This window comes from Verrucomicrobiia bacterium, assembly GCA_035577545.1.
In the GTDB taxonomy this organism is placed as follows: domain Bacteria; phylum Verrucomicrobiota; class Verrucomicrobiia; order Palsa-1439; family Palsa-1439; genus Palsa-1439.
On sequence record DATLVI010000010.1, the window covers coordinates 115343 to 172783 of the forward strand.

General features: G+C 58.4%; 51 protein-coding genes, 1 other RNA gene and 1 riboswitch (1 of these 53 running past the window's edge). Of the genes, 34 read left to right on the top strand and 18 right to left on the bottom strand.

Annotation, left to right across the window (positions count from 1 at the left end):
- On the top strand, positions 1-309 hold the 3' portion of the coding sequence (locus VNL17_03560; GenBank protein HXI83149.1) for a multidrug efflux RND transporter permease subunit. 2889 nt of this gene lie to the left of the window's left edge; 309 of the gene's 3198 nt are visible here — the last part of the coding sequence; its start codon lies off the left edge, out of view; its stop codon occupies positions 307-309.
- On the top strand, positions 296-1741 hold the full coding sequence (locus tag VNL17_03565) for an efflux transporter outer membrane subunit (protein ID HXI83150.1): 1446 nt from the start codon (positions 296-298) through the stop codon (positions 1739-1741). Before VNL17_03560 ends, VNL17_03565 begins: the two co-directional genes overlap by 14 nt.
- A 449-nt stretch (positions 1742-2190) precedes the next feature.
- Here VNL17_03565 and VNL17_03570 read toward each other — a convergent pair whose 3' ends face one another.
- A complete protein-coding gene (locus tag VNL17_03570) occupies positions 2191-3018 on the bottom strand; it encodes a hypothetical protein (GenBank protein HXI83151.1) in 828 nt (275 codons plus the stop codon).
- 141 nt (positions 3019-3159) lie between these two features.
- On the opposite strand from VNL17_03570, the gene VNL17_03575 reads away from it, so the two are divergent.
- From VNL17_03575 to VNL17_03595, 5 genes are read left to right on the top strand one after another with little or no spacing between them, the layout of a single operon-like run.
- Positions 3160-3435, top strand: a complete 276-nt coding sequence (locus VNL17_03575; protein ID HXI83152.1) for an acylphosphatase — start codon at positions 3160-3162, stop codon at positions 3433-3435.
- Complete coding sequence (locus tag VNL17_03580; protein ID HXI83153.1) at positions 3435-4298, top strand: ABC transporter ATP-binding protein; 864 nt, start codon at positions 3435-3437, stop codon at positions 4296-4298. Before VNL17_03575 ends, VNL17_03580 begins: the two co-directional genes overlap by 1 nt.
- Positions 4291-5223, top strand: a complete 933-nt coding sequence (locus tag VNL17_03585; GenBank protein ID HXI83154.1) for an ABC transporter permease subunit — start codon at positions 4291-4293, stop codon at positions 5221-5223. Before VNL17_03580 ends, VNL17_03585 begins: the two co-directional genes overlap by 8 nt.
- A 3-nt stretch (positions 5224-5226) precedes the next feature.
- Positions 5227-6030, top strand: a complete 804-nt coding sequence (locus VNL17_03590) for a hypothetical protein (protein HXI83155.1) — start codon at positions 5227-5229, stop codon at positions 6028-6030.
- Positions 6027-6773 (top strand): metallophosphoesterase family protein, encoded by a 747-nt coding sequence (locus VNL17_03595; GenBank protein HXI83156.1) that lies wholly within the window; start codon positions 6027-6029, stop codon positions 6771-6773. Before VNL17_03590 ends, VNL17_03595 begins: the two co-directional genes overlap by 4 nt.
- A gap of 25 nt (positions 6774-6798) precedes the next feature.
- Here the strand turns inward: VNL17_03595 and VNL17_03600 are convergent, their stop codons facing one another.
- Entirely contained in the window at positions 6799-7959 is a 1161-nt protein-coding gene (locus tag VNL17_03600) for a glycosyltransferase family 9 protein (GenBank protein HXI83157.1), read from the bottom strand.
- Between the two features lie 13 nt (positions 7960-7972).
- On the bottom strand, positions 7973-8590 hold the full coding sequence (locus VNL17_03605) for a 2OG-Fe(II) oxygenase (GenBank protein ID HXI83158.1): 618 nt from the start codon (positions 8588-8590) through the stop codon (positions 7973-7975).
- 124 nt (positions 8591-8714) lie between these two features.
- On the opposite strand from VNL17_03605, the gene pheS reads away from it, so the two are divergent.
- From pheS to rnhA, 17 genes are all read left to right on the top strand, one after another.
- Complete coding sequence (pheS, locus tag VNL17_03610) at positions 8715-9746, top strand: phenylalanine--tRNA ligase subunit alpha (GenBank protein HXI83159.1); 1032 nt, start codon at positions 8715-8717, stop codon at positions 9744-9746.
- Positions 9747-10356: 610 nt separating this feature from the next.
- Entirely contained in the window at positions 10357-11094 is a 738-nt protein-coding gene (locus VNL17_03615) for a hypothetical protein (protein ID HXI83160.1), read from the top strand.
- Positions 11095-11098: 4 nt separating this feature from the next.
- Entirely contained in the window at positions 11099-11773 is a 675-nt protein-coding gene (locus tag VNL17_03620; GenBank protein HXI83161.1) for a hypothetical protein, read from the top strand.
- 45 nt (positions 11774-11818) lie between these two features.
- Positions 11819-14101 (top strand): phenylalanine--tRNA ligase subunit beta, encoded by a 2283-nt coding sequence (gene pheT, locus VNL17_03625; GenBank protein ID HXI83162.1) that lies wholly within the window; start codon positions 11819-11821, stop codon positions 14099-14101.
- Between the two features lie 136 nt (positions 14102-14237).
- Positions 14238-14415: non-coding RNA, 6S RNA (gene ssrS, locus VNL17_03630), on the top strand.
- 183 nt (positions 14416-14598) lie between these two features.
- On the top strand, positions 14599-15855 hold the full coding sequence (locus tag VNL17_03635) for a replication-associated recombination protein A (GenBank protein HXI83163.1): 1257 nt from the start codon (positions 14599-14601) through the stop codon (positions 15853-15855).
- Positions 15852-16442 carry a 5-formyltetrahydrofolate cyclo-ligase gene (locus VNL17_03640; GenBank protein HXI83164.1) on the top strand — a complete coding sequence of 197 codons (591 nt, stop codon included), beginning with the start codon at positions 15852-15854 and terminating at the stop codon, positions 16440-16442. The genes VNL17_03635 and VNL17_03640 overlap by 4 nt, the downstream gene beginning before the upstream one ends.
- Positions 16439-17983 (top strand): ribonuclease Y, encoded by a 1545-nt coding sequence (rny, locus tag VNL17_03645; GenBank protein ID HXI83165.1) that lies wholly within the window; start codon positions 16439-16441, stop codon positions 17981-17983. The genes VNL17_03640 and rny overlap by 4 nt, the downstream gene beginning before the upstream one ends.
- The gene (locus tag VNL17_03650) at positions 17980-18771 is read left to right on the top strand and encodes a TIGR00282 family metallophosphoesterase (protein ID HXI83166.1); all 792 of its coding nucleotides are present in this window, start codon (positions 17980-17982) and stop codon (positions 18769-18771) included. Before rny ends, VNL17_03650 begins: the two co-directional genes overlap by 4 nt.
- A gap of 4 nt (positions 18772-18775) precedes the next feature.
- Positions 18776-19999: an amidohydrolase family protein gene (locus VNL17_03655; GenBank protein HXI83167.1), complete on the top strand. Its 1224-nt coding sequence runs from the start codon at positions 18776-18778 to the stop codon at positions 19997-19999.
- Positions 19986-20615, top strand: coding sequence for a hypothetical protein (locus tag VNL17_03660; GenBank protein ID HXI83168.1), 630 nt, complete (start codon positions 19986-19988; stop codon positions 20613-20615). Before VNL17_03655 ends, VNL17_03660 begins: the two co-directional genes overlap by 14 nt.
- Positions 20599-21765, top strand: a complete 1167-nt coding sequence (gene bioF, locus VNL17_03665; GenBank protein HXI83169.1) for an 8-amino-7-oxononanoate synthase — start codon at positions 20599-20601, stop codon at positions 21763-21765. The genes VNL17_03660 and bioF overlap by 17 nt, the downstream gene beginning before the upstream one ends.
- Positions 21749-23023 carry an adenosylmethionine--8-amino-7-oxononanoate transaminase gene (gene bioA, locus VNL17_03670; protein HXI83170.1) on the top strand — a complete coding sequence of 425 codons (1275 nt, stop codon included), beginning with the start codon at positions 21749-21751 and terminating at the stop codon, positions 23021-23023. Before bioF ends, bioA begins: the two co-directional genes overlap by 17 nt.
- A 30-nt stretch (positions 23024-23053) precedes the next feature.
- Positions 23054-23872, top strand: coding sequence for an AmmeMemoRadiSam system protein B (amrB, locus tag VNL17_03675; protein ID HXI83171.1), 819 nt, complete (start codon positions 23054-23056; stop codon positions 23870-23872).
- A 74-nt stretch (positions 23873-23946) separates the two neighbouring features.
- A complete protein-coding gene (gene erpA, locus VNL17_03680; GenBank protein ID HXI83172.1) occupies positions 23947-24264 on the top strand; it encodes an iron-sulfur cluster insertion protein ErpA in 318 nt (105 codons plus the stop codon).
- A gap of 12 nt (positions 24265-24276) precedes the next feature.
- A riboswitch (TPP riboswitch) is annotated at positions 24277-24382 on the top strand.
- A gap of 46 nt (positions 24383-24428) precedes the next feature.
- Entirely contained in the window at positions 24429-26198 is a 1770-nt protein-coding gene (gene thiC, locus VNL17_03685; GenBank protein HXI83173.1) for a phosphomethylpyrimidine synthase ThiC, read from the top strand.
- A 25-nt stretch (positions 26199-26223) separates the two neighbouring features.
- A complete protein-coding gene (gene rnhA / locus VNL17_03690; protein HXI83174.1) occupies positions 26224-26754 on the top strand; it encodes a ribonuclease HI in 531 nt (176 codons plus the stop codon).
- On the opposite strand, the gene VNL17_03695 is transcribed toward rnhA, so the two are convergent.
- Positions 26746-27210, bottom strand: coding sequence for a hypothetical protein (locus VNL17_03695; GenBank protein ID HXI83175.1), 465 nt, complete (start codon positions 27208-27210; stop codon positions 26746-26748). The two genes, rnhA and VNL17_03695, sit on opposite strands and share 9 nt — an antisense overlap.
- Before the next feature lie 41 nt (positions 27211-27251).
- Between VNL17_03695 and VNL17_03700 the strand changes: the two genes are divergently transcribed.
- Both VNL17_03700 and VNL17_03705 read left to right on the top strand, forming a co-directional pair.
- Positions 27252-28433, top strand: a complete 1182-nt coding sequence (locus tag VNL17_03700; GenBank protein ID HXI83176.1) for a Gfo/Idh/MocA family oxidoreductase — start codon at positions 27252-27254, stop codon at positions 28431-28433.
- 273 nt (positions 28434-28706) lie between these two features.
- Positions 28707-30341: a hypothetical protein gene (locus VNL17_03705; GenBank protein HXI83177.1), complete on the top strand. Its 1635-nt coding sequence runs from the start codon at positions 28707-28709 to the stop codon at positions 30339-30341.
- A gap of 340 nt (positions 30342-30681) precedes the next feature.
- Here VNL17_03705 and VNL17_03710 read toward each other — a convergent pair whose 3' ends face one another.
- Positions 30682-31269 carry a TMEM175 family protein gene (locus tag VNL17_03710; GenBank protein HXI83178.1) on the bottom strand — a complete coding sequence of 196 codons (588 nt, stop codon included), beginning with the start codon at positions 31267-31269 and terminating at the stop codon, positions 30682-30684.
- A gap of 89 nt (positions 31270-31358) precedes the next feature.
- Here VNL17_03710 and VNL17_03715 point away from each other — a divergent pair, with 89 nt between their 5' ends.
- Positions 31359-31985: an NAD(P)-dependent oxidoreductase gene (locus tag VNL17_03715; GenBank protein ID HXI83179.1), complete on the top strand. Its 627-nt coding sequence runs from the start codon at positions 31359-31361 to the stop codon at positions 31983-31985.
- Entirely contained in the window at positions 31982-32479 is a 498-nt protein-coding gene (locus VNL17_03720; protein ID HXI83180.1) for a VOC family protein, read from the top strand. The genes VNL17_03715 and VNL17_03720 overlap by 4 nt, the downstream gene beginning before the upstream one ends.
- A 25-nt stretch (positions 32480-32504) precedes the next feature.
- Here VNL17_03720 and VNL17_03725 read toward each other — a convergent pair whose 3' ends face one another.
- A complete protein-coding gene (locus VNL17_03725; GenBank protein ID HXI83181.1) occupies positions 32505-33491 on the bottom strand; it encodes an aldo/keto reductase in 987 nt (328 codons plus the stop codon).
- A gap of 102 nt (positions 33492-33593) precedes the next feature.
- On the opposite strand from VNL17_03725, the gene pgi reads away from it, so the two are divergent.
- A complete protein-coding gene (pgi, locus tag VNL17_03730; protein HXI83182.1) occupies positions 33594-35237 on the top strand; it encodes a glucose-6-phosphate isomerase in 1644 nt (547 codons plus the stop codon).
- A 10-nt stretch (positions 35238-35247) separates the two neighbouring features.
- On the top strand, positions 35248-35793 hold the full coding sequence (locus VNL17_03735) for a hypothetical protein (protein HXI83183.1): 546 nt from the start codon (positions 35248-35250) through the stop codon (positions 35791-35793).
- Here VNL17_03735 and VNL17_03740 read toward each other — a convergent pair.
- The 3 genes from VNL17_03740 to VNL17_03750 all read right to left on the bottom strand — a co-directional run bounded on the left by VNL17_03740 (position 35774) and on the right by VNL17_03750 (position 37988).
- Positions 35774-36274, bottom strand: a complete 501-nt coding sequence (locus VNL17_03740) for a YetF domain-containing protein (GenBank protein ID HXI83184.1) — start codon at positions 36272-36274, stop codon at positions 35774-35776. The two genes, VNL17_03735 and VNL17_03740, sit on opposite strands and share 20 nt — an antisense overlap.
- A 36-nt stretch (positions 36275-36310) precedes the next feature.
- Positions 36311-37210, bottom strand: coding sequence for a phosphatase PAP2 family protein (locus tag VNL17_03745; protein HXI83185.1), 900 nt, complete (start codon positions 37208-37210; stop codon positions 36311-36313).
- 118 nt (positions 37211-37328) lie between these two features.
- Entirely contained in the window at positions 37329-37988 is a 660-nt protein-coding gene (locus VNL17_03750) for a type II secretion system protein (GenBank protein HXI83186.1), read from the bottom strand.
- Between the two features lie 334 nt (positions 37989-38322).
- On the opposite strand from VNL17_03750, the gene VNL17_03755 reads away from it, so the two are divergent.
- From VNL17_03755 to VNL17_03765, 3 genes are all read left to right on the top strand, one after another.
- A complete protein-coding gene (locus VNL17_03755; GenBank protein HXI83187.1) occupies positions 38323-38865 on the top strand; it encodes a hypothetical protein in 543 nt (180 codons plus the stop codon).
- A gap of 63 nt (positions 38866-38928) precedes the next feature.
- Complete coding sequence (locus VNL17_03760) at positions 38929-39810, top strand: hypothetical protein (protein ID HXI83188.1); 882 nt, start codon at positions 38929-38931, stop codon at positions 39808-39810.
- Positions 39811-40050, top strand: a complete 240-nt coding sequence (locus VNL17_03765) for a hypothetical protein (GenBank protein ID HXI83189.1) — start codon at positions 39811-39813, stop codon at positions 40048-40050.
- On the opposite strand, the gene VNL17_03770 is transcribed toward VNL17_03765, so the two are convergent.
- From VNL17_03770 to VNL17_03790, 5 genes are all read right to left on the bottom strand, one after another.
- The gene (locus tag VNL17_03770; protein ID HXI83190.1) at positions 40004-41938 is read right to left on the bottom strand and encodes a lipase maturation factor family protein; all 1935 of its coding nucleotides are present in this window, start codon (positions 41936-41938) and stop codon (positions 40004-40006) included. The two genes, VNL17_03765 and VNL17_03770, sit on opposite strands and share 47 nt — an antisense overlap.
- A gap of 51 nt (positions 41939-41989) precedes the next feature.
- A complete protein-coding gene (locus VNL17_03775; GenBank protein HXI83191.1) occupies positions 41990-43402 on the bottom strand; it encodes a M48 family metallopeptidase in 1413 nt (470 codons plus the stop codon).
- Between the two features lie 21 nt (positions 43403-43423).
- Positions 43424-43981 carry a LemA family protein gene (locus tag VNL17_03780; protein ID HXI83192.1) on the bottom strand — a complete coding sequence of 186 codons (558 nt, stop codon included), beginning with the start codon at positions 43979-43981 and terminating at the stop codon, positions 43424-43426.
- Positions 43982-44006: 25 nt separating this feature from the next.
- Positions 44007-44450 (bottom strand): zf-TFIIB domain-containing protein, encoded by a 444-nt coding sequence (locus VNL17_03785; GenBank protein HXI83193.1) that lies wholly within the window; start codon positions 44448-44450, stop codon positions 44007-44009.
- Positions 44451-44620: 170 nt separating this feature from the next.
- Entirely contained in the window at positions 44621-48934 is a 4314-nt protein-coding gene (locus VNL17_03790; GenBank protein ID HXI83194.1) for a LamG-like jellyroll fold domain-containing protein, read from the bottom strand.
- A 254-nt stretch (positions 48935-49188) separates the two neighbouring features.
- On the opposite strand from VNL17_03790, the gene VNL17_03795 reads away from it, so the two are divergent.
- Positions 49189-53040, top strand: coding sequence for a protein kinase (locus VNL17_03795; protein HXI83195.1), 3852 nt, complete (start codon positions 49189-49191; stop codon positions 53038-53040).
- A gap of 376 nt (positions 53041-53416) precedes the next feature.
- Here the strand turns inward: VNL17_03795 and VNL17_03800 are convergent, their stop codons facing one another.
- The 4 genes from VNL17_03800 to VNL17_03815 form a co-directional block, all read right to left on the bottom strand.
- The gene (locus tag VNL17_03800) at positions 53417-53905 is read right to left on the bottom strand and encodes a hypothetical protein (protein ID HXI83196.1); all 489 of its coding nucleotides are present in this window, start codon (positions 53903-53905) and stop codon (positions 53417-53419) included.
- A 367-nt stretch (positions 53906-54272) separates the two neighbouring features.
- Positions 54273-54620 (bottom strand): hypothetical protein, encoded by a 348-nt coding sequence (locus VNL17_03805; protein ID HXI83197.1) that lies wholly within the window; start codon positions 54618-54620, stop codon positions 54273-54275.
- On the bottom strand, positions 54610-54879 hold the full coding sequence (locus tag VNL17_03810; protein HXI83198.1) for a DUF2934 domain-containing protein: 270 nt from the start codon (positions 54877-54879) through the stop codon (positions 54610-54612). The genes VNL17_03805 and VNL17_03810 overlap by 11 nt, the downstream gene beginning before the upstream one ends.
- Before the next feature lie 225 nt (positions 54880-55104).
- The gene (locus VNL17_03815) at positions 55105-57000 is read right to left on the bottom strand and encodes a hypothetical protein (GenBank protein HXI83199.1); all 1896 of its coding nucleotides are present in this window, start codon (positions 56998-57000) and stop codon (positions 55105-55107) included.
- Positions 57001-57441 lie beyond the last annotated feature (441 nt).

Sequence of the window (57441 nt, forward strand, 5' to 3'; positions counted from 1 at the left end):
GATCCCAAAATGTCGGCGCGCACGGCGGCCATCGAAGCGGCCCGTCTGCGTCTGCGACCCATCCTCATGACCAGCTTCGCGTTCATCTTCGGCGTCCTGCCGCTCATCGTCGCCACCGGCGCGGGCAGCGAAATGCGTCAGGCGCTGGGAACCGTGGTCTTCTTCGGAATGATCGGCGTCACCTTCTTCGGGCTCTTTCTCACCCCGGTATTCTATGTCGTCATCCGCAGATTGACGGCGCGCAAGGCAACCGAAGATCAGCCCGCAGCCGAAATTGCGGTCAATCCCACACCCCATGAAGCACATTGAAGAGCAAATCGCTGCGATCGTGGCACTGGTGATCCTGACCGGCTGCGCGGTCGGCCCGAACTACAACCCGCCGCAAACCTCGGTCGCCGCTTCGTTTGCGAACGCCCCGACCAATACTGCGGCGGCAGACGAAACGGCGCTCGCCACGTGGTGGAACGGCTTCGGCGATGCAACGCTCAGCGATCTTGTTGCCCAGGCGATTGCGCACAATCACAATCTGCGCATAGCCACAGCCAACCTCAAGGAAGCCCGGGCTCTCCGCCGGCTTGCGATCTTCGATCTCGCGCCCACGGTGCAAGCCAATGCGGGGTACACGGACAGTCTCCTCAGCAAAGCGGCCGCAGTGCCCGGTACGCCGCGCAATCTCCGCCAAAACGAGCTTTACGATGCCAGCTTTGATGCGACTTGGGAACTCGACCTGTTCGGCCGTGTCCGCCGTTCCGTGCAAGCTGCGACTGCTGACGTCGGTTCTGTCGAAGCCACGCGACAAGACGTGCTTGTCAGTCTCACCGCCGAAATTGCGCGGAACTATTTTGAGCTGCGCGGAGAGCAAAACCAGCTCGCGGTAGCCCGCAAGAATGCTGACGTGCAAACCAAGACGCTCGAAATTACACAATCCCTCCTCGAAGGCGGGCGTGGCACAGACTTTGACGTGTCACGCAGCCGCGCCCTGGTCAATCTGACTCTCTCGACCATTCCACCCCTGGAAGCCGCGATCCAGAAAGCGATTTACCGTCTCACGGTATTGACCGGACGGCAGCCGCACGCTCTCCCGACAGAACTTTCCACACCGGGCTCGTTGCCGGCGGCAATGCCTGCGCTTGCGCTAGGCGATCCTGAGGCACTGCTGCGCCGTCGTCCCGACATTCGCGCTGCTGAACGTTCACTGGCAGGCGCGACCGCACGCATTGGCATCGCAACCGCCGACCTGTTTCCTCGGGTTACATTCGTTGGAAGCGTAGGGCTGCAAGCCAGCACATTTGCCGGCTTGGGGAAGGGAGGTGCTGACACGTGGACGTTCGGCCCGCAGCTCACGTGGGCCGCGTTGGACTTGGGCCGTGTGCACGCACGTATCAAAGCCGCCGATGCCAGGGCCGAAGCATCGCTTGCTTCCTACGAACTGACTGTGATCACGGCTTTGGAAGAAACAGAAGACGCATTGGTGGACTTTGAGCGCGAACAGATACGGCAACGGTTCTTGGAGGCATCCGCCCAAGCGAGTCAACAGGCGTCCGACTTGGCGCACCAGCGTTATGAAGCCGGCGCGTCGGACTTTCTCAGCGTGCTCGATGCCGAGCGCTCCCTGTTGGAGGCGCAAGACCGTCTCGCGGCCAGCCAGACGCAAACCGCGACGTCATTGGTGGCCGTTTACAAAGCGCTCGGAGGCGGGTGGGAAATCGCGACCTCCATTAATCGATCGAACGGAAAATAAGGAAGCAGTAAAAATGTCGAATGAAATTACGGTCGAGGATACCGTGGACGAATGTGATCGGGTCATGCTGAAGAATACCTACCGCGCAGCGTTATTCTCTAGTCGCACGGGTCAACGTGGTGCCAGTGGCGGCGTTGGCAGATGGAATGAAAGGTTTGTTCCCACCCAAATGAGGTTTGATCGGAAAGCGCTTTCCGCCAGCGCGCCCGCGCACGAGCTCTGTCGTTGGTAGGTATGTCGGATGTTCGGTCGATCCCCACTGAAGGCTGGTTGAGCATAATTCCGGAGAGAGCAAATCGACTCGTGCACGACGGCCTTTTGAGATGGCGTATGTGGAGCGACTTCCGGACCTGCCTGCTGCTCGGAAGCGAGAGCAGGAGATCAAACGGAAGAAAAGCCGTCGATATACTGACTGGCTGATTGGGGGACGAATTGGAGCGGGTTGATATTTAATGCGGGAGCCAGACGGGCTTGCCCTGGAATTTGAAGCCTTTGTGCTCGAGCGCCTTGATCAGTTTGCTGAGCCAGTGCAGCAAGGTGTCGAACCGTCGCAGCAAGGCTTCCTCGGATTGGTGCGAGCTGTCCGCGCTGCTGGCCAGGAGAGATGTCGATCCGGTTTGCTGGACATGAATACCGCGCGAGCGGCGCGAGAGTTCTGTTTTCCAGCGCTCCAACGCGACCATGCGCCCTTCGAGTGTGTAATCGATCGGCTTAATTTTCTTGAGGACTTCTTTGTCAGCGGTAGTCAACTGCCCGTGCTTGACGAACGTATCGACAATCACCGGGCAGAGGCGTTCGACGGCTTCGAGATGCTCGAAAGCGGGTGGCACTGCTGCGGCCTCGGGTTGTAGAGGGGCGGTAGAAGCCGCGGGCCCGGCCGCTGCTTTGACTGGCTCGGCAGCGGGGGTGAGGGGTTTGATAATGCGCACGCTCGCATGATGGCCACCGACATGCAACACCTTGACGGCGCCATGCTCGGCTTTCAATTCACGGTCGATTTCCTCCGGGGAGGCAACGGACAGCGTGAGTGTTTGAGCCGATGAATCGATGGTTGCGCGTAATGATTTTGCCCGGAGCAATTCCTGCATGCCCTCCAGATTGTGGGCGTTTTGGAATCCGATAAGATCCAAATGCGTCAGCGCCTCTGTCACCGCCAGGACGTCATCGCCGGGCGGAGTGAGCTGCAAGTTGAGGGTGTTGTGGATGGCCAGCGCAAGCTGGTCGAGATTGGGGTGCTTCTGTCCGCCGCCGCCAAACATTCCGCCGAATAGTGCCATAGCGCTCCTTCCGGGGTGACTGGCCAACTCTACCGCGGCGGCATGGCGGGAGGCAAGCTCACAATGAAACGGTCGGTTTGTATTCCTCCCCCGTTCGCTTGACTGGGTTACGGTTTGTCGATAGTCTGACGGCTTGAGTCTATGCGGAAGCGTGCGACGGTCTTTTACTCGGGCAGGGTGCAGGGAGTTGGGTTTCGCTACACCGCGCGCGAAATCGCCTGTGGATATGAGCTGACGGGGTATGTCCGCAACCTGAATGACGGGCGGGTGGAGTTGGTTGCCGAAGGCACCGAGGAGGAAGTGAGGGCGTTTCTGGAGGCGGTGCAGGCCAGCCAACTCGGCAGCCACATCCGCAATGCAGACGTGAATTGGAGGGAAGCCGCGGACGAATTCCGCGGTTTCGATGTGCGATACTAATGGATGCGATTCGAACAGAACAACTGACCAAGAAGTACGATTTGGGTTGGCGCAAAGGCCGACTGCTGGCGCTGGATAAACTTAACCTGCGCGTGCGCGAGGGCGAAGTGTACGGCTTGCTCGGGCCCAACGGCTCGGGCAAGAGCACGACGCTGAAGTTGATCCTCGATCTGATTTCGCCGACGGATGGTAGCGCGTGGCTTTTTGACGTTCCGTGCAACAAGGTCGTGTCAAGGTTGCACGTCGGCTTTCTGCCTGAGAACCCGTACTTCTATCGGTACCTGACCGGCGCCGAGACGCTGGAGTTTTACGGGAAGCTGTGTGGCATGGGTGGCTCGCCGCTGAAGAAACGCATCGAGGAGTTGCTGGACCTGGTCGGCCTCGCGCGGGCGCGCGACCGTCGGCTTTCGGGCTACTCGAAGGGCATGTTGCAGCGCATCGGGTTGGCGCAGGCCCTCATTCATGATCCCAAGCTACTGCTGCTCGACGAGCCAACGGCAGGTGTGGATCCGATCGGTAGCAAAGACATACGCGATTTGATTTTGCGGTTGAAGGGCATGGGGAAGACAGTCTTGCTGAGTTCCCATCTATTGGCCCAGGTGCAAGACGTGTGCGACCGGATCGGCGTGTTGAATCTCGGGCAAATGATTCTGGAGGGCGATGTCAAGTCACTCATCAGTGATCAACGGCGGTTGAGCATTACTGTGCAAGACTTGCCCGACGCCGCACGGGCGCGGGTCGAGGAGGCGGTCCGGGCTGCCGGGGCGTCGATTGTATCGGTCGAGCACCCACAGACGACGCTGGAATCGCTGTTCCTGGATGCGCTGAAGAAAGACGAACGGGGGATGGGACATCATGACTGAAGCTGTTGCTACACCATCGGCAAGTCCCGCGCCGGCGGGATCCGGAGAACGGGAACACGAGAGAGTCGGCTTTTCACTGAGCCGCGTCGGTGTGATTGGGGTGAACACATTGACCGAAGCGGTCCGGCAAAAGGTGTTTATCTTTCTGTTGCTTGTCGGGTTGGTGTTCATTGGGTCGGCCATCTTCTTCTCGCAATACAGTCTTGGGGAACAAGAACAATTGAAGGTGATCAAGGACACGTGCCTGGGCGTTATTTCCGTCGTCAGTACGTTGATCGCGATTGTGGGAACGGCGCAGTTGTTGCCGAGTGAGGTGGAGAACCGCACGATCTACACCATCCTGGCGAAGCCCGTGCGGCGCTTCGAGTTTTTGCTCGGCAAGTTTTACGGCAGCGCGCTCTTGCTGGTACTGAGCATGGCAGCCATGTGCCTCATGTTCGGTGCCGTGTTATGGATCAAGGAGCAGAGTATGATCCGCGAGTTGAGCCAGACGTACCTTGGCGAGACGCACGACGCCACCGAGGAAGCGAACAAGCAAATCCAGCAGGTGAAGATCACTGTGCTTGACGTGAACCTGGTCAAGGCGGTCCTAACGGACCTGGTGAAGGCGATACTGGTGGTGTCGATTACACTTCTGGTGTCGACATTCTCGACGTCCCTCGTCTTTAACGTCGCGGTGCCGTTTATGATTTACGTGGCGGGCATGTTGCGCGGGACGGCTGTCGAGATGTGGGGCAGTCATCGGCTGGCGATGGCGGTGTTGGCGATCGTGCCTGACTTTGGGCTGTTCAGTCTGGCGGACGACATCAACCTCGGTAATCCCGTGCCCTGGGCACACGTTGACCAGGTCATTGTGTACGGGCTGGCGCGCGCGGCGGTGATCGTCGTCACCGCCCATTTGATCTTCAGCCGCCGGGAGATTTAGGCAATGCGACTCAAGATACTTGTCGCCATCCTCCTCATGGGGTCAGGTCTGATCTTCCTGCCGCTGGAGAATTCTGTCCGCGCGGAGCGGACGCGGCTGAAGTATGGCGGCGCGCGCGTCACGATCCAGCTCCGCGAGGCAATCGGCCAGAACCTGGCCATTGCGTTGCTGGCGGGAATGCGTGGCATTGTGGCGGACTTTTTGTGGATCAACGGTCACGGTTACTGGGAGAAGAAGGAATGGCTCCGCCAATATAGAAATATCGAGATTGTTGCCGCGCTGCAACCGCAGGCCGTGATGTTTTGGGATCTCGGTCAATGGCACATGGCCTGGAACATTGGTTACGGCGTGCTTTCGGACCCGAAAAACCGCACCAAGGCTGAAGGTATCAAGCGCGAGCATGAGTGGCATGAAAAGGCGCGTGAGTTTATCGCGCGCGGCATCGAAAATATCCCGAATCGCTATGACCTGTATTTCACCATGGGGTGGCTGTATTACGAGAAATTGAGCAAGGACTGCGACAAACCGCCGTGTCAGGAGGCATTCTGTAAGGCGGCCGAGTACTTCGGCACAGCAGCCAGCTTTTCGAACGCGCCCGAGTTTGTCGCGCGCTTTTACCCGCGCGCCCTGGAGAAGTGCGGTCAAACGCAGGCCGCTTACGAAGAATGGAAGCGTCTGTGGTTTCTGGACCATACGAAAGTGGCGCAGTCCTGGAGTATTATCGAGCGTGAGATACGGCAACTGGAAAACGAATTGCAAATTCCCGAAAATCAGCGCTTATTCCCCCCACCACTACCGCAACCATGACAACGGCCAAGACAGACCTCCGCTATGCAATCCTGAGTGACATTCACGCCAATCTCGAAGGACTCGAAGCTGTCCTGAAGGATGCGCAGGAGCAAAAGTGCACGCATTACGTTTGCCTGGGGGACATCGTGGGCTACGGCCCCAACCCGAACGAATGCCTCAATCTTATCCGGAGCCTGGATTGCCCTGTGATCATGGGCAACCACGACGAGTACTGCGCGTCCGACCTGGATCTGACGGGGTTCAACGCCATGGCCGCCGAGGCGATTCGCTGGACACGCACGCAATTGAGCGCCGAAGACAAGAACTGGTTGCGCGATCTTAAGTACGTCCGCCATGTTGAGTCATTCACCATCGTCCACGCAACACTCGATCTACCCGAACGGTGGGCCTATGTCTTCGACAGGCTATCGGCCCAGGCCAGCTTTAATTACCAGCACACCCCCGTCTGCTTCAACGGTCACACGCACGTGCCGGTCGCATTCGTCCGCGGGCCGACCGGTCTTCAGGGTGGGCTTTACTCCAAGATCAAAATCGAGGTGGGTCGCAAATATTTCGTCAATGTCGGTTCCATCGGCCAACCGCGCGACCGTAATCCGAAATCGGCCTACGTTGTTTTTGACCTCATCGCGAATATCATCGAGTTGCGCCGGGTCGATTATGACATCGGGATGACGCAGAAAAAGATTCGCGCCGCTGGCCTACCGGAGTCGCTGGCGGAACGCATCGAACACGGGCGCTGAAAGAATTCTCACCTCATCGTGTGGCTCAGCGACGACTGGCTTCCAGTGAAATCGGAGGCAGGGAGTCGATGCGATCCAGCACCATCGCGGCCGTCAACTGCTCCATGCACTTATGCCCGAACGGGCACTGACTTAGCCGGCGATAGTTGCACGGCGAACACGGCAGATCCAGCCGCACCACCGCGCCCGGCTGTCCATAGGGCCCGATATGCACTGGGTTGGTTGGTCCAAAAATACTGACGACGGGTGTCTCCATCGCTACGGCGAGATGCATGGAACCGGAATCATTGGTGACGGCCACCTTGGATCGCTTGATGATGGCAGCCAGTTCACCGACACTGGTTTGCCCGGACAAATCGACCGCACCCGGGCACAGGTCCGTCACGATTCGACACCGGTCTTTGTCGCGTGAAGTGCCCACCACTACAATGCCCAGCCCTCGCTGGGTCAAGAGCCGTCCGGTTTCGGCAAAGCGCTCCGGCAACCAGTGCTTGGTTTCCCACATCGTGCCTGGCGCCAGTACGGCAAACTCTTTCAAGCCATGACGGACCAGCAACTGCGCCACCCGGCCCTCCATTTCGGGCGACAAATAAATGCGCAGATCGGGTGGTTCACTGTCCAGACCGAGCATTTTCCCGACCCAGAGGTAACGGTCGATGGCATGCACGTCCAGCGTGGGAATCGGAATGCGATGGGTATACGCCAGCCAGGAACCTTCACGCGCGCCGGCCCAGCCATGCAAGGGAACGTTGTGAAGTTCATGATGGACCGTTTCCGTGGGCAAGCGCTTGATTGGTCGATCAAATCCAATGCGCACGGGCGCCCCAGAGGCACGAACAAACGCCGCCGTCCGGAACTGGCCGTGCATATCGATCACCAAATCGTAGCGGGTGCGCCGCAACTGCCGGAGCAATTCAAAAGGGCCGGTGGTGGCCCGCCAGTTGCGACCGAAGGACGCGAAGCTGCGCCGGTTGAAAAGCACCACGCCAGACAGTGCGGGATGATGACGGACCAGATCGGCGTTCTCCGGCGTAATGAACCAGTCGATGCGCGCTTGCGGGTAGCGCGCGCGCAACTTTACCAGCAGCGGGATCGTATGAACGACATCACCAACCGCTGACGGTTTGACCAGCAGAATGCGTGAAAAATTCTCGGTGACCAGTGATGCAGCCTTCACTCCGAACACGGGAACATTTCTCTCACGAGGCGAAAACCTTTTTCAGCGTTGCGGAAAACCGATGACGGGCCTGTTCGCGGCGGACGACGTCTTCGCTGGTGACCCAATTGAATTGAATCACGCGCCGCTCGCCGCTGAAAGGTTTGTGCCCATGCCAGGAGTTCTCGCTGCGTTTGAACGCCAGCAGCGTCCCCTCCGACGGCGGCACTTCCAGGATCACGTCGTCGAGATTGTCCGGGGACCGCAGCAACCGCAATCGACCGCCGGCGGTTTCCCAATTCGGATTCATGTAAATGAGGACCGTGATGATTTTCGTGGTCGAATCCGTATGAATCTGGCCGTCCTTCTCCGAGCAGCGCCCGCGGACGGTGGCCATCGTGGGACGGCCACTCAGGTCGAGGCCGAATTTGCGTTCAAATGCCGACCGCATTTCCGCGCTGTTCAAATCGTTCATTAGTTGGCCAAACGCCGCGCCGTATTTGACCTCGCTCAAAGGGAAACTGCCGTGTTTTTCGATGCGCGGATAATCGGCGTTCACCGCTTTGCGGGCGTCAGCCTTCACAAATTCCGGTACCACCAGAAATTCAAACGGCTCGCGGTTTAGTGGCGTACTTTCAAAGTGATCCAAGTCAATCATCATGAGGATTTTCCTCCCTCGACCCAATAAATCTACGCCAAGCTTCATCAACGGTAAAGGCTATTCTCGGTCATTCGATGTTCGGCTTGCGTGTTGCGCAAGCTTTCGTTACCGTTCCGCCGCATCCATGACGGAACTCGAACAACAACTTCAGTCCGCCCGCGCCGAGGCGGAAGCCGCGGTAGCGGCGTGCACCGAACTGCCAGCACTCGACCAACTCAAGGCCAAATACCTTGGTCGCAGCGGCACTGTGTCCGCCGCGCTGGAGCAACTTGGCAAACTCCCGAAAGAGGAAAAGCCCCGCATCGGCAAACTTGCCAACGACATCAAGAACGCATTGACCGCCGCGATCACGGCGAAACGCGAGGAATTGGAAGCGAAAGTCGCCACCTCCGGCCCGGCAATTGATACGACGTTACCGGGACGACGACACCGGCTCGGCCATTTGCATCCGCTGACACAGGTTTCCGAGCGCATTGTCGCGGTTTTTCGCCGCATGGGATTTGCCGTGGAAGACGGGCCTGAGATCGAGGACGAATGGCATTGCTTCGACGCATTGAACACACCCGCGAACCATCCCGCGCGCGACATGCAGGATACGTTCTATATCGACCCGAAGGCGATGCCGCCGGATCCGAAGCTCGGCCGCTATTTGTTGCGGACCCATACATCGCCGGTGCAAGTCCGCACGATGATGAAGCAGAAGCCGCCGATTCGCATCGTCGCCCTTGGCCGCTGCTTCCGCCGGGACGAACTCGACGCCACGCACAGCCCGACATTCCACCAGGTCGAAGGCTTGTATGTGGATAAAAACGTCACCGTCGCGGACCTCAAGGGCACCGTTGAATTCTTCTTCCAGCAACTGCTCGACCCCGAGACGAAAGTGCGGTTTCGTCCGCATTTCTTCCCGTACACCGAGCCGAGTTTTGAAATCGACCTCAGCACGCCGTACTTCCGCTCCCGCGGCAAGGAATGGGTTGAACTCGGCGGCTGCGGGATGGTGGATCCCACTGTCTTCAAGGCCGTCGGCTACCCTGACGACGAATACACCGGCTGGGCCTTCGGCTTCGGCATCGAACGCCTCGCCCTGATCACGTGGTCCATCAACGACATCCGGCTATTCACGGAGAATGATGTGAGGTTTTTGGAGCAGTTCTGAGGACGCATGAATGCGTTGTTCACAACAGTCTGCCGATGCGACAGCGCCATCGAAGCGGATCTTATTGCGTCATTGCTCCGCGCAAATGGGTTTAACCCGCAAGATTTGAGGCGTGGCACGAAAGGCAGTGTAATGGGGCGAATTGAAGTTCCGTCGGAAGAGGCGGAAGCGGCACGACGATTTCTGGCAGAAGCCGGATACAAGCCTCACTGATAGGACTGGTTGAAGCAGCACGTTCACTTCAAACGGTGCCGCGGGGATGATGGCTTGTGGATTGGTTGTAGCGCTCGCCTTGATTTGCGGTCCAATTCGCGGGATCCCATTCTTCTGGCGGCTGATTGACTGTTCGTTTGGTGTTGTCGGATTTATCCCACTCTGGTTCGCCTGGCGCGCTACCGGGGAATTGGAGACTATTCGCAACCAAAACCGCGCCATTTCCGCTTCTGTTTGAACACTCACCATTCCGCGCTGTCAGAAGAGGCGGTAGATACTTTGTGTTGCAAAGTATTTAGACTCGAAACGATGGCAGGCTGCCCGGTGGGTGATGCACGAGGGCACTGGGAATGCGTTCCTTCTGGCAGCCTGCCGAAGAAAGGATCGGAGGCGACGGATGAATCAATTGTGGCGACAGGTGGACCAGTTGTTGCGGCGGCAGGAGTCGGCGCTGGCGGACGACGCACTGCGTGACGTGCGCGCGAGTTATCTGGTCGTGGGAATCGTGTTGCTCGCCGCGGTGTATGGGTTTTTCATGGGTTGGTACGCGATCTTCTCCCGCGCAGTGCCAGAGTGGCGGCAAGTGGCGGCAGACACGTGGAAAATGCCGACGTTGTTCCTCATGACGTTGGTGATTTGTTTTCCGTCACTGTACGTCTTTAGCGCGTTGCTGGGGTCTCGATTGTCGTTTGCGCAGATGTTACGGGTGTTGCTGGCGATTGTGGCCCTCACCGTGACGGTCCTGGCGTCGTTTGGACCGATTGTTGGATTCTTCGCGCTGAGCACGGAGAACCATCCCTTCATGGTTTTGCTGAATGTCGCTTTCTGTGCCGTGGCGGGAGTGCTCGGGGTGGGCGTGTTGTGGAAGGCGCTGCGAATCCTGCTCGCGCCGAAAGTTGAAGCGGCAGGGAACGTGCCGCCCATGATCCAGCCGCCCTTGCCGAGCCAGTCGGACCGGCAGGTGAAGTCGCTGTTTCGCGTCTGGATATTGATCTACGCAGTCGTCGGAGCGCAGATGGGCTGGGTTCTGCGACCGTTCATTAGCGACCCGAAGGCGCCGTTCATGTGGTTCTGCGGCAAAGAGGGAAACTTCTTTCTTGGCGTGTGGCATGCGGTGGTAAGTGTTTTCTCGTGATGCCATGACATCCCTGCTCGTCAGCGTGGAAGAATTCTTGCGGGCCGAAGGATTGTTCGCGCGAGCGGGCGCGGAACGTTCCCGGTTCTGGGCACAAGTACGAATGGTGGCAGTTTGCGGGGCGATCTACGGTGCGGTCATGGGGAGTTTCCATGGACTGGAGGGAGACGGATGGAAACAGATTGCGCTCTCAGGTGCCAAAGTACCGGTGCTGTTCCTGGCCACCTTCGCGCTCTGCTTCCCATCGTTCTACGTACTGAACGCGCTGGCGGGACTGCGCGATGATTTCCCGCGGGTCGTCAACGCCGTGCTCGGATTTCAATCCCTCACCGCGATCGTGCTCGCCGCGCTGGCACCCATTACTGAACTCATGAACCTCTCGACGACGGGGTACTCGTTCATGCTGTTGTGGAGTGGGATTATGTTCGCGGTGGCAACCGTCTGCGGTCAGTGGAAAATGAACAGCATGTACCGCCCGTTGATTGCATCCAACCCGCGACATCGTCCTCTCGCTAACGGGTGGATCACCCTCTATTGGTTCGTCGGGATTCAAATGGCGTGGGTACTGCGGCCATTTGTAGGATCTCCGGGCCTGCCATTCCAGCTCTTGCGGCCACAAGCATGGGGCAACGCCTACGTGGAGGTCGCGGAACTCATCCTGCGGGTACTGCATCAGTAAATACTCGACGCCATTTGTACGAATCGTTACAGTTTCATCCGCAAGATGAAATTTACCTACAACTGGCTGAAGCAGTACGTTGATTTCGCCTGGTCGCCGGCGGAGTTGGCGGAGAAGCTAACGTTTGCGGGGATTGAGGTTGAAGACGTTGTCAGTCTCGGCGGCAAAATCCCGGAGCAAGTCGTCATCGGGCAGATCCTTTCCAGTGAGAAACACCCCAATGCCGATAAATTGTCCGTCTGTCGTGTCAATGATGGCAACGGCGAACGTCAGATCGTGTGTGGCGCGAAGAACTACAAGGTGGGCGACAAGGTGCCGCTGGCGCTCCCCGGCGCCGAGATGGCGGGCGGGTTCACCATCAAGGTTTCGAAGCTGCGCGGTACCGAATCACAGGGCATGATGTGTTCGGCGGAAGAGCTTGGGTTGCCGAAGGGCGAAGACGGCTTGCTCATTTTGCCGGTGGATGCGCCCGTGGGAACGAGATTCACCGAGTATCTCGGTCCGGGCGATACGGTATTCGACATCGAGGTCACACCGAACCGGCCCGACTGGCTGAGCGTCATCGGCATCGCGCGAGAGGTTTCTGCGCTCACAGGTAATGCGCTCAAGTTTCCTGAGATCACTGTTCCGGAGTCTGGAGAACCGGTCGAAAAACTCACTTCGGTAACGGTCGATGCGCCAGATTTATGTCCGCGTTACGCGGCACGCGTGATTCAAGGCGTGAAGATCGGGCCGAGCCCGGCGTGGTTGAAGCAGATTCTGGAGAAAGTCGGCTTGCGTTCGGTGAACAACGTCGTTGACGCGACGAATTACGTCCTGCTCGAATGCGGTCATCCGTTGCATGCTTTTGATTACAAGCTGCTCAGCGAGCAGCGCATCGTGGTGCGCCGCGCGAACAATGGTGAGCGATTCGTGGCCATCGATGGGACCCAACACGAACTGACTCCCGACATGCTCGTGATTGCCGACGCCAATCGGGCCGTGGCTCTGGCCGGGATCATGGGCGGCAAAGAGAGCGAAATTCGTGAACAGACGACCGATGTGTTGTTGGAGAGCGCGTGGTTCCTGCCGTCGAGTATCCGCAAGACCTCCAAGCAATGTGGTTTGTCGAGCGATTCCAGCTATCGCTTCGAACGCGGCGCGGACATTGGGCAGGTGACGTGGGCGAGCAACCGCGCGGCCCAACTGATTCAGCAACTCGCCGGCGGGCAAATCGCGCGCGGAATCATCGACACCCTGGCAAAACCAATTGAGAAACGTCGTGTGCGCTGTCGCTACACTCAGGTGAATCGCCTGCTCGGAATCGAAGTGCCGGCCGAGACTGTGAAAAATATTTTCACGGGACTTTCGCTATTGGTGGTTTCATCGGATGCCCAGTCGTGCGAGGTCGAAGTGCCCACTTTCCGAGTGGACTTGGAGCGTGAAGTGGATTTGATCGAGGAAGTGTGCCGCATTCACGGTGTGGAGAAGATTCCCGCGAAGATGCAGCCCGCGCGCCCTGTCGTGTCGGGATTCGATGCGCAGTGGAATGCGCGCGCACGTATCCGTCAAATTCTATCTGCGCTGGGTTTTCACGAGGCACAGAACCAGACGCTGGGCGAGCAGGGAGATCTTAAGCTGCAGAATCCGTTGACTGCCGAACAACACGCGCTCCGCTCGTCCCTCGCACCGGGGTTGTTGGCGAACTTGCGCACGAATGTGTCACGACACCAGTACGACGTGCGACTCTTCGAAATCGGACGGGTGTTTGCCACAGATGGAAAGGAATCCTTGCATCTGGCGCTGGCGGTGACCGGGCGGCGCGAACCGCATTCCTGGGAGACGGGAGTGCGGGATTCCAAACTGGATTACTACGATGTGAAGGGCGCGCTGGAGGAACTGGGGGAGACGCTCGGGGTTTCTGTTGTTGCCGAGATTAAAACGATTTCACCGGCGCAGGCAAAAAAGCTCGATCTCCGTGATGCGGTGTACGTGGCGGAGACCGAATTGAATCCCTTGCTGGCGGTGGAAGAGGCCGAACGGACGTTCCGTGAACTTCCGAAATTTCCGGCGGTGGTGCGGGACATGGCGTTGGTCGTCGAGGAAGGCCAGCAACATGGTGACGTTATCGCGGCGATTGCGAAAAACCCAAATAAATTCTTGGAACGGGTCGAGCTTTTTGATATTTATCGTGGTAGTTCAATACCAACGGGCAAGAAATCCATGGCGTACTCGTTGACGTTTCGCGCGCCGGACAGAACATTGACCGACACGGAAATCAACGGGGCGCACGACCAGTTGAAGCGCTCGTTGTTGCAGACATTGAAGTGTGAGATTCGCGAAAGCTGACGGACATGTGCGGGGCAGGTAGGCGGCGACCATAATTATGACTGGAAACTTCTTGAAATCGATACCGAAGCGGATTATTAAGGTTCGTGCGGGCGACGGTGGTCGCCGGTGTTCTTTGCCAAGGCAAGTTTTTCGAAATACCCTGCCATGTTCGTGATGAACGAAGATTCTTTGAGCCAATACCGTCATTGACGGAGCTCGGAGTTCGGTTGTGGACTGCATGCCTTCATTGGAAGCACGAAGCAGCCGACAGAGCCCCCTATTAGTTAGGGGTTCAAAAGAGATCGTTCGAACGGCATTACGGCGGGGTATTTCGTTTTTGGCTCCCGCCGCGCGAGGCGTTCGGCTCCTGTCGGTCAACGTCACAGATCCCACACGGTTGGCAACGCCGGGTCAGATTGGTGGCCATGACCGAGAACCTATTCTCCAACCAATCCGCGGAACCCGCCAAAACGGCGGAGGCGGCGGACCGCGCCACCGCTCCACTGGCCACGCGGATGCGACCGCAAACCCTGGAAGACTTCGCCGGCCAACGCCACATTCTCGGCGAAGGCAAACTGCTCTGGCGCGCCATCACCGCCGACCGCATCAGTTCGATCATTCTTTATGGGCCGCCGGGAACGGGTAAAACATCCCTCGCGCAGGTCATCGCCAACGCGACCAAGAGCAAATTCGAGCGTCTCAGCGGTGTCGAGTCGAACGTGGCCGATATCCGCCGCGTCATTGCGACCGCCGCGAACCGTCTCGCCAACACCGGTCAACGGACGATCCTCTTTATCGACGAGATTCACCGCTTCAACAAGGCGCAGCAGGACGTGTTGCTGCCGGATGTCGAGAACGGTACCGTACGTCTCATCGGCGCGACGACACACAATCCATTTTTCTATGTAAACTCGCCGCTCGTTTCGCGGTCGCAGATTTTTCAGCTCAAACCGCTCACACCTGCCGAGGTGAAGGACTTATTGAAACGCGCGCTCGCCGACAAGGAACGCGGCCTCGGTGAGAAGAAGTTGCAGGTGGACGACGAGGCCCTCGATTTCCTCGCTACCGCCTGTGACGGTGACGCGCGCAAGGCACTCAACTCGCTGGAAATCGGCGCGCTCACGACACCTTCGGGGCACATCACGAAGGCAATTGCCGAGGAATCAATCCAGAAGAAGGCAGTGGTGTACGACGGAGATGAGGATGAACATTACGACACCATCTCGGCGTTCATCAAGTCGATGCGGGGCAGTGATCCCGATGCGGCGTTGTACTGGCTCGCGAAAATGGTGGTCGCAGGAGAAGACCCTCGATTTATTGCGCGACGCATCACGATCCTGGCAGCCGAGGACATAGGCCTGGCCGATCCCCAAGCGCTGGTCCTGGCTGTCGCCGCGCATCACGCGGTGGAATTTATCGGCTGGCCCGAAGGGGAGTTGCCATTGGCCGAAGCGACGGTATATTGCGCGACCGCGCCAAAGTCAAACGCCAGCGCCAAGGGGATCTGGAGCGCGAAAGCTGACGTGGAACAAGGGCGCACGCTTCCTGTGCCCGACCACCTCAAAGACACGCACTACAAGGGTGCCGAGCGGCTCGGCCACGGGAAGGGATACAAGTACGCGCACGATTTCGAGGGCCATGTCGTCGAACAAGAACACCTCCCCGAGCATCGCAAGTATTACGAGCCGAGCGATCAAGGGTTTGAACTCAAAGTGCGCGAGCGAATGGAGAAATGGAAGCAACTCCTCAACAAGCAGGGAGGTCGTCCGTGACGCTCGCGGCGACCAAGGAAGAACTGCGTGAACAGATGCGGGCCCGGCTCGCCGCACAGAGCGCGGCCGATGCGCGGGTGAAGAGTGCCGACATCTGGGAACGGCTGTCGGTGCTGGGTGAGTTTGCCACGGCGTCACGATTGTTGGTGTATGTTTCAAAGGAAGCGGAAGTGGGCACGCGCGGACTGATCCAGCAATTGCTCGCGATGGGCCGGCAGGTGTGTGTTCCGTGGTTTGACGGAGCCAAAGAACAGTACGTTGCTTCCGAACTACGCGATTTCGCGTTGGACCTGACGGCAGGAAGATTTGGAATTCTGGAACCCAAAACCGAGGCGGTAAGGCCAGTCGCGTGCGATGGGATCGACGTCGCGCTGGTGCCCGGGTTGGCGTTCGACGAAACGGGAAATCGTTTGGGCCACGGGAAGGGGTATTTCGACCGCCTTCTGCGAGAGGTGCGCGGTGCAAAAATCGCGCTGGCCTACGATTTCCAATTACTGAACGAGGTCCCAACGGAGGCGCATGACGTACCTGTGGACTTTATTGTGACGGAAAAACGAGTGTTAAAAACACGGGGTAACCCAAAATGATTACAACCATTATTGGTCTTATCATCGCCATGGTTGTGGGCCTTGCGCTCGGCTGGTTCATCAGCCATGCCAAGGCGCAAGCTGACACAAAACTGGCCGGTGGGATTATTGAAGCGGCGCGGAAGGAAGTCGAAAACATGTTGCGCGATGCGCGGGGCAAAGCGCAGGACGAAGCCTTCAAGGCCCGCGAGCAGTTTGACAGGGAAACCAAGGATCGCCGGCAGGAACTGGGCGAGATGGAGAAACGGGTGATGCAGCGTGAATCGAACCTGGATCGCAAGGTTGATCTATTCGACCGCAAAACCGAGGAAGTCACCCGGAAAGAGGCGCACGTTCTCGATCGTGAAAAGGAGCTTCACAAGATCCAGGCTGAAGTTGAGGAATTGAAGCGGCTGACCCATCAGGAACTCCAGCGAGTGGCGGGCCTCAGCGCCGTGGAAGCCAAGCGATTGTTGCTTTCACAACTGCAGGAAGACGTACACGCGGAAGCGGCCGCGATGACCCGGCGCATCCTGGAAGAGGCCAAACTGCAGGCCGAGCGCGAAGCGAAACGGACCATCACCATCGCCATCGAGCGCTGCGCGTCGAATCACGTCCAGACGACCACGAGTTGCACGGTCGCGCTTCCGAGTGAAGAGATGAAGGGCCGCATCATCGGACGCGAAGGCCGCAACATCCGCGCGTTCGAGTCCGCGACGGGAATCAACGTACTCATCGACGATACGCCGCAAGCGGTCGTGCTCAGCGGCTTTGACCCGGTCCGTCGGGAACTCGCGCGGCAGACTTTGACGCGCCTGATTCTGGACGGGCGTATCAATCCCGCGCGCATTGAGGAGGAAGTCGCGAAAGTCAGTGAGGAATTGGAGACGTTGATTCACAAGGCGGGCGAGGATGCAGTGTATCGGGTGGGATTGCAGAAGGTGCATCCCGAAGTGATGAAACTTCTCGGGCGGCTCAAGTTCCGCCATAGCTTTGCGCAAAATGTGCTCGACCACTCGGTGGAAGTTGCCGGAATTGAAGGTATCATGGCGGCAGAACTTGGCCTGAACCAGCAGATCGCCAAGCGCGTCGGCTTGTTTCACGACATTGGCAAGGCGGTCGATCATGAAGTCGATGGTTCCCATGCCGCGATTGGCGCTGAACTTCTCAAGAAATACGGGGAACCGGAAGAAGTGTGGCAGGGTGTGGCTTGCCATCATCACGAAGTCGAACCCCTGACGACGTACGGCGTCCTCGCGAGCGCCGCCGATGCGATCAGCGCGTCGCGTCCCGGGGCGCGCAGCGAGAGCATGGAACTCTACCTGCAGCGCCTGGAGAAGTTGGAGGCGGTGGCGAACGCCTTCCCCGGTGTGGACAAGAGTTACGCGTTGCAAGCCGGCCGCGAGATCCGCATCTTTGTCCAGCCCAATGCCGTCACGGACGACGAAGCCATCCAGCTCGCGCGCAACATCAGCAAGAAAATCGAGCAGGAACTGCAGTACCCTGGTCAAATCAAGGTCATCGTCGTGCGCGAAATGCGCGCGGTGGAGTACGCCAAGTGAGGATTCTTTTCATTGGCGATGTCGTCGGCAAGCCGGGCCGACGGGCAGTCGCCACGCTTGTGCCGAGGTTGCAACAGGAGCGGGACATCGATTTCGTAATTGCGAACGGCGAAAACAGCGCGCACGGGGCGGGACTGACGGCCTCGACCGTGGATGCATTGCTCGCCAGCGGTGTAGAAGTCATCACCTCCGGTGACCACGTGTGGGACCAGAAGGAAGTCTACGAAGTCATCGAACGCGAACCCCGGCTGCTGCGGCCGCTCAACTTTCCCGCGTCGGCTCCCGGCAGGGGATCGACGGTGGTGCAACGGGACGGGTTACCTCCAGTCGGGGTGATCAATCTTATTGGTCGCGTGTTCATGCCCAATACCGACTGCCCATTCCGCGCGGCGGAAGCGGAAGTTGCGCGGATGCGGAAGCGGACGAATATTATCCTGGTGGACATGCACGCCGAAGCCACCAGCGAGAAAATTGCAATGGGCAGGTTTTTGGATGGGAAGGTGAGCGTCGTGGTTGGAACCCATACACATGTCGCCACCGCCGACGAACAGGTTCTGCCGAAAGGCACGGCCTATATCTCCGACGTCGGCATGTGTGGCCCGCATGACTCGGTGCTGGGGCGGGACGTCGACGCGGTATTGCGCCGATTTCTGACGCAGTTGCCGCAGAAGATGGAGGTTGCGGAAGGTAACGTTGCGCTGTGCGGCGTGATCGTCGATGTGGATGAGAACTCCGGACGGGCGCGATCCATCGAACGAATCCGGGTGCCGTGCGATCAGGGTGAATGAAAGCATGATTATTCGCGCTCGTCACGTGTTGCCGATGGATCAGTCGCCGATTGAGGACGGCGCCGTGGTCGTGGAAGGCGGCGACATCGTGGCGGTCGGCAGGACGTCCGAAATCCGCGCGGCGCATACCGGCGAAGTGCACGACCTGGGAGAACGCGTGCTTGCGCCCGGCCTCATCAACGCTCATTGTCACCTCGATTACACCCGCCTGCACGGCGAGGTCGAATGGCACGGCAGCTTCACCGCATGGATCCTGCAGTTGGTTGCGGCAAAACAATTACACCCGGAAAAAGATTTCGTGGACGGGATTCAACGCGGGCTCGGTATGTTGGCGCGCTCCGGGACAACGACGGTGGTAAATATCGAGTCGTTTCCCGGATTGCTCGAGCAGGTCCTGCCGACGAAGCTGCGCGTGTGGTGGTGCCTTGAGCTCATTGACCTCAACCGCGCGGAAGAGGCAAAGGCAGTGGCCACGGGGGCGCTGGAGTTCATCGCCGCGCATTCGATCACGCGAGGAGGCTTCGGACTTTCACCGCATGCCCCTTACACAGTGAGCGGGGAATTGTACCGGTTGTCCGCGCAATATGCGCATGGGCGAAACATTCCGTTGACGACTCACGTTGCTGAATCGGAGGAAGAGGACGATATGGTTCGGCGCGGCACGGGACAAATGCACGATTACTTTCTGCGCGCCGGCCGCGACATGAGCGACTGTAAACGGGTGGGACCGGTCCAGTTGTTGTCCGAATATGGAGTGCTTGGGCCCGGCTGTATCGCCGCGCACACGAATTGTCTGACACCGCTGGACATCACTCTCCTGAGGCGGACGGGGACGCATGTGGTACATTGCCCAAAGACGCATCATTTCTTCCACCGCGGCATGCCTTTTCTAGAGACCATGAAGAAGCAAGGGATCAACGTCTGCCTGGGCACCGACAGCCTGGCGAGTAACGATTCGCTGAACATGCTCGACGAAATGCAGCAATTGGCGCAGATCCTCCCGCTCCTGCCGCCACAGGAATTGTTGGAAATGTGCACGGTGAACGCGGCGCGGGCGTTGAACCAGTCCGGAAAGCTTGGGGTAATCACGCCCGGCGCGGGGGCGGATTTGATTGCGGCGCCTTTGGAAGGGGCGGGCGGCGATCCGTATGAGGCGATCGTGTTTGCGAACAAGGCAGTGAGTTTTTCAATGGTGGGAGGAGAGGTGCTTTTTGATGAAGCCAAATAGTGTTCGTAGTTGGTGTTGTGGCGGACTGGTGGTGGCCGCCTTTTTCTGGGGAACCACAACAAGGTTGGCCGGCGAGGCAGCGCCGACGACAAGCCGCGTGGCGAAACTTACCGATGCCCAAATGGGTGAAATACTGCAGGGGGCGATCCTCCTGGCGCGGATGGGGCTGTACGACGAAGCCGAGCAACAATGCAGCAAGATCCTGTTCCAGGATCCGAAACAGCCGACCGTGAAGCAGCTGTTGGAGGAGATCCAGGAAAAGAAGCGCCAGCAGAATTCATCTTCCGACCTGCGGCATAAACTGGATGCCACGACGATCCACGAGTTGAATGTACGCGATACGACCGTGACGGAAGTGATTGGCCTTTTACAGGCGGACGGCCAAAAGGTTTCCGGGGACAAGACGCCGATCAATTTCGTGTGGCAAGCCCCCGAGGCGTCGAAGACCGCCAGGGTCACGCTAAATCTTCACGATATCCCTCTTGGCGACATGTTAAAATACGTGACCGAAGGAGCCGGACTGCGGTATCGGGTCGACACCCACGCCATCGTCATCTACAAGCCGTTGCCGATTGCGCCGAAAGAATCCGCGCCCGCGAATGTCACATTTGAATGACCAACTCGGTGTTGATCTCGACAAGACCCGCGCGGAGGGCCTGTACCGGAGCCTGCGAACACTCACCTCGGCGCAGGGCCCGCGCATTGTCGTTGACGGTCATGAATTGCTTAACTTCTCCAGCAATGATTATCTCGGGCTGGCAAACGACCCTGTAATAAAAGGGGCGGCGGCGGCGGCAATTGAAACGTATGGGGTCGGCGCGGGTGGGTCACGTCTCGTTTGCGGCAACCTGCAACCATACGAAGACCTGGAGCGGAAGCTCGCCGCGTTCAAGGCCAAGGAGGCGGCGATCGTTTTCGGAAGTGGTTATGCGGCCAACATCGGCGCCATTACCGCGCTGGTTGGCGAGGGCGACATGGTCATCCTCGACAAGCTCGACCACGCCAGCATCATCGATGGCGCGCGACAGAGCGGCGCGACCATTCGGGTGTATCCGCATAAGAACCTCACGAAGCTGGAGGCTATTCTCCAGCAGGGCGACGCTTTCCGTCGCAAGCTGATCGTGACCGAGACGGTGTTCTCGATGGACGGTGATCTGGCTCCGTTGGCTGAAATCGTCGCCTTGAAAGAGAAGTACGGCGCGTGGTTGATGATCGATGAAGCGCATGCGACGGGATTATACGCGGGTAACCGTCGCGGCATCGCGGAAGCCGCAGCCGTTGAGGGCCAGATTGACATCACGCTGGGAACGCTCAGCAAGGCGCTCGGGTGCGCAGGCGGCTTTGTCGTGGGCTCGCAGCCGCTGATCGACTTCTTGCGGAATCGCGCCCGCAGCCTGATCTATTCGACGGCACTGCCGCCGGCAATATGCGCGGCGGCAGTGGCGGCGGTTGATTTCGTGATGAGCGAGGACGGCCACCAGCGCCGTGACCGGCTCTGGCGGAATGTGAGCGCACTGAAGAATGGCTTATCGGCGGTTGGCGTTCTGAATGAATCGCGGAGTCCGATCATCCCGATCATCGTCGGCGATGAAGGCCAGGCTGTTGAAGTCTCGCGCCAGTTGCAGGAGAACGGCATTTTTGTCCCCGCGATCCGATTCCCGAGTGTGCCCAAAGGCAAGGCGCGCTTGCGTGTGACCGTAACGGCGGCGCATGAACCGCCGGACATTGAACGGTTCTTGAAGGAGTTCGGTGACCTCGCTCGCTGACAAAGATCATCGCTTCCTCTGGCATCCGTTCACACAGATGAAGGATTGGCTGGCGGAGGAGCCGGTCATTATCGAGTCGGGAGAGGGTGCGATTCTTCGGGACACGAACGGGCGCGAGTATATCGACGCCAACTCTTCGATTTGGACCAACCTGCATGGGCACCGGCATCCCGCGATCACGCAGGCGATCAAGGATCAGCTCGACCAAATTGCGCATTCATCATTTCTCGGTCTTTCGAATGCGCCGGCCATCCAATTGGCGGAGAAGCTGGTCAACATCGCGCCGCGCGGGTTGACGCGGGTGTTCTATTCGGACGACGGCTCGACCGCGATGGAAGTCGCGATCAAGATGGCGCTGCAGTACTGGCAGCATCAGCAGCAACCGCAGCGCACAAAGTTCGTCGCGTTTGCGGATGCCTATCACGGTGATACGCTTGGCGCGGTCAGTCTTGGCGGGATCGACCTGTTTCACGCAACGTTCAAGCCGTTGCTGTTTGATGTGATCCGCGTGAAGGACATGGCGCAACTGCGGAGCGTGGCGGACAGTACGTTGGCGGCGGCAGTGATCGAGCCGATGATTCAGGGGGCGGGTGGAATGAAGTTGTGGCCGCGCGGGTTGTTGAAGGAATTGCGCGCGTTCTGCATGCAAAACGGCGCGCTGCTGATCGTGGACGAGGTCATGACGGGCTTTGGACGCACGGGGAAGATGTTCGCCTGCGAGCATGAAGGAGTGACACCCGATTTGATGGCAGTGGCGAAGGGATTGACGGGCGGCTATCTGCCGCTGGCAGCGACGCTGACGACTGAGGAGGTATTCGGCGCGTTCCTCGGTGATTACAGCGAGTTCAAGACATTCTTTCACGGGCATAGCTACACCGGCAATCAACTCGGGTGCGTCGCGGCCTTGGCGAATTTGCGGGTCTTTGAGGAGGAACGGACTCTGGAGAAATTGCCACAGCTTTGCGGGCAGTTGCGGGGAGGACTAGAGGGTTTGCGTGAGCTGCCGCATGTCGGGGATGTGCGCTGCTTGGGAATGATCGGAGCGGTGGAATTATTTAAAGACGTGACCACGAAGGAGCCGTTCCCGCTGACGGACAAGATGGGCATGAAAGTGTGCGCGGAGATGCGGCTGCGGGGAGTATTAACGCGACCGATTGGGAATACGATCGTTCTTATGCCGCCGTATTGTATCAGCGCCGCGCAACTGGATCGGGTGATGAGTGTCCTTGCGGAAGCAATCCGGGTGGTGGTATCCTAGTCAACGCGGTAGTGGTCAAAGGGGTAAATCATGGTTCGTCCACCCGCAGTAGCCGGGCAGTTCTATCCAGGGACGGCGTCGGAGGTCGATGCCGCGCTGCAGACATTCATTCCTTTGTCGGCGTCGAAGCGCCGTGCTGTTGCCGTCGTTTGTCCACATGCGGGATGGACGTATTCGGGTCGTACGGCCGGTTTCGTTTATTCCCAGGTGGAAATCACGGACCGCGTCATTCTGGTCGGCCCGAATCATCAAGGTATTGGTAGTAAGTACGCTGTGTACGGTTCCGGTTCATGGCGCACGCCGGTTGGCGACGTCCCGATTGCCGAACCACTGGCCGCCGAGTTGTTGGACAATTGCGAATTGCTAGCTGAAGACGCGCGTGCCCATGGCGGCGAACACTCGTTGGAAGTACAGATTCCCATGCTATTGCGCGCCAACCCGAACGTGCGGATCGTACCCATACTTATCGGTGGCGGCTGGCCGGAAAGCGGTGGACGCAGCGATCTGCGCGAGATTGGCGGGGCCATTGCCCAGACGGTGCAGGAATTCGGGAAGCCCGTTCTGTTGCTGGCCTCGACTGACCTTAACCACTACGAAGACCAGGAAACTTCGCACATCAAAGACAAGTTGGTGCTGGATGCCGTTGTAAAGCTGGATGAAGACGCCCTGATGGACCATGTGATCGACGTGGAAGTTTCGATGTGCGGTGTTGCGTCGACCTACATTGTGTTGCATGCGGCGAAGAAACTGGGGGCGAAACGCGCTGAGTTGCTCGATTACCGCACGAGCGGCGACGTCAGCGGCGATTTCACGCGGGTGGTGGGTTATGGCGCGGTGGTGATTGAGTGAGCGGCAACGGCACAGGGGTTTGACATCGGGGGGCGAGCTTGTTACATTTGGAGTGCAGTTTGGTGGAGAATGACATGATTACACTTACGGAAAACGCCACGAAGCATATCAAGACGCTGCAGACCGACGAGGACAAGCAGGGGAAACCTTTGCGCGTGTATGTGGACGCGGGCGGGTGCTCGGGTATGGAGTACGGGATGGCGTTCGATGATAAGAAGGCCGAGGATGAAGTGGTGGCGCAGGACGGGGTCGAGGTGGTCATCGATCCGATGAGCATGAATTTTCTGAAGGGCAGCGAGATTGATTATGTGGACAGCCTGCAGGGTTCGGGATTCAAGATCAAGAACCCGAACGTGCATTCGAGCTGTGGCTGCGGCAAGTCGTTCAATTGACAATTTCATAGGCAGATTCGTTTGGGGAGCCTTTCGGGGCTGAGATTCCGCACGAGGCGGGAGACCCATAGAACCTGACCCAGGTAATGCTGGCGTAGGGAAACACGTTGTGAAGCCGACACCTGGTTCGTGGTGTCGGTTTTTTATTGGAGAGAAGGAGAGAGATGATTGCACCGAAGAACGGGAATGGCGAGGCGCACAGTCGCGAGATGCTGCCGAAATCAACGAAAGTGTTTGTGGAGGGGAAAATTCATGCGGGCATCCGGGTTCCTTTCCGCGAGATTGAGTTGTCGCCAACCGTGAGCCATACGGGGCGCGTCGAAGTCAACGAAGCGGTGCGCGTATACGACACGAGCGGACCGTGGAGTGATCCTAATTTTCACGGGGATGTGAACCAAGGGCTGCCTGCGCTGCGGAGCGACTGGATTCTTAAACGCGGTGATGTGGAGAAGGCTGAATCTTCCTACCGACCCATTGCGGGGCGCAGCGATGTGGAGATTCCCGCGACGTTGCGGCGTCAGCCATTACGCGCGAAGCCGGGGAAGATTGTTACGCAACTCCATTACGCCCGGCAGGGAGTTGTCACGCCGGAGATGGAATACATTGCGCTCCGTGAAGGACTGGAGCCGGAGTTTGTCCGAAGTGAAGTGGCCCGTGGACGGGCGATCATTCCCGCCAACATCAATCATCCCGAGAGCGAGCCGATGATTATCGGGCGCAACTTTCTCGTGAAGATCAACGCGAATATCGGTAATAGTGCCGTGGCCAGTTCGATTGAGGAAGAAGTCGAGAAGATGCGTTGGGCGGCGAAGTGGGGGGCGGACACGGTCATGGACCTCTCGACGGGCAAGAACATTCACGAGACGCGCGAATGGATTATTCGCAACAGCCCCGTACCTATTGGCACCGTGCCGATTTATCAGGCGCTGGAGAAGGTGGACGGCAAGGCGGAGGAACTGACGTGGGAAGTGTACCGCGACACACTCATCGAGCAATGCGAGCAGGGCGTTGATTATTTTACGGTTCATGCGGGCGTGTTGCTCCGTTACATCCCGATGACGGCGAAGCGCGTCACGGGGATTGTCAGCCGCGGCGGATCGATCATGGCTAAGTGGTGCCTGGCGCATCACCAGGAGAGCTTCCTCTACACGCGGTTCGCGGAGATCTGTGAGATCATGGCGGCGTACGATGTCAGCTTTAGTCTGGGCGACGGTTTGCGGCCGGGTTCGATTGCTGACGCCAACGACGAAGCGCAGTTTGCTGAATTGAAGACCCAGGGCGAACTCAACGAGATCGCGTGGGAGCACGGTTGTCAGGTCATGAATGAGGGTCCGGGCCATATTCCCATGCACCTCATCAAAGAGAACATGGAGAAGCAGCTGGAGTGGTGCGCCGAGGCGCCGTTCTACACACTCGGGCCGCTCACGACGGATATCGCGCCCGGCTACGACCACATTACCAGCGCCATCGGCGCGGCGATGATCGGTTGGTATGGCTGCGCGATGCTCTGCTACGTCACCCCGAAGGAACATCTTGGCCTGCCGAACAAGAAAGACGTCAAGGACGGCGTCATCGCCTACAAGATCGCGGCGCATGCCGCCGACTTGGCGAAGGGGCATCCCGGTGCGAAGCAACGCGATGATGCGTTGAGCAAAGCCCGATTTGAGTTCCGCTGGGAAGATCAGTTCAACCTGAGCCTTGATCCCGACACTGCTCGTGAGTTCCATGATGAGACGTTGCCCGCCGAAGGCGCGAAGCTGGCCCACTTCTGCAGCATGTGCGGCCCGCATTTCTGTTCGATGAAGATCACGGAAGATGTAAGGAAGTATGCGGAAGAGCAGGGGATTGCCGAGTCCGAAGCGTTGAAGAAGGGGATGGAAGCGAAGTCGAAGGAGTTCGTGGAGAAGGGCGCGGTAGTTTACGCGAAGGCGTAGATTGGCCGCGGGACAAAGCCTGCCGATTGAAGCGTTGAAGAAGGTCGTTATCCATACTGACGGTGCTTGCCAGGGAAATCCTGGGCCGGGCGGTTGGGCGGCGATACTGGAGTGTGAAGGACAGAAGCGCGAACTGAGCGGCGGCGTTCCGGTGACGACGAATAATCGGATGGAGCTGCAAGCCGTCATCGAGGCGCTGAACGCGCTCACAGAGCCCTGCGAAATCGAGTTCTATACCGATTCCGTGTACGTGAAGAATGGGGTAACCGAGTGGTTGTCGAATTGGAAGCGCAACGGTTGGAGGACGAAGGCGAAGCAGGCGGTGAAGAACGAAGATCTTTGGCGCGGGATTGATACATCCGCGGCAAAGCACCGGATTGATTGGCGCTGGCTCAAGGGTCATGCGGGACACGCCGGCAATGAGCGATGCGATCAACTAGCGGTTGAGGAGATCGCGAAAATGCGGCGGCTTTTCAAACCGGAGCAGTTGAAAGAAATGCTGGCTGAGTTTTCGGCAAAGAATGAACCCCAGCAAGTCGCGGGCGAATTATTTTAGTAAGCGCGGCCCCGCGGTTTTGTAGAACGCGACCAGAAACAGAGTGCCCAGCACCAAGTCTACTATTGCACCCCCCAGCGGGCCCACTGGACTCGGCGAAATGCGGCCTTGCGCGTTAAGAATGAGGGCGGCGATGCCAAACGAGAACTTCTCCAGGATGCCGGGAATTATGACCAGTCGATACCGGATTGGATCTTGCGCGATGAGCAAGAACACCACCTGCCAGGCGATAGCGATGCCAATGAACCCGTAGAAGAATTCCGGGTGCGTGATGAGCGGAGGGTACGTGCGCCCCACCTGTGCTTCCATGAAATACTGCGGGACGAGCACGATCAGCCCGTAGATGCCGGCAATGCGAAAGACCCATCGTGAGAAGTTCACGAGCGGATGAAAGCAAATTGGCGGGGTTCGTTCAAGAATCATTACCGGCATCGTCGTGGCCCGGCTTGCTTTCATGACACGGTCGCTTCAGAATTCGCTCAAGTTCCTGGAGGTATATGAAGAATCATTCGCGATCAGTGTTTGTTTTTGGCATTTATCTTCTTCTAGGCTTCGCGGCACTGCCGGCTTTTTCTGAGGAGAGAAAACCCGCGCCTTACGACGCGGCTACAGGGGCGGAGGAGAACAGGCCGCCGGTGCGTATTGCCATCATTGGGCTGGTTCACACGCATGTGCGGGGGTTCCTGCCGCAGGCGCTTACGAATGCAGAGGTGCAGGTGGTTGGTATCGTGGAGCCGGATCGCTCACTGGTGACGAAATTTTCCCGGCTTTACCAAATCAACACGAATTTATTTTACGCCAGCCTCGAACAGTTGTTTGCCAAAACGAATGCGCAGGCGGTGGCGACGTTTACCAGCACGTTCGATCATCGGCGGGTCGTGGAAGCGTGCGCGCCTCGCGGCATTCATGTGATGATGGAGAAACCGCTAGCGGTGAACATGGAGCACGCGCGCGCCATGGCGGCAGCGGCGAGGAAGGGCGGTATTCATCTGCTCGTCAATTACGAGACCACGTGGTACTCCGCCAATCACGCGGCGTATAACCTGGTCACGGAACAGCATGCGATCGGGGAGTTGCGGAAGTTTGTGGTCCATGACGGACATCCCGGACCGAAGAAGATCGGGTGTCCGCCGGAGTTTCTACAATGGCTTCTCGACCCGGTGCTGGACGGTGGCGGGGCGTTGCCTGATTTTGGTTGTTACGGCGCGGACCTGATGACGTGGCTCATGCAGGGGCAGCGGCCGACTTCGGTGTTCGCGGTGACGCAGCACCTGCAGCCGGAGCTTTATCCGAAGGTGGACGATGAGGCGACGATTGTGGTGACGTATCCCAAGGCGCAGGGGATCATCCAGGCGTCGTGGAATTGGCCGTACAACCGGAAGGACATGGAGATTTACGGTCAGACCGGGTACGTGCTGGTGCCGCGGGGTAATGTGTTGCGCGTGTTGAAAGGCGACCGACCTGAGAATGAAACGCAGGTGACCGTCCCGCCGTTGACAGGCCCGGAGACCAACCCGCTCTCCTATTTGGCGGCGGTCGTGCGCGGGGACATGCAACCGTCGGGCCTGTCGTCGCTGGAAGTGAACATGACGGTGACGGAGATTCTTGATGCGGCCCGCGAGTCCGCTAGGACTGGGAAGCGGATTGAGCTTCCCGCAGAAGCGCGGCCGCTTCGGTAGCGTGTGCGATCCACGCTTCTGTTCCATAAAGATCATCGCGTAGGCGTGACAGTACGCAACCGAACGAGGGCCGCTGAAGAGTAACAATAGCGAACAGGCGCGGAACGAAAGTCTCCGGAGTTTGTCGAAATGGGTAGAGGGACTTACTCGAAGTGTTAAAAACCGGTACGCCAAACGGGTGTGCATATGAAGAACGCAAGATGGGTTCCAACGGCCAAGATCATTTCCTGCCTTCTATTCTCGGTCCTAGCAGGGAGTCGAGTGCAGGCATATATGTACGCTCAAGCCGGCGTGGACAGTAACTTCGTGGTTGATGAAGGCCGGGTCATGTTCGTGCAGGCAGATGATTCTCTAACCGTGCTCAGGCTGGACGATGGGAAAGTGATGGCTCGAAAGCACGATATCGAGTACTCAGGGACTCTCCAGATGACAGCGGAAGGGGTGCTGGTATTGAAATACAGCGGGGCTTCGCTGCTGGACCCGACAAACCTCACGCTAAAGTGGAATTGCAACGGGGCCTACAATTCAATCGTTTCCGGTGACGTCTTGGTGACTTGCGACGGAAATGGGCTTATTGAATGCAGAAACTTGAGTAAAGGTCGGGTGCTCTGGTCGTATGAGCTTCCGGGTGCCCTGAACATAGCGGTCGACAGCGGCAAAGTCTTGCTGTTGCGCTCGGCGGTATACGAACGGCTCGATCGAGAGCCCACAGTCGTTCTACTGGAGTTGAAGACCGGGCGAGAATTATTCCGCAGAACCGCGCCGCAGGGAGTGAGCTATATTGCTGGTTACCTGGACGACGAAAGCGTCTACGTGGCAACCGGGACGTACACAGGACAATACGATCCGAAGTCACGAAGCCGCTTCGATCGTGGACGAGCGTCCGCTCGCTTCGAGAACCTTCTTATTTGGAACCTTGCAGGGCAGCAGGTGGAGTCAGTTCCTGCGCCAGATGCGCTCAAAAAGAATAGCCGAGAAGATGCATTTTCAATGTCTGGCAAAACCTTTGCCCAAGGACATGTTTGGGAAGGGCCGGATAAGATTCCACCTCGCCGACCAGGAGAAGGTAGAATGCGACAAGTCTCGAAGGATAAGCAAGGGGTCATGAACTTCGTCACCGAGTTTGTAGTAGACGGCGGATTGGTGACTGTGTTCGATCCCGAACGTTCCAGCGGGGATGTCAACTCCCGAGGTGAGCGATGTCGTATAGAATTCAAATCAGCCAGCGGAAATTGGCGTGGATCCTTGCCTTATCTGGGTGATCGTGGGCGGGTGGTCGCGGTTGCCGCAACGGGAAAATACCTGCTCTTCGGCTCGGATCTCGGTCACGTTGAGTGTGTGGAAAAGGAAAGTGGTAGGCACCGGTGGATTTACCAGTTTCCAACAATGAGGCACACGTTGTCGTATAGCAGTCCTAATGGAATGCCACCCTATGTCGCGACGGCAGCCAAAATCTACAGACTCGAGAATAAACGGAAAGCGGAATCAGGACTTGTACTTGACGGGGGCAGTCCACCAAAGCCGAATATTATTCTCGACCCCTCACCTGCGAACCCCTTTCGAGATCTTCCATTTTACCTGACGATCGCATGGAGCGGGGGTGTGTTGCCAATTCTAACAATCGGCATGGTCGCATGGTCGAGGAAGAAGCGGGGCTTCAGCGTCAGAATTTCAGCGATTATTGGTATTCTCCTCTCGATTGTCGCTGTTGTTTGTTACATGGAACTTGGGCGGGTTTCCGTTGGTAGCAGCCTTGTAATGCGCCTTGGAATCTCTGTTCCATGGCTGGTGGCGGGCTGCTTTACGCTGAACACGTTTAAGGAGAAGCATTGGGTGTCCGGAGTAAGTTTCGGGATTTGCCTGGTTGCCATTGCCGTCTTCATTTTTCCAGTGTTCGTGCGACTTTAGGTCCTGTTAAACGGCCTCCGGTAGAATATGTGCAGCCGGTACCGCACTTTGTATCGTTAAACGATAATTTGGCTGGACAGGATGGGGGCGAAAGGGTAGGCTCGACGGATCAACTCTCAACATTCAACTTTCAACGCCCAACGTTCAAGGGCACCAAAGAGGAATCGCGATGTAATGTCGCTCGTACGCAGAGAGGTGGCCCGACAAAAAACGCTATTTTGCGAAACGAACCCCCCAGTTAACTGCCCATTTTGCAAGGGCTTAGGCGAATGGGTCTCAGAAGGTGGCCACGCTCGGGTTGCGCCGCCGGCACGAATTCGGCGCGTGTCGTCGGACTCCGCTATTCTTTCTCTTTGTCGGCGAGGACACGTTCGATACGGGGGTCGGGGGCGAGCCAGAGGAGGGCGACGGTGATGAAGAGGGCATGGGAGATCCAGGGGCTGATGAAGGCGAGGGGGATAGCGAGGAGGTAGAGTACCGGCGAGAGTTTGCCTTTCCAGTCGTTGCCGATGGCGGCGGCGAGGAGGGAGTCGGGGCCTTGTTGTTTGATGATGGTGGATTGCAGAATGTAGTAGGCGAAGGCGGCCATTAGGAGGACGAAGCCGTAGACGGCGGTGGGTATCGATCCGAGATGGTTCTCGCCGACCCACGCGGTGGTGAACGGGAACAGCGAGAGCCAGAAAAGCAGGTGGAGGTTCGCCCAGAGGATGCCGCCCGAGACTTCTTCGGTGGACTGGAAGAGGTGATGATGGTTGTTCCAATAAATGCCGACGTAGATGAAACTGAGGACGTAGCTGAGGAGGACGGGCAGGAGCGGTTTCAGCGCGGCGAGGTCGGTCGCGTGCGGGACTTTCAATTCCAGCACCATGATGGTGATGATGATCGCGAGGACGCCGTCGCTGAAGGCTTCGAGCCGGGTGGTTTTCATTTCGCTGGCGCAGGATGCCCCAAGGCGACGGCATTTGCCGAGAGAAAAGTTGGGGAACCCATCGTCTGAGAGGCGCATCCTATCCGGAGATGAAACTGGCTCTTTTTGGCGCGAGCGGGATGATTGGCAGTCGCATTTTGAGTGAGGCGTTGCGGCGTGGGCATGAGGTCACGGCCGTAGTGCGTGACCCCTCGAAGTTCGCACACAAGCACAATCATCTTATGGTTGTGAAAGGCGATGTGCTTGATGCGGCCGGCGTGGCCAGGATTGCCAAAGGCCATGACGCGGTGCTCAGCGCGGTGGGGCCGGCACCGGAAGTCGTCAAAGGGGCCGCGCACTCATTGATCGACGGCCTGACACAGGCGGGCGTACGGCGATTGGTTGTTGTTGGCGGCGCAAGCAGTCTCGAGGTTTCGCCGGGTGTGCAACTCATCGATACTCCACTGTTCCCCAAAGAAGTCCTGCCTGTTGCTCGAGCACACGGCGCGGCGCTGGCGACATTGCGAAAGAATAAAACGTTGGATTGGACGTCTGTCAGCCCGGCGGCGATGATTGCACCCGGCGAGCGGACGGGGAAGTTTCGGCTGGGCAAAGATCAGTTGGTGACGGATGCGAAGGGCGAGAGCCGCATCTCGGCGGAGGATTACGCAATCGCATTTCTCGACGAGGTCGAACATCCGCAACATCTTCGCCAACGCTTTACGGCGGCCTATTGAATTCGACACGAACCATTGATCCCGGTGTCAGAGTCGGCCACGTGCATCTCAAAGTGGCTGACTTGGAACGGTCGCTGGCGTTCTATCGGGACGTGCTTGGGTTTGAGGTGATGCAGCGTTATGGGCGGCAGGCGGCGTTTCTTTCCGCCGGCGGTTATCATCATCACATTGGTCTCAACACGTGGGAGAGTGAGGGTGGTTCACCGCCGCCGATGGGCACGACGGGACTGTATCACGTCGCGATTCTCTACCCGAGCCGCGCGCTGCTGGCCGATGCGTTGCGGCGGCTCGTGAAAGCGGGAGTTCCGCTCGAAGGCGCTTCCGACCATGGTGTGAGCGAGGCGCTTTACCTGCGCGACCCGGACGGCAACGGCGTCGAACTATATTGGGACCGGCCCAAAGAGCAATGGCCGCGTTCGCCTGATGGCGGTGTGGCGATGTTTACGCGGGCGTTGGACGTGGATGAATTGCTCAAGGTGAAAATGGATGCCTGATAGGAATCTGGAAAACGCGATGTGCTCAGCCGAGCCACTTGGGATGGTAATGCGTGCCGTCGAAGGAGTGAGATGTTTTGTAGCTTTCGTACCTTCCGTCTTTCGCGGCGTCGGCGGTCTTCGCGAGCAACGCCGAGACCTGCGTCTCGCTCATCGGTCGAAAACTGCGCGCGGCGTCGAGGGCCTGTTGCAGGATGGGCAGCGAGTCGCAGCCGGTTATCACGACACTGGTCGGCAAATTCATGGCGTAGTGCAGGCATTCGATGGGCGTCACGGTTCTGCTTTCGAGGATGCGCCCGTAGCCCATCGATTTCATGCCGAGGACGCCGATATTTTGTTTCAGCAGAAAGGGCAGGACACGTTTCTCGAAACTTTCGAAGTGTGGATCCATGACGTTGAGGGGCATTTGCACGGTGTCGAACCGGAATTGATGGGCCGCGGCTGCGTCGAGCATCTTCAGGTGCATGTCGGGATTCTTGTGCCCCGTGAAACCGAGGAAGCGAGTCTTGCCGGCCTTCTGCGCTTCGATCAGGGCCTCGATCGCGCCTTCGGCGGCGAAAACGCGATCAGGGTCGTCAGCATTACCTATTTCGTGGATCTGCAACAGGTCGAGATGGTCGGTCTGGAGACGTCGAAGCGATTCATCCAACTGCTGCCGGGCCGTCTGCTTATTGCGGCCATCGATCTTGGTCATGAGAAAGACGCGGTTGCGGTAGCCATCGCGCAGCGCTTTCCCCATGCGGACCTCACATTCGCCGCCGTAATAATCCCAGCAGTTGTCCATGAAGTTCACACCGCTATCGACCGCGGTGCGCACGATGCGGATGCTTTCCGATTCGGTCGGCCTCCCGATGTGGGAGCCGCCAAGGCCGATCACGGAGACTTTTTCGCCCGTGTTACCGATCGGCCGCCGGGGGATGTCTGCTTTCGCGTCCGCGCCGCACGCGAGTTTTCCCGCGGTGGCGGCGACGGCGGTGGCCATCGACAGTTTGAGGAATTTGCGCCGGGTCATGGCGCCGTCTTCGTGAGGCCACACGGGTGACGTGCTCATCAACAGAAACGATAGCGTGCGGTTAAGCTTTTCTCCAACACAAATAATCGGTACAAGAGGCATATGGCAACGGACACACCTTCACTCACAAAGCGGCCGGCGTGGCGAGCGCTCGGCGCGCATTACGAGAAGATCAAGGACACGCATCTGCGGCAGTTCTTCGCCGACGATTCGAAGCGCGGCGAGCGCCTGGTTGTTGAGGATGTTGGCCTTTACTTGGACTACTCGAAAAACCGGGTCAACGAGGAAACCATCCGGCTGCTGGTCGCGCTGGCGGAGGAGTGCGGCTTGCGGGCGCGGATCGAGGCGATGTTCCGCGGCGAGAAGATCAACGTGACGGAAAAGCGGGCGGTGTTGCACGTGGCGTTGCGCACGCCGCGCGATCAGTCGATTGTGGTGGATGGGGAAGATGTGGTGCCGAAGGTGCACGAGGTATTGGACCGGATGGCGGAGTTCACCAACCGCGTCCGTAGCGGCGCTTGGAAGGGGCACACCGGCAAGCGCATCCGCAACGTCATCAATATCGGGATTGGCGGCTCGGACCTCGGGCCGGTGATGGCGTACGAGGCGCTGCGCCATTACAGCCAGCGCGATTTGACTTTTCGTTTTGTCTCGAATGTGGACGGGACGGATTTTGCCGAGGCGACGCATGACCTGAAGGCGGAGGAGACGTTGTACATCGTGTCGTCGAAGACGTTCACGACGCAGGAAACGATGACCAACGCGCTCACGGCACGGCAGTGGGCATTGAAGCAGTTGGGAGACGAAAAGGCGGTGGCGAAGCACTTTGTCGCGGTATCAACCAACGGACAAGAGGTGGCGAAGTTCGGCATCGACACGGCCAACATGTTTGGTTTCTGGGATTGGGTGGGGGGACGCTACTCGATGGACTCGGCGATCGGTCTCTCGACGATGCTGGCCATCGGGCCAGATAATTTCCGGACCATGCTCGCGGGCTTTCACGCGATGGACGAGCATTTTCGCGCCGCGCCATTTGAAAGGAACCTGCCCGCGCTCCTGGGGTTGCTGGGCGTATGGTACAACAATTTCTTTGGTTCGCAGACGGTCGCGGTGCTGCCGTACGACCAGTACCTGAAACGGTTTCCCGCGTACCTGCAGCAGTTGACGATGGAGAGCAACGGCAAATCCGTCACGCTCGAAGGGGCGCACGTGGATTACCAGACCGGCGCGATCTTCTGGGGCGAGCCGGGCACGAACGGGCAGCACTCATTCTACCAGCTCATTCATCAAGGGTCGAAATTGATCCCGTGCGACTTTATCGGTTTCTGCAAGACGCTGAATCCGCTGGGTGAGCATCACGATTTGTTGATATCGAATCTGCTCGCGCAGAGCGAGGCACTGGCATTCGGCAAGACAGCGGACGAAGTGAAGGTCGAGGGGACGGCTGAGTGGTTGGTGCCGCATCGGGTCTTTGAAGGGAACCGTCCATCGAATACCATTCTCATCGAGCGATTGACTCCCGAAGTGTTGGGCAAACTCGTGGCGCTGTACGAACACGCGGTCTTCACGCAGGGCGTGATTTGGAACATTGATTCCTTTGACCAGTGGGGGGTGGAGTTGGGGAAGGTATTGGCCCGGCGAATTACTCCCGAACTGCGGCCCGCGAGTGAGACGCCGCTGAAACATGATAGTTCCACGAACACGCTGATCAGGCGCTACCGCAAACTCAAGGGGAACGCGAAGTAGAAGACACGTTATGAAAATCCAGGAATTGCACGTCGGAATGAAAGTCCTGCATCCGCAACACGGGATGGGGACGGTGAAATCCATCACGGAGACCATGGCGGAGATTCGTTTCAATGACGTGGCGCGAACAATTGCACCCGAGTCGAGCGATCTCAAACCGGCGGAAGCACGGACGTCAGTGACCGGACTGGAAATGCCGCTGGAGCAGTTCGTCGAGAAGGTGACGCGCGTGTTGCTCGATGAACTCGGTTTGGAGAAGCCGGGGGACGTGGTGGAACAACTCGGGAGCCGTTGGCATGGCGGACGGCTGACGCTTCATCCCGCGGACGCGAATGTGCAGGCCAAGGAAGTGCCGCTGGATGTGTTCTTCCACAAGGTCGTGATGCTACGTAACAACCTGCGCGTGCTGGAGCAAAAGATCAACAGCCACGAGAAATTAAGCGATGCGGACAAGGTGGAATTCCAACAGTACATCACGCGGTCGTATGGTTCTTTGACAACGTTCAACGTCTTGTTCAAGAACAAGCAGGACCAGTTCAGGGGCGGCGCGGAGTAACCGTCGAGGCGGCCACGTCTTTTTTGGCGACGACACTGATCTGACCGTTGTTTTCGAGCATAGCACAGTGTACTTCGGCGACTTCGCTGCAACCCGCGGCACGCAAGGCGGCGGTCAACTCGTGGTGGGTCAATTTCTCGCGCACCAAGACTTCTTCATACAACCGGCCGTTGTGGATGAGTATCTCGGGGCGGCCTTCGATGAGGGCTTCCACTTTCTTGCTCCGGTAAGCGGCGAGACCGACCAAATAATTGACCAGCACGAGCGTGCAAGCCGAGAGGACACCGGCGAGGACGGAGTTGTCACCGCCATTCATGGCATTCTGCACGGCGTTACTGAGAACGAGCAACAAGACCAGGTCGAACGGCGCGAGTTGGCCGACCTGCCGTTTCCCGGTCATTCGCAGGAGCACGACGAGGAACCCGTACACGACGAGCGCACGGACGATGAATTCCCACCACGGCAAAGAGGGCTGCCACATGCGGAATATTCTACCTGAGTAACGAACAAATGCAGTTCAAAACCGACAGGTCATTTGCAGGCCCACCGTATCTTGAGTGACGTAGGGTTGGAGCACGCCGTCCACGTTGCGGCTATAATGAAAGTGGACGATCTCTTTTCCGACGGCATGACCAAGAAACGCGCCGCCGACCACGTCGCTGAGCCAGTGTTTGTTATCGGTGATGCGCTGTGCACCGACAGCGCCGGCGAGCCCGTACAAGGGCCAGGTCACCCAGGGATTTTGCCAGACTTCACTGACACTGGAAGCGAAGGCAAAGGCCACGGTCGCCTCTCCCGAGACGAACGATGAATTGAACGCATGCGAGCCGGGTCCTTCAAACTGATACTGGTTCCTGGCTGAATTCGGTCGTTTCCGTCCTGTAACAAACTTGACTCCTTCTTCCAAGGCACCGGCGTACGCGACCGATTCGAATGCGAAGAAACCGGAGTCGGCCAGTTTCTCGTTTTGCACGATCAGTCCAGATCCAAAGATTGCGCCGCTTGCGGCAAAGAAGTAAACGCCGTTGCCGGTAATTGTGCGGACCGTATTCAAGCCGTCGTCGAGCGACGCAGTTTTGTTGTCGTGGACGGCATCGCGCACGGTATTATCCAGGGGAAAAAGCGCGCCGGTAATGCCGGCCTCGATGCCAAACGTCTCCCACTGCTCACTGTGCCAATACACCGGGCGCGTGAGGAGATTTATCGGGTCTTTCCATAACCACTCCAAGTATTTCTTCGGTCCCTCTTCGTCGTGATATGCCAGCAGATAGTCTCTCCGTTCAACGGACGCGATTGTGGTGTCGTTGGTCGTCGGTAAAACTTGCAAGCTTGAAGAGGAGTCCTGGTCGGCGCAGGGGCCTCGTCGGGGGCAGAGGAACACCGTGGCCAAGGTAATGGTCAGCAGCGGAAGTTTCATTGCGGCGCGTTCCTCCTGACTCGCAATTGCTACCGAAGCGAGGCTGCCGCAGAGATGGACTCAAGTCAATGGGACAAGGACCGCATTACCAACTTGTAATCGTGCCGTAACGGGGGGATTACCAAGGACTCATCGTGTCGTAGCGGAAGGTCATGTCGCTGGCGACGTAACCACCGTACCACTGGACGTGCCCATCGGCGAAGAGCAGGTTTTGGCCGGCGCCGTGTCGTTGCCAATTCATCCACACCGCGCCGCCGCCGCTCGGGCCGCCTACACAGTTTTGCGTGTAGTCATCCTTGTCCGCATCGAGCGGATCAAAACTGCCGCCTGTCGCCTGACCGCCGGTGTCTCCCGACAAGACAAAGGCCTGTGGAAAAGCGATGCGGCGGCGGTCGAGTGAAGCGAACTTGTTCCCCGCCGCGACATACGCTGCGCGTGCGCCGTTGAAATAGCTGAAGTCCGAGCGCGTATCCAAGGGACAATGATAGACTGTCTTGCTCTTCGTGTAGGGAAAGATCTGCTGCAGCCAACTCGGCAACCCCGTCGTCACGTCGGCCTGGTCCCAAGGAATCAAAGCTCCCGAAACCGGAAACATCTCATCATGCTCGTCTGCGTACAGGCTCATGGCGACATGAATTTGGTGGAGATTGGATGTGCAACGGACGGCAGCCGCTTTTGCTTTCGCCATGCCCAAAGTCGGCAGCAGCAAGGCAGCCAGAACGCCAATGATCGCGATCACAACCAACAACTCGATCAAGGTGAACGCCCTGCGGTTCAATGGATACCTCCTGATCCCATAGACATGGGTAATTATTGCGCGCCCGATTCTGTTTGTCGAACCATTTTTCGTGAAACAAAGGAGCGTGTCCAAGCGTCTAACTCTATAGAGAAAGAAGGTGGAGACGGTGAAACCGGGATATTTGTTGGAGGTTGTGCTCGGGGTGCTTCTGACGGCGTCTCCGACGTACGCGCAAGTGATGATGAAGAGTGGGCCGACCGGTGGATCGGCGGTGAGTTCTGGCAATAGAGGTTTGAACGGTCATATTGCCCTCGCTACGTTCCGCGGCGGTTCTGGCATGCGTGCGAACTTTCCGGTTCAGAGAAACACGGGCATGTCACCTGGTTTTCACCATCCAGGTTTTGTTGGCGACAGGTTCTCGGGCGGTCGGGGAACGTTTTTCCCACGACGAGATTTTGGGGATCGGCGTGGATTCCGGGGGGGACATTTCGACCACGGCTTTGGGCACAGTCATAACGTAATCGTCTTTGGGTTCGGTGCGCCGTTCTTCGGTGTGCCGTGGTGCTATTATCCCGCCTACGGATATTACAATTCAACACCGTACTACGCTCCGGACTACGGGCCGGGTCCCGCATCGGAATACACTCCCAATCCGGACACCCAGACCGAGCAGTACACGAATCAAGACGCGGACAGTTATTATCAGCCCGGTTACCAGTGGGGCGGTGAACTGAAACTGTACCATGTGACCATGGACCAGTTTGTCGCCTACTTGAAATCGTATATACTGAACGCGTCGCCAGTCCAGCAGGCTGCCTTTCGCTCAGGGTTTGTAGCGCAGTTTGGCGCGGTAGGGCAGACGGTCTACGACCAGGCGGTGGAACAGGCCATTCAGCAGAACCCAGTTTCTTCCTGAGATTCGCTTTCGAAACAAAGCGACGGGCACCTCATCGCAAGCATCTTTCGCTTGAGATGACGGGTGGCTCCGTCTAGCATTGTGGGGATGGGGCGCTCGAACAACCAACACGGCTTGCTGCAAGGCGCGCGCGTTTATCTTTCCGGCCCGATGGACTTCGTGGCGTCACGCGCCGCGGAGAAGAAGTTCGGCTGGCGCAATCGAGTTGGCGAATTTCTTGAGGCGGCAGGCGTGACCGTGTTCGACCCGTGGTTCAAACCGGATGTCCGCGGGCTCCACGAATACGGGCGTGAGGACGCCAAGAGCGGCGAGCGGATCAAAGAGGTCTGGACGTATCGGTCGGGACGCAAGGGTGCGGAGACGCGATCGTGGTGCGCGCGGCAGTTTTGGGAAACGCTGCACATCGACCTGCGGATGGTGGACACGAGCGATTTTACGATTTCGTACTGTCCGACGAACATCTACAGCGTTGGTACCCCGCATGAAATCATCACGGCGACGGTGCAGCACAAGCCCGTGTTGTTTGTCAGTCCGCCGATCAACTTCCCCACGCTTCATGAATTGCGCGACCACCTGAAGGATGATCCGAAGGGCGCGGCATTACTGGCGCGGTTGGAGCGGGAGATCCCGATCAAAGAGAACCCGCGGGCTGTCCCCAGTTTGTGGTACATTCCGCTGGTGGGCGGCGAGAATTTCTTCGACGGGTTCGGTTTCGCCCCGTATCGGAAGAAGCTGGGGTGGAAGGACGAGATCGCGCTCGACGAACACGAGCGGCGTCACAAGCCCAAGCGGCCGTTGCTGCCGTTTCTGGAAAAATTGAGCTACGAACTTCCAAGGAAATGGGACCGCAAGCTCCGGAAGTTTGTTCCTGACGACGATTGGTTGCTCTGGGATTTCCGACCCGGCAAGAAGCGCGGCAAACATCTTGAAGGAGTGCGCCGGTAGATGACAACGGTTGAACAGGAACTACGTGAGACGCTTGCAAAATTCATGCGCGCCGTAGCGGAGAAGAACCAATCTGTGGTCAGCGCGACTCTGGCTCGCGTGACGGAATTGCAGCAGCAACTCGGCGCGGAAGCGCCACCCATGCTGGTCCATTACCTCGAGCGGCGCAGTTACCAGAAGGCGCTGGATTTCCTCAATTTGGGCCGTTCCGAGACGGAAGCGCCGCAGTGTGGTCGGTAGCATTTTCCGAGACGTTTTTCCGCAGCTCCATGATCGGGCAGTACTCCCGCAGAAATCTCCGATGCCACCATGCGCCGGTCTGGCGGCGTTCGGCGAAATTGGTGAAGCGATACTCGTAGGCCCAGGCGCGGAGATAACGCGGTGGGGCGGTCGGGAAGGGATTCGTCTGCAGCAACGCGAGGACTTCGGGTTGCCCCTGGAGCAGGCGGACGCAGAGATTAACGAAGGCAACGGTAGGCGACGGGCGGGGGATTTCCACGCGCAGGGCTTCAAACCATAACTGCCAGTCGAGCCGCGGTTGGTGCGGTGCGACGAAGGACGGTCTTTTCTGGGGATCGCCGGGTTTATACTTGAATTCGTATGGCAGCCAATGATCGCCGTCGTTGCTGCCTTCGATGATGATTTCAGGACGAACGGTGGTCATGACCGCGAAAAGACCGTAGGGGTTGAAGCTGCGAGTAGGTGCCAGGGTGTCGTAGAGTTTGATCATCGGTGTCGGCCAGGGAATCGGTTCACGGAACGCTTCCAGTAGGGTCATCGTCGTCATGGGAATCACCAGCGCGGCCAGCGGTATCGTCACCCACCATGGCCAGCGAGGCGCGCGAGAATTGGCGGAGAGTGTTCGCCAGCGGCGGGGAGCCCAACGACGCAGCGCGGCGTCGTCCAGCAGAAGCACGCACAGGGCGATGGCGAGCAGATTGAAAAAACAGTAGTTCCCTGTGACGGCGATCAAGAGCATCAGGAAAATGATTGCGCCAGCGGCCACGAAGCGGAGCCCACGCGACATCACAATTAACCACGGCGCGCCGAGTTCGATGACAAACATAACACCACAGGAGAACTGCTGGAACCACAGGGGAAACTGCTGGGCGTACCAGGACGCCCAGGTGGGCAACGGTTGGGTCTGATAGTGGTAAAATAAGGCGGTCAGGCCGCGCCAGGTAGTGTCGTGCGAGGCGAGCTTGACCAGGCCTGAAGCGAAGACCAGTCGGAAGAGCAGCCAACGCAGCAGCCAGAGCATCACGCGGGAGGGCGGGGCTTCGCGGGCGAGTCCCGGCCGGAATTGCAGCGGAGCGAAGAACACGGCGAGGAGGCCGGTTTCCAAGAGAAGGGTGTCCCATTGATAACCGAGGAACTCACCGCAGACGGTCGTCAGGGAGAGGTAAAACAACCACGCTAATGCCAGCAGCGGCGCGGGAGCGATACCGATTGTCGCCAGAACGGCGGCAAGGGCGCCCCCCCAACAGAGGAAATGCAGAAAGGTGTCGCTGGCGCTGAACCAGCACAACGTGGGGGCCGTCCGAAAAGCGTCCCAACTACCGTGGCTGTTGGCCCAATTTCGCGCGGATTCCATAAAAGCTTGCGCTGGCTGGATACCGTGACTGCCGACGAGCCCATCGATTTGAGTCCATAAGGAAACGAAGGCGATGAAGTAGATAATCCCGAGCAGACGGAGGAAGAGCCAGCACGTGAGAAAATGCGTGGGCGGTTCGATTTGTTCGCCCCAGAAGAGACGGGTAAGGAACGAAAAGCTGGTGCGGTGCCTGGCGACGAAACGGTAGAGGCATTCGGTGGCGGGCGCGATGCCGGGAATATGTTGATAGAGCCAGAGGGGCCAACGCTGGCAGGGCTCGACGGCCAGTGCGCGGAAGACCGCTTCGGCAGCGGAATAAATGCAGCCGTCTACGTCGATGAACTGCACCGCCTGCTCGCATTGCTCGCGAGTCAATTCGGGAAAACGCAATGTAATGGTTGGATCTTGGAAGGGGATATATTCAACGCGATCACTGGTGCTCTGTTGCCACCGAGCGATCCAGCGGCGACAGAAATTGCAATCGCCGTCGAAAACCATCACGGGCTTGGCGGGTGGCGTGGCGACGCTGGTCACAGCGAAGTCTTAACCGAGACGGCAGAACGGGTCAACTGAGTTGGCTGTCGCCTACGTAACTTCAATCGTCCTTCCGCAGGCGGTACAGCGGATTTGCGGGGCGTCGAAGGCGGGGCTGAGTTGGACGGTGCGACCGCAGGCGCAACGGAAAGATTCCCAGCCGGTGCTGGTGCGGTGGAATTGTAGCGGGGCGAGTGGAATGACCGGTGGAACGGCGGAATCGGGTCGGCGTGGCTCGGCGGGAGCCTCGCCCTCCCCAGCGGAAGGAATGGGCAGGATGCTGCCGCAACGGATGCAACGGATGGAGTCCTGTTCGTAACCTTCGGGAACGGAGATCTCGAGGCCGCAGTTGCACTTTAGGCGCATGTAACCGGAGGCGCGGCGGGCGACGTCGTGGGCGTCCTGGCGGGATTGAATCGGGCCTTCATTGGACGGCGCACGGATGGGTTCTGTTGGAGCGGACTGCAGGGTTTGCGCGCCGATGAGCGAGCCGCATTTGGCTTTGCGCCAGGCGGCTTCGTAGTCGGTGAATGAAGCGCCGGTCATCGCGCGTAAAATCTTGATGCGTTGGCTGGTGGGCGGGTGCGAGGAGAAGACGCTGTCGGATTCGTCACCATCCTCACTGGCGGCGGTCAAGGGATTCACGATGAACATGGGCGCGGTGGCTTTGCTGGCGAAGCTGAGCGGCACGTGCGCCTGGGAAATTTTCTCGAGGGCGGAGGCGAGGCCTTCGGGGTAACGGGTGAACTGCGCACCGCTGGCGTCGGCGAGATACTCGCGTTTGCGGGAGCAGGCGAAGTAGAGCAGTTGCGCCATAATAGGGCCGAGGATGGCGAAGAGCAGGCCGACAACCAGGATGATGGCTTGCGCCTGGCCACCGTCCTTGCCATCGCGCGAATCGGAGCGACTCCGACCACGTCCACCGTACCAGAGCGAGCGGCGGACGATTTCGGAGAGGATGACGATGGAACCGAGCATGACCGCGGCGAGCGTCATGAATTGCACGTCGCGGTTCTTGAGATGACCGATCTCGTGAGCGATGACGCCCTGGAGTTCGTCGCGGTTGAGGCGGTACATCAGGCCGGTAGTGACGGTGATGGAACTGGTTTCGGGTTTACGACCGACGGCGAAGGCGTTGGGCGCGGGATCGTCGATCAGGTAAATGCGCGGCATGAAGCCCAGCCCGGAGGCGAGGCACATTTCATCGACGATGTTGAACAACTGCGGGCTGTCTTCCCTTTTCAATTCTCGCGCGTACGCGCCGGCCATGAGGATGGATTCGGCGCTGGTGAAGTAGGCAAGCATCATCCCGCCCCAGAGAAGCAGGGCGAAGAGGAGGCCCAGCACGCCGGCGTTGGGGGCGAGCAGTTCGCCGCCGGTGAAACCGATCAGCAACAGAATCACCGCCATTCCGGTGATGAGAAGGGCGGAACGGCGGCGATTGGCTATTATTTGTTCCCACATGCCGGGTCGATAGCGAAGCGCCTAGAACTTGACCTGCGGGGCCTCGCGCTCGTCCTCGGCCTTGACCTCGAAGAACTCGCGCCGACCGAAGTTGAACATCGTCGCGATGAAATTCATCGGGAAGACTTCGATGTGCGTGTTGTAGGTCATCACCGAATCGTTGTAGAACTGGCGGGCGAAAGCCACCTTGTTCTCGGTTGATGAGAGCTCTTCCTGGAGGCGCATGAATTCCTGGTTAGCCTTGAGTTCGGGGTAGGCCTCGGCGACGGCGAAGAGCGATTTCAACGTGCCGGTGAGAACGTTTTCGGCCTCGGCGCGGTCGCCGACGGTCTTGGCGCTGACGGCCATGTTGCGCGCCTGGATGACCTTCTCGAATGTCTCGCGCTCGTGCGTGGCGTAGCCTTTGACCGTCTCAACCAGATTGGGGATGAGGTCGTGGCGGCGCTTGAGTTGGACGTCGATCTGCGCCCAGGCGTTCTCCAACTGGTTGCGCAGGCGAACGAGGCCGTTGTAGGCACCTGCGACCCACGCCAGTACGACCACCACCAGTCCGACGAAAACCAATGCAATAATTCCAATACCCATATCCTGCCTCCGTGTTCGTTTAGAGTTTTGATTTCGTGGTAAAGATTTCGTTCAAGTAATCGATCGTCCTTCCCGCGCCGCTTTCCGGCGGAAACGTCGCGAGAAGCTGCTGCAGTTCGTCGGCATCGAACCAGAGGCCATGCCCGCGCGGACATTTGTCGAGAGTGAGCGGCGCAGGCAACGGACGCGACGGAGCGCGTCCCTCCATTTCGGAGACCCTGATTTCGTGCAGTGGCGCATCACACCGCGGACAGAGGTGAGGGCGACCACTGGGCTGAACGCCCGTTTGCTGCTGGAACTTTAATAGCGGATCGTGGGTGTTCGCTCCGGTTTGTTGCATGAGCGCTTCGAGTTCGCCGGCATCGAGCCACAGTCCGCGGCAGTGATTGCAGAAATCGATCTCGATATCCTTGAAGTGGAGGATAAAGAGCGGGACATCGCATTTTGGGCAAACACGAATCATAGGGGCGCTTCGATTCGGGATGATGGAGCGGGCACGGTGGAAGCGTCAAGCACTTCCCAAGTATTGCCCTCGTTCGGTCTCGGAGGTTTCATTTGACGCTAATAAAACAGAACAAGCCATCAGCGTCATTTACAAATCGGTAGTTTGTTTGTAATGGCGGGCAGGCCCGCTCAAGGTTTCGAGATGTCGATGCGGTAGAATTTCGCGGGTTGCGTCGCGCTTGTATCCGTGATCGTGACCTGGTTGCCATTCGTCACCGGCCCGGTGAACGTCGTGAGCGGCAGCCAGACGCCGCTAACCAGCGCCGTGCTGAACTGCGGAGTGTAGGTGTGTTTGGGAAGCACCGGACTGAACTGTACGTTGGCCTGGGTGCTGGACGCACCAAAGTACAACTGTTGAATTTCTTGCGCCGAGAGCGCCCGGTTGTAGACACGAACGTCGTCGATGTCCCCGAGGAAGTAATTCTGTGAGTAGGAAGCGAGCGCGCCCATGTAGAAATTCCCGTTACCTTGTCCAAATTCCTGGCCATTGGCCGAGCCCTCGCAGACGCCGTTGACATACATGCATCGGTTACCAGAACTGTCGCTGGTGACGGCCACGTGATACCAGGCGTTGCTGTCCCACTGGGCCCTTGTTTGGGAGAGCAAGTGAACGCCCCCCGATGAGCCATAATAATAAAAATCAATGACTCCCGGATTGAAGGTCGGAGGGCTGATAAAATTTATCCAAAGGGCGGGAGAAGTCTGGCCCTGTGCCGGGGCGCCTCCCTCGTTGAGAAGAGCACCGGTCAGATTGGTGGCCGTAAATCCCGGCCGAAACCAGATTGACCACGTAAACGGATTGCCCCCGGTCAATTGCGCCGGAACACGAACGTATCCTGTGGCGCCGTCACAATGCATGGCGCTGTTCGAATTGCCAAATCTGTCCTTGGTAAGTGTCACGCCGCCAGCGGCAATTCCGTTATGCCCATTGCCCGAGGCATCGTTGGTCAAATTCCCATCGAACTGGTAATTCGCAACCAGACCGCCAATCACGGTGAAGTTGGTTGAGAACAGGGCGACGTTGAGCCCAAAAGCTGACGAGGGGTTGGTCGGGTCTAGGCCCGCGGTGTATTTAAAGAGATTATTCTGGCCGGTGCCGTCAAAGTCGCACGTGGCGCAAGTGGTCGAACCGGTGGTCGATCCCGTGCCGAAGTACTGCTGACGCCACCAATTGGGGATTCCGTCGCCGACGGTATCGGCATTGTACAATTGAGCGATTTCGGCGGCCGAGAGCGCGCGTCCGTAAACCCGCACATCGTCCATCCTGCCGCTGAACATGTTGGATACACTCCCGGCAGGATCACTTCCGATGGCCAGCCTATCGGATGTGATCGCCAGCACACCGCTGGCTGGCTGCTGCGCGGCGACCTGTCCATCGAGATACAGTATCATTGATGATCCGTTAAACGTGCCCGCGACTTGATGCCAACTTCCGGGTGATGGGGCGTTCGCCACCAAAACACCGTTGCTGACCCCGGGCAGCAGGAATTCGAGTTGGCCGGACGACGTGGAAAGCAGTTCGTACTGATTATCCGAATTGCCCTTTTCCAGGATCCGTGGGGTGTAGCCGCTGTTGCCCCAATAGTCGGCGTCCATCCAGGCGGAGATCGTGATGCCGCTGAACGGATTGAGCGAAAGGGAATTCGAAACGATCACCTGTGTCTGGTGATCAAAGTCGAGCGCTCCGCCGAAGACGCCGCCAACCCATGAGAGGGGATTGCCGACCATATTGGTGATGGCGCCCGTGTTCATGTTGCCCGAGGAATCGTTGGCCGTGCTTCCGGCCCCTTCATCAAACGTCCAGTAACCCAGTAGTCCGGTTTGGCATTGGCCGCCGCCGTCCGGGCACGGGAGAACCTGGAAAGTCACCTGCAGTCCATTGGCGAGAACGCCGCTACTGCACTCGAACTGGCTGACGGCGTTCGTGTTGTTTTGAACGCCGACCGTGGCGCCATTGCCGTTGCCGTTCAAATTGCCGTAGATGATATCAAAGCGTCCCTGGTTCTCGTAGAGGCACACCTCGAAGTTGACCGTCGACGTAGACACGCCGCCGCTGTAATACACGGCGCGCCACTCAATGTTGAAAATACGGTTTGGCGCCACGCCCGTGGTCGAGGTGAAGACGCCGTTGCCGGCGCCATCGGTGCGCAAATCCTGCCATTGCGGGAAGATGCTTTGGTCAAATCCGAAGGACGGCAGGCAGACATTCTTGGGGGTGGCGTTGCTGCCGGCGAATTGCAGGTTGCCGTTGGAACTCAACGTTACGTTGGTATAGGACTGTCCATAAAACAGGTAGGCAAACGGGAGGGCGATCGTGGTGCAACAGTCGTCGCAATGATTCCCGGTGTCAGCCACACCCGGCACGATACTCGCGCCGTTGGTTTGCGTGATGGCGTAAACACTGCTGCTCGGGATTGTGTAATTGAGCGTACTCGAGCCCTGGTTGAAGGTGACCGCCAAACTGAGCGCGACGGGAGCACCGCACACGAAGGACGGCGAGGTGGTGATCTGGAAGGGAATTGTGTTGGAGCCGATGGCATTTGGCACGAGGTTGGGCCAGGCCGATTTGGGCTGAAGGATCGTCACGCCGGGCGTGGTGGTACTCAGCGTGGCGTTCACGACAGCCGCGGTGCCGTTGCCGGAATTCTGAATCGACACGGAGAGGAAATTGCACTCATCCGGGTCGATCGCTCCATTGCCGTTTCCGCCGGTTACTGTCGTCGCAACGACGGTGAGCACTGGGTTGACATTCGGGGACAGCAGGGCGTTAATCGTGTTGACCCCGGACGGCGTGCCCCAGCCCGTGCAAAGGTCATAACCGACGACCGCGGGAAAGTTCGTCGGACTGCCGCTGGAAAAATTGTTGCCGGTGATCGTGTCGTGAAGGCTCGTGGCATACCTGGATCCGAGGCCCAGCGTATAGACCGTCGGGTTGAGAAAGCCGACCGGCGCCGAGCCCTGAGCGGCGGCTTGTTGATTGACGAGAGCCAGGAAGCCGGCCCACAACGGCGCCGCGCAACTCGTGCCACCCACCGAATAGGTCGTGCCGTTCGCGCGGACGTATACGTTCTCTGCGGTCAGCGCGACATCGGGAATATTGCGCATGGTCGTCGAGCCATGGTTGGCGGTCATGTCCACATTTGATTGCCAGCTCGGGATGGGGTACTGGGTGCTGATGCCGCCACCAGTCCCGATGCCGTTACCCCGGTTCCAAGCGGTTTCCGAAACGTAGGCGCCGCCTGGACCGGTCGTGGTCAAGGTGGTTCCGCCAACCTGTGTGACGTAGGGCGTGTCCCCAAGAAAGGGGATCAATCCCGTGAAGGCATCGTAGTCACCCGAGGCGTCAAAGAACGACTGGCCTTGGGCCGCCATCTGCTGAAAAATCCCATCAGCGATCGGATCCTTCGGCGCACCCGGTTGATACCACGAACAGCTTATTTGTTTGGCCAGATTGTCCGTGGTGATTCGATTCAGAATGTCGTGCCAGTTGCCGTAAGGCCCGGCCATGTAGACGATGACCTTCGATAGTCCCGGTGCCATCGAGATTGCCATTTCAATGTCCAAAGACACTTCGACCTCACCGCCAAACCCGCTGGGCCCGCCGCCAAATCCGTCCAGCAACACATTCACCAGCGGGACATTTGGGAGCCCGTTCAGGTTCTCGTAGTAGGTGATGTCGCCAGCCGTGTATCCATCAAATTGGAGGAGGCCGACAGTCTGCCCCGTACCGGTCAGAGGCGAATCCGGGACGTACGCCGCACGGAAATCGTTTCCCATGTATAAGCCACCGGGACCGGAGCCGCTATTCGGCTGCGGTGCTTGCTGGCCAGGCGGCAGAACCTGGAGACGCGGCCGCGGCCGGCTGAAGTCACTGAGGCCGCTGATGCCGAGCACCGAGATCCCTGCGGGAACCGATGGCTCGACGTCCGGTGCATAGAACGCGCGCGCTTCCGTCGGGTGCTGGTACTCGCGCATCTTTACGTTAAGAGTTTTCTCAATATCCGCCACCGACGCGGTCACGCTGAGGAGGGAACGGTTCGGGTGTCGGGTGGTGACTGTGAAACCGTGGGAGGTCGCGAAGGTGACCAGCGTGTCGTAATCCTTTTCCGTTGGACCAAACCTTTCGGCGAACTGCTCGGGCGTTAGATAATGACGAAAACTGGGACTGGTCGGATCGCCAATCTGCTGGAGCAAGGCGTCGAGTTCTGCCTGGTTGCGCAACGGCAGTCCGATCGCCAAATGTAACTGCTTCGTGCCCGGTAGCCGACCCACCGGTTGCAGATTCGACTGCGTAACCGCTTTCGGCACGGTGCCACTGAGCACGTGTGTCTCAGCCGCCAACGCAACCGTTGGGAGCAGAAGCAAGAGTGAGATACGGGCAAAGGTAAACCGACTTCGGAGAAGATTTGATGCTGCTCCGGCCGACAGATCCCGCTTCTTCATAAGATCCCTCACAGGCTGACTCGTAACAAATCGCTAGCCTTGCGTCGCGGCAAGAGCCAAAGCCGGGAAGCGGCCCCACAAACGGTATATTCAGTGAATTATACGCCTGTGCGCGTGGGGATTACAAGGCATTTCAGGTGGCGACATTGTGGGGAGAGATTGCTCTACTTCTCGCGAATTCGACTTGGTTCGGCGGCTTTAGTTCTTTTTCTGACCCGAAACCGTGTGATAGTCTGAGGCGAAAGTCTGGGGCAATGACCAATCACCCATCACGTGAAGATCCGGATGTGACCGTCAAATCTTCTCCCTCGACCGACCTGCCAATGGTCGTGCCGATCACCGAAAAGCCCGGGGACCGTATTGGTCGCTACAAGCTGCTGGAGCGAATCGGCGAAGGCGGTTGCGGCGTGGTCTATGTCGCCGAACAAACCGAGCCGGTCCGCCGCCGAGTGGCGCTCAAGGTCATCAAGCTCGGAATGGACACCAAACAGGTCATCGCCCGCTTCGAGGCGGAACGGCAGGCGCTGGCGATGATGGACCATCCGAACATCGCCAAAGTCCTCGATGCCGGCGCGACTGACACCGGCCGGCCATTCTTCGTCATGGAACTGGTGCGCGGCGTGCCGATCACCGAGTATTGCGACCAGAACAATCTGTCCACGCATCAACGGCTCGACCTGTTCATCAAGGTCTGCCAGGCGATCCAGCACGCCCACCAAAAGGGCATCATCCACCGCGACATCAAGCCGTCGAACATCCTTGTCACCTTGCACGACGGCGTGCCGGTGCCGAAGGTCATCGACTTCGGCATCGCCAAGGCGACGGAAGGCCGTTTGACGGACGCGACGGTCTATACGCAACTACACCAGTTCATCGGCACGCCGGCGTATATGAGTCCGGAACAGGCGGAGATGAGCGGCTTGGATATTGATACGCGCAGCGACATCTACAGCCTCGGCGTATTGCTCTACGAATTGTTGGCCGGCAGCACCCCGTTTGACGCGAATGAATTGATGTCGCGGGGCATTGACGCGATGCGGAAGACGATTCGCGAGCAGGAGCCGATGCGGCCCAGCAACCGCTTCGCGACGCTCCAGGGCGAGGAACTGACGACCACCGCCCGGCGCCGTTCCACCGACACCTCGAAGCTGGTGCACCAACTCCGGGGCGATCTGGACTGGATCGTGATGAAGTGTTTGGAGAAGGACCGCACGCGCCGGTACGAGACGGCCAACGGGCTGGCCGCCGATCTGAAGCGGCATTTGGACAACGAGCCGGTCGTGGCCCGCCCGCCCAGCGCGGCTTACAAGTTTCAAAAGGCGTTTCGCCGCAACAAATTGGTATTTGCCGCTACGACGGCCGTAACGGTCGCCTTGGTGCTGGGCATTATCGCAAGCACCTGGCAGTCGGTGCGGGCAACTCGTGCAAAGCAGGAGGCCCTGTCTGCCCAGGCGCGTGAGGCAAGCCAGCGTCAAAAGGCCGAACTGGAGACCGCGAGGGCGGAAGAGGCCAGGAAGATTGCCGACCGCGAAACGATCCGCGCCCAACGAACCGCCGCACAGGCGGATGCCCGCTATCTGCTCCAGCAACGGTTGCTTCCTGCCGCGCTCGGCAAGGCGACCGAAGCCTTCAAACTTGGCGGCGAGTGGGAGGATGGTCTGCTCATTCACAATATTGCTTCCGCCGCCCGCGAACACTGGGTGTTCTCCGCACGGGTCCCACTGAACGAGCCGGCGACCCTGGCCTGCGTGGTCAGGACTCAAAACGGCTCCTGCCTGGTCGTGTCCGTTGCGGGCGGCCTCCGCGCACTGGATGCGCGGACCGGCGCCATCCTTGGCTCTGCGAGGCTTGAGCAAAGCGTCCATTATCTTTTCCCGGGGCCGGATTCCAACTCTGTCGTGGCCGTTTCCGATCTGGCGGTTTCCCTTCTGTCCCTGCCGGCGTTCACCGTCATGGCAAGCAAGCCCCTGCAGAATCCGGTTTCATGCGTTGCCACCAAGGGCAAAAACCTATTGCTGGTGCTCCGTGGCGGAGATGTGTTACTCGACGACCTGCACACCCTCACCGAGCTTGACTCCTTTAATTGGAACCAGAACCCCACAGCTCAAAAGCTACCCGTCCCGCATCAGGCCTGTATTTCGCCTGATGGCAATATCATACTGCTGCACGGGGGAACCTGGAAGGATCCCGTGCTCGTCTGGGATCGCCGTCATGACCCCGCAACCTTCAACGCAAAACAGATGGGCCTGACGGATTTCCAATTCTATGACGCCACTCACTTTGCCGCATGGTTCACTACCAGTGGAGAATCAGATACCCGCAGCCGGATTCTCTTGTACGATGCAGGGCAGACCCCCGTCGAGATCGCCTCGCAATCGATTGCCAATGATGACCTCAAGTTCGGCGTTCAAATCCAGGCGTGGAGCTCGAAACAGTGGGGCACGACCATTGACTTCCCAATTCTCGGGCTGGTGGGAACTTCGGGCTTGGTCGTAAAAGGGATGGGTTCCCCGCCCGATGATTTCACCATCGGCGACCGCTTCGACAATCTGCTGCCCACCGAGGCCGATCCGCCGGGGTTTCTTGCCGCCGACCTCGCCCATGACACCCTGGCGCTTCGCAACCGCAACGATGTGCTCATCTTCCAAAAAAGCTGGTCCCCCTTGAACGGCAACATCCGTGACTTCTGCGCCACCGCTTGTGGCAATGGACTTCTTTGTGTCGACTATCAATTCTCTGAAACAGCGGTGCAGCTGCTCTTCCTCCCGTTCGATCCGCGCCAACAATCGGCACGATTCAGCCTGCAATGGCCGGCCGATGGCAAATGGCTGCCCTGGGCGATCGCCGCCACGCCCGACGCCGCCACGCTGGCTGTCATTGCCCAGGAAACCGACTCGGATGACTCGGTCAGCGCCCGCTACGGTCGAATCCGCGCGCTCATCTATCATCCCGGCAGTCTCAACACCGCTGCCTCCGCCTGGCCCATCAAAAGCGCCTTTGAAATTGATGCTCCCACGGTCACCGGTTGGTCTCCGCATCTTGCTTCACTCGACCCCGATGCCCGCGCGCTGCTTTACTGGAGTTCGGCTGACACCGTCATGCGCTACGATCCCCGTGACGGCAAGCCCCTCGGTTCACTCGAACTCGGTCATATCACCGCGCGCTCCCGCGACGGGCGAAGAGTCGCTGCGGTTTCCCGAACAGGTCGGCTTTTCGTCTATGATGTTGCCTCTGGGAACACGGTTCTTGACCTGGCCGGCACGCGCCCTTCCGCGCTGTGCTTTTCCGCCGACGGCTCTCGCCTTGTGGCTGCCCAGGACGATTGGCTCACCATCTACGACGCCGTCACGGGTCAACCGCTTTCCTCGGTGCGCTCCTCGCTCAAACCTCTGGCCTACCCGTCCAAGGGAAACCGATTCCTTGCCTTTCAACCTGACACCTCGGGTACGGGTGGGTCCGTTGTCTTGGCGGATACGGCCGACGCCCGCGTTGTTGCTGTTCTCAATCGCGCCGGAAGCGCTTTTACACCCGCCTTTTTCAGCGACTCCGGCGATCAACTCGCCATGGTTCGCAACCGCTGGTACGCCGAAATCGTGCGCTCGCTCCATCCGGACGAACTTGCCGCCGTGCTTGGTACCCGTCTTCCTGAGACTCCCGAGATCCAGCCGCTAACGCCAACCAACATCGTTACGACTGCTCCCGTGCCCGTCGTCGCGGTGGGACTTGCCTCAACCACTCATACTGACCCAAGTGCTCTTCGCGCCGAGGATATCCCGGTGCTTCTCTCGCACCTCGGCACCGAAGTCACCGTGGAGGGACCTGTCCGCGATGTCATGTTCACCGCCGCCGGCAATGCCATGGATATCGAGTTTGCCGGTCCTGATGACCGTGCGCTCCTCATCTGGGTGCCGCCGGCTACCTATTCGAAACTTATAGCGGTTCTGGGCCAGAACCCCAACCGGATGCTCAACGACCACACGGTCCGGGTCACCGGACACCTTGCCAAATACGGCGGTTACCGCGCCGCTTGGAAGGAACGCATTCAGATCACGCTCGACGACCCGTCCAAACTCCTGCTGGTCGCCCCAGCCGCTCAATCCAACTAACCCAGATATTATCCGTACTTTGTAGAAACACGGGCTCACCCAACCAAGGTCGCCAACTGGAAGAAGAAGCTCGAAGCGACGGCCACACCGTGAGGAATGACGACCTAGGGAAGTTTCCTTAACGCGAATCGGCTACTTGGCACATTGCGTCGTGAGGACATGAGAGTAGATTAGTGTCGCAACGGCTGAGCAGCGTGTTCTGACAAAGCGCGCTCCTAACAAGGCCGCATGGGGATGAACATCAAACGCTGCGACAGCCGTTGCTTTTTGCCGCGAAAACTACATCGCGGCGTCTCGAGGACTCGGCTTTGTAGCGAAAGCTACGTCGTGGCTTCTCGCGGAGACGGCTGTGGAGGGCGGCTTTGTGAGCTGAATGTCAGTTGCCAAATGGGATGATGAACCGCAACGCCAAACGCGGCTTTTTGCCGGCCTCTTCCTGATCGAGACCGAGCTTTACATGCGGGTCGTCAGGCTCGGTAGGAGAATTGGTCCCCAAGTAGTGCTGGCTTTTCTGTTCAGAGTTGATGTCAGCGTTAGTATCGGGGTTCTCCGGGAAGCGATTGGCGGCAACCACGCGTGTATCGGGGTCATAACGCTTCCAGGACCCGCTGTCTGGTGGCGGTATCTGCATCGGCTGCGCCACACACAAGGTAAGCGTCTGAGGTTTGATCTGTTCGCTGGTATAGCTCCGAATGGACTCCGTTGTAATCGTGGGGACTGACAGAAAGGCGAGAGTTGATAGTGACCCTGACCGTTGATCGGGAGCAGAAGGAACGATTGCCCAGCAGAAAAGGCACCCAATCGCCCCCCACATAATTGTGTGCCAGTGGCCAAGGAAGCTTGGTTTGCCGGAACGATTTGCCACGAGTTCTTACTCCTTTAGCAAGATTTTCCTGTCTTCGTCGTCTCCTCAAAAATCTGGCTCACTGTTTTCCTCGGACGCTCGGTCTTACGGCAGCGAACCACGCATTGTCTCTATTAAGAATATACCTTCAAGTCGCTGGAACGCGCAATCGGAGCAACGCTGGAATTGGATTAGGATAAACACCTATTCACCACGAAGTCATCCGCCGTCGCTGAAGCTATGGCGCGACACGCTGAAGCACACGAAGGGGAAGCAGAAAGAAGAGGCGGCGACGATGTGTGAATTGCCGGGGGAGGACGGGGGGATATTTGATGTTTGTGGAGCGAAGATAAACCCGTCAAGAATACAGGTCTGACCGCATCTAGGATTAATTGACCAGGCCCGCCAGGAGAGGTGGCAACCAAGAAGACGCTCTTCCGCGATTGGCGCAATCGGTCCTTTCGATCTCCGCCATCGAAAGGAATAGATCGACCCTGGCAGCGCTCAAGTTGAAAAAGTTGCTCATCACCTTGCGAGCACGCAAATCGCCTTTCTTATCCCGCTTCAAGATGACGTAGTTCCAACCCGCCACGCCTTCGCCTTTGGCAATGGCACAGAGCAAGTTTCCCGATCTATTGGAGAACCACTCAACTTGTTCCACCATCAAGGTTTCCAAGGCCGGAAAAAGAGGGAGCAACTGATCGAACTCGGAACGGGGAATGGTTTTAATGCTCATACTGTTGCCCAGCGTTGACCAATTCCTCTTTCTTAAATTCCGGATTCTTTTCCGGACCGTGGATGGTGACTCTTTTCACATCCCGGCCTCGTCGATTCGATTTCCGGACCCAGACGGTCGCTTGAGTTTCAGGTTCCGGCATTTGTTTGAGCTCCCGCTCAGCCTGCAACCAGTTTTCCGTGTCTCGTCCGGGTACTCCGTGCTTCATGTAAATTTCATAAGCCCGTCGTCGGATCTGTTCTTCGGTGGGAGTTTCCATTGAGTCGCCTCGCTTTTGGTTGACTTTTTACTACCAAAGCAAAGGGCCGTCTATTGGCGCAACGACTAAATCATTCGTAGGAGAAATTCCTATTCACCACGTATGGCGGACCAGAAGCCTGAACGGGAGGATTCACCGCAGGGCGATCTGGTGCGAAGATAAATCTGTCAAGAACGTGATGGAGTGTCAGGAATCAAGCCTTGACCCCTTTACTCATCCTATCTGCTACGGTACGAGACGGAGGCGGTAGTAGCGGGAGGTGAAGTTTGTGCCGGCGCCGACGTCGAGGAAGTTGGTCGTGGGGTTGACGGCGTTGGTCACCGTGAAGATGGCGACGAAGTTATTGGAATTGTAGTTGGCGCTCGGTCCGGCAGTCGTCGCTTGAAGCTCGTTTGTCTGGCCGAGAGGCGATGTCCACGTGACGCGGATGTTATTGGTCTCATTCGCGATGCCGACCACTTCCAGTGTGGCGAGGACGATGCCGTTATCGGTGAACGAGGAATGGAACATTGTCGAGCCGCCGGCCAGATCGATGGTGCCGTTGTTGACGACCGGGCCGTAGACTTCCACCACACGGCCAGCACTGGCCTGCAGCACGCCGTTGTTGGTGATGATGCCGGTGACGGTCAGCGTCCCGCAACTGGCCAGCAGGGTGCCGCCGGGATCGATGGTGACGTTCCCGTTGATGGTGCCGCAGCCGATGAGGACCGCGTTGGAACGAATCTCCAGGTTGTTGGCGAAATTGTGGACACCGCCGTTGATTTGGAAGGTCGCCGCGTCGGTGCCATCGCCGACGACGAAGAGCTGGTTGTTGGTCACGTAGGTGTTACCACTGGAGAGTGTGCCGGCGGCGAACGTGAACACGCTGTTCGCGCCGTTGGTCACGATTAGCTGTTCGACCGTCACCGAGCCGTTGCTAAGAATCAGGCTGCCTTTGCCCCCGGCCTGGCTGACGATCAACTGGCCATTTCCGGTGTTGATGGTAACCAAGCTGCCGCCGGTCACTCGAACGATGTTGTTATTGTTACTGGTGTTGTTGCCAAGGGAGGCGCCGATGACGACCTGGGTCGCGATCACCGCGCCAACGTTGGAGACGGTCAAGGTATTGGACGAGGTATTCTGGCCGACGTACAGGGTACCGCAATTCCAAGTCGAGCCGGGGCCGGTAACCAGGACCGTGTTGCTGGAACTGGAAGTACTGCCGATAAAGCCGCTTCCACTGTGCACCGCGGCACCGTTGGAGACGATCATCTGGTTGGCTCCGCCGCTAAAATACCCGACGTTCAATTGGGCAGTGCTATTCCAGAACGAGCCCAAGCCGGTGACCAGCAGCGTGTTACTGGAACTGGTGAAGCCGACATAGCTGTCCACGTCGTGCGCCGCTCCGCCGTTGGCGATTGTCAGCTTATTCGAATAGCCACCGTCACCGACGTAATGGATAAAACTATTCCAGACCGAGCCGAGGCCCGTGATCAGCACCGAGTTCGTGGGACTGCTCCCCAGGATGCCGCTAATACTGTACACGGCGCCACCGTTGGAGATGATCATCTGATTGCCTCCGCCAGCAATAAAACTGATGTATAGGTTGGTGCAGTTCCAGACCGAACCGAGGTCAGTGATCAGCGCCGTGTTGCCGGGACTGAGGAAGCCCACATAGCCGGTGTCGTTGAAGACCGAGCCGCCGTTGGAGATCGTCAGCGAGGCGTTGGCCCCGTTGCTACCGACGATTATCTGCACCGGCTGGACCATCGTATTCGTCGCCGCGATGGCCGAGTTGTTGACCACCAGAGCGCCGTGGTTGCTGAGCGCCAGTACAGAATTGGTGCCGAGAATCCGCAACGGTGTCAGGGTACCGGCGTTGTTGAGGAACAGCGTGTTGGTCGAGTTGGCGGTTCCAGTAATGGTCAGGTTGCTGATAATCATGGCGCTGGGCGTGTTGGTTGTCGTGGCGTCGATCATCACGGTCTTGGTGGTGGTGTTGGTGATGAAGTCAGCCGCATCCGACAGAGACGGAGCGCTGCCCGATGACCAATTCACTGGCGTTTCCCATTTACCGCTGCCGGCGAGCGTCCAGTTATTGGTGGTCAACGCCGCCCCGGCGATATTAGTAAGGAACGTCACGAGGAACAGGACGCATCCTAGTTTGCGTTGCGACCTGTATTGTAAACGCTTCAATGTCACCATGACCTGCAATTCTGAAGAGACACGGGGAGGGGGAACGTGAACTGGACGCCAACCTCGATCCGCTACGACCGTTAGAGCAGACCAGAACATGGTCTGGATGTCCAGTAAATAGGGGCTTCCGTGGCTGACGGGCGAGTTATGGATAGCACTATCTATAAAGTGCGGAGGAAGACGGCGACGGGGGGAGTGAACAGGAGAGAACTGAGGGAACAGAGAGTAATTGTGGGTCAGGCCGATGGGGGCTCTTGCAACAGGCCCTTTGATTTCAGGAGGGTGGTGACCTTCTCGGAATCGATGACGGTGAAGCCGATGCGGCGGCGGGTGTTGCGGAGTTTTACCACGAAGATGCGGTCGCGAAACGGTCTGCCGAAATCGCAC

Excerpts from the sequence above, each read along its gene's own strand:
- VNL17_03705 (HXI83177.1), top strand. The coding sequence starts at position 28,707 with ATGTACGCTCAAGCCGGCGTGGACAGTAACTTCGTGGTTGATGAAGGC.
- amrB (HXI83171.1), top strand. The coding sequence starts at position 23,054 with ATGGTTCGTCCACCCGCAGTAGCCGGGCAGTTCTATCCAGGGACGGCG.
- pgi (HXI83182.1), top strand. The coding sequence starts at position 33,594 with ATGGCAACGGACACACCTTCACTCACAAAGCGGCCGGCGTGGCGAGCG.
- VNL17_03785 (HXI83193.1), bottom strand. The coding sequence starts at position 44,450 with ATGATTCGTGTTTGCCCAAAATGCGATGTCCCGCTCTTTATCCTCCAC.
- VNL17_03605 (HXI83158.1), bottom strand. The coding sequence starts at position 8,590 with ATGATGATTGACTTGGATCACTTTGAAAGTACGCCACTAAACCGCGAG.
- VNL17_03595 (HXI83156.1), top strand. The coding sequence starts at position 6,027 with ATGACAACGGCCAAGACAGACCTCCGCTATGCAATCCTGAGTGACATT.
- VNL17_03755 (HXI83187.1), top strand. The coding sequence starts at position 38,323 with ATGTCACCTGGTTTTCACCATCCAGGTTTTGTTGGCGACAGGTTCTCG.
- VNL17_03775 (HXI83191.1), bottom strand. The coding sequence starts at position 43,402 with ATGTGGGAACAAATAATAGCCAATCGCCGCCGTTCCGCCCTTCTCATC.
- VNL17_03740 (HXI83184.1), bottom strand. The coding sequence starts at position 36,274 with ATGTGGCAGCCCTCTTTGCCGTGGTGGGAATTCATCGTCCGTGCGCTC.
- VNL17_03620 (HXI83161.1), top strand. The coding sequence starts at position 11,099 with ATGACATCCCTGCTCGTCAGCGTGGAAGAATTCTTGCGGGCCGAAGGA.
- rny (HXI83165.1), top strand. The coding sequence starts at position 16,439 with ATGATTACAACCATTATTGGTCTTATCATCGCCATGGTTGTGGGCCTT.
- erpA (HXI83172.1), top strand. The coding sequence starts at position 23,947 with ATGATTACACTTACGGAAAACGCCACGAAGCATATCAAGACGCTGCAG.
- VNL17_03765 (HXI83189.1), top strand. The coding sequence starts at position 39,811 with ATGACAACGGTTGAACAGGAACTACGTGAGACGCTTGCAAAATTCATG.
- VNL17_03790 (HXI83194.1), bottom strand. The coding sequence starts at position 48,934 with ATGAAGAAGCGGGATCTGTCGGCCGGAGCAGCATCAAATCTTCTCCGA.
- pheS (HXI83159.1), top strand. The coding sequence starts at position 8,715 with ATGACGGAACTCGAACAACAACTTCAGTCCGCCCGCGCCGAGGCGGAA.
- bioF (HXI83169.1), top strand. The coding sequence starts at position 20,599 with ATGTCACATTTGAATGACCAACTCGGTGTTGATCTCGACAAGACCCGC.
- VNL17_03615 (HXI83160.1), top strand. The coding sequence starts at position 10,357 with ATGAATCAATTGTGGCGACAGGTGGACCAGTTGTTGCGGCGGCAGGAG.
- VNL17_03715 (HXI83179.1), top strand. The coding sequence starts at position 31,359 with ATGAAACTGGCTCTTTTTGGCGCGAGCGGGATGATTGGCAGTCGCATT.
- VNL17_03735 (HXI83183.1), top strand. The coding sequence starts at position 35,248 with ATGAAAATCCAGGAATTGCACGTCGGAATGAAAGTCCTGCATCCGCAA.
- VNL17_03700 (HXI83176.1), top strand. The coding sequence starts at position 27,252 with ATGAAGAATCATTCGCGATCAGTGTTTGTTTTTGGCATTTATCTTCTT.
- VNL17_03745 (HXI83185.1), bottom strand. The coding sequence starts at position 37,210 with ATGAAACTTCCGCTGCTGACCATTACCTTGGCCACGGTGTTCCTCTGC.
- VNL17_03590 (HXI83155.1), top strand. The coding sequence starts at position 5,227 with ATGCGACTCAAGATACTTGTCGCCATCCTCCTCATGGGGTCAGGTCTG.
- VNL17_03805 (HXI83197.1), bottom strand. The coding sequence starts at position 54,620 with ATGAGCATTAAAACCATTCCCCGTTCCGAGTTCGATCAGTTGCTCCCT.
- VNL17_03575 (HXI83152.1), top strand. The coding sequence starts at position 3,160 with ATGCGGAAGCGTGCGACGGTCTTTTACTCGGGCAGGGTGCAGGGAGTT.
- VNL17_03710 (HXI83178.1), bottom strand. The coding sequence starts at position 31,269 with ATGAAAACCACCCGGCTCGAAGCCTTCAGCGACGGCGTCCTCGCGATC.
- VNL17_03580 (HXI83153.1), top strand. The coding sequence starts at position 3,435 with ATGGATGCGATTCGAACAGAACAACTGACCAAGAAGTACGATTTGGGT.
- VNL17_03660 (HXI83168.1), top strand. The coding sequence starts at position 19,986 with ATGAAGCCAAATAGTGTTCGTAGTTGGTGTTGTGGCGGACTGGTGGTG.
- pheT (HXI83162.1), top strand. The coding sequence starts at position 11,819 with ATGAAATTTACCTACAACTGGCTGAAGCAGTACGTTGATTTCGCCTGG.
- VNL17_03795 (HXI83195.1), top strand. The coding sequence starts at position 49,189 with ATGACCAATCACCCATCACGTGAAGATCCGGATGTGACCGTCAAATCT.
- VNL17_03655 (HXI83167.1), top strand. The coding sequence starts at position 18,776 with ATGATTATTCGCGCTCGTCACGTGTTGCCGATGGATCAGTCGCCGATT.
- VNL17_03565 (HXI83150.1), top strand. The coding sequence starts at position 296 with ATGAAGCACATTGAAGAGCAAATCGCTGCGATCGTGGCACTGGTGATC.
- VNL17_03695 (HXI83175.1), bottom strand. The coding sequence starts at position 27,210 with ATGAAAGCAAGCCGGGCCACGACGATGCCGGTAATGATTCTTGAACGA.
- VNL17_03585 (HXI83154.1), top strand. The coding sequence starts at position 4,291 with ATGACTGAAGCTGTTGCTACACCATCGGCAAGTCCCGCGCCGGCGGGA.
- thiC (HXI83173.1), top strand. The coding sequence starts at position 24,429 with ATGATTGCACCGAAGAACGGGAATGGCGAGGCGCACAGTCGCGAGATG.
- VNL17_03570 (HXI83151.1), bottom strand. The coding sequence starts at position 3,018 with ATGGCACTATTCGGCGGAATGTTTGGCGGCGGCGGACAGAAGCACCCC.
- VNL17_03635 (HXI83163.1), top strand. The coding sequence starts at position 14,599 with ATGCGACCGCAAACCCTGGAAGACTTCGCCGGCCAACGCCACATTCTC.
- VNL17_03725 (HXI83181.1), bottom strand. The coding sequence starts at position 33,491 with ATGACCCGGCGCAAATTCCTCAAACTGTCGATGGCCACCGCCGTCGCC.
- VNL17_03810 (HXI83198.1), bottom strand. The coding sequence starts at position 54,879 with ATGGAAACTCCCACCGAAGAACAGATCCGACGACGGGCTTATGAAATT.